The 56388-nt window shown below is 65.8% G+C and carries 58 protein-coding genes and 2 tRNA genes (1 of these 60 cut by a window edge); 34 read left to right on the top strand and 26 right to left on the bottom strand.

What is annotated here, in order from left to right:
- Together CI785_RS15745 and CI785_RS15740 are read right to left on the bottom strand one after the other, a co-directional pair.
- Nucleotides 1–183 carry the 5' portion of a tartrate dehydrogenase gene (locus tag CI785_RS15745; RefSeq protein WP_105033012.1) on the bottom strand. The gene continues 900 nt to the left of window position 1, outside the view, so only the first 183 of its 1083 coding nucleotides appear in the window; its start codon is at nt 181–183; the stop codon falls past the left edge of the window.
- Between the two features lie 40 nt (nt 184–223).
- Nucleotides 224–1387, bottom strand: coding sequence for an SLC13 family permease (locus tag CI785_RS15740; protein ID WP_240615241.1), 1164 nt, complete (start codon nt 1385–1387; stop codon nt 224–226).
- Between the two features lie 123 nt (nt 1388–1510).
- Between CI785_RS15740 and CI785_RS15735 the strand changes: the two genes are divergently transcribed.
- Both CI785_RS15735 and CI785_RS15730 read left to right on the top strand, forming a co-directional pair.
- Nucleotides 1511–2887, top strand: coding sequence for a cystathionine beta-synthase (locus CI785_RS15735; protein WP_105033011.1), 1377 nt, complete (start codon nt 1511–1513; stop codon nt 2885–2887).
- 24 nt (nt 2888–2911) lie between these two features.
- The gene (locus tag CI785_RS15730) at nt 2912–4072 is read left to right on the top strand and encodes a cystathionine gamma-synthase (RefSeq protein WP_105033010.1); all 1161 of its coding nucleotides are present in this window, start codon (nt 2912–2914) and stop codon (nt 4070–4072) included.
- 51 nt (nt 4073–4123) lie between these two features.
- Here CI785_RS15730 and CI785_RS15725 read toward each other — a convergent pair whose 3' ends face one another.
- From CI785_RS15725 to CI785_RS15715, 3 genes are all read right to left on the bottom strand, one after another.
- Nucleotides 4124–5680, bottom strand: coding sequence for a sulfatase-like hydrolase/transferase (locus CI785_RS15725; protein WP_240615240.1), 1557 nt, complete (start codon nt 5678–5680; stop codon nt 4124–4126).
- Between the two features lie 169 nt (nt 5681–5849).
- A complete protein-coding gene (locus CI785_RS15720) occupies nt 5850–6266 on the bottom strand; it encodes a hypothetical protein (protein ID WP_105033008.1) in 417 nt (138 codons plus the stop codon).
- Nucleotides 6267–6275: 9 nt separating this feature from the next.
- Nucleotides 6276–7481: an amidohydrolase gene (locus CI785_RS15715; protein ID WP_105033007.1), complete on the bottom strand. Its 1206-nt coding sequence runs from the start codon at nt 7479–7481 to the stop codon at nt 6276–6278.
- A gap of 147 nt (nt 7482–7628) precedes the next feature.
- Here CI785_RS15715 and CI785_RS15710 point away from each other — a divergent pair, with 147 nt between their 5' ends.
- The 8 genes from CI785_RS15710 (at nt 7629) to CI785_RS15675 (ending at nt 14940) form a co-directional block, all read left to right on the top strand.
- A complete protein-coding gene (locus CI785_RS15710) occupies nt 7629–8984 on the top strand; it encodes a glycosyltransferase 87 family protein (RefSeq protein ID WP_105033006.1) in 1356 nt (451 codons plus the stop codon).
- Nucleotides 8984–10588 (top strand): ATP-binding protein, encoded by a 1605-nt coding sequence (locus CI785_RS15705; RefSeq protein WP_105033005.1) that lies wholly within the window; start codon nt 8984–8986, stop codon nt 10586–10588. Before CI785_RS15710 ends, CI785_RS15705 begins: the two co-directional genes overlap by 1 nt.
- Entirely contained in the window at nt 10585–11259 is a 675-nt protein-coding gene (locus CI785_RS15700) for a response regulator (RefSeq protein ID WP_105033004.1), read from the top strand. The genes CI785_RS15705 and CI785_RS15700 overlap by 4 nt, the downstream gene beginning before the upstream one ends.
- 43 nt (nt 11260–11302) lie before the next feature.
- Nucleotides 11303–11968, top strand: coding sequence for an MOSC domain-containing protein (locus CI785_RS15695; protein WP_105033003.1), 666 nt, complete (start codon nt 11303–11305; stop codon nt 11966–11968).
- Nucleotides 11969–12296: 328 nt separating this feature from the next.
- Complete coding sequence (locus tag CI785_RS15690) at nt 12297–14213, top strand: DEAD/DEAH box helicase (RefSeq protein WP_240615239.1); 1917 nt, start codon at nt 12297–12299, stop codon at nt 14211–14213.
- A 127-nt stretch (nt 14214–14340) separates the two neighbouring features.
- Nucleotides 14341–14412, top strand: a tRNA-Thr gene (locus CI785_RS15685).
- A gap of 54 nt (nt 14413–14466) precedes the next feature.
- Nucleotides 14467–14540, top strand: a tRNA-Met gene (locus CI785_RS15680).
- 154 nt (nt 14541–14694) lie between these two features.
- The gene (locus CI785_RS15675) at nt 14695–14940 is read left to right on the top strand and encodes a helix-turn-helix domain-containing protein (RefSeq protein ID WP_105033001.1); all 246 of its coding nucleotides are present in this window, start codon (nt 14695–14697) and stop codon (nt 14938–14940) included.
- 187 nt (nt 14941–15127) lie between these two features.
- Here the strand turns inward: CI785_RS15675 and CI785_RS15670 are convergent, their stop codons facing one another.
- Nucleotides 15128–15403 (bottom strand): hypothetical protein, encoded by a 276-nt coding sequence (locus CI785_RS15670; protein WP_105033000.1) that lies wholly within the window; start codon nt 15401–15403, stop codon nt 15128–15130.
- Between the two features lie 296 nt (nt 15404–15699).
- On the opposite strand from CI785_RS15670, the gene CI785_RS17235 reads away from it, so the two are divergent.
- A complete protein-coding gene (locus CI785_RS17235; RefSeq protein WP_157940302.1) occupies nt 15700–15855 on the top strand; it encodes a hypothetical protein in 156 nt (51 codons plus the stop codon).
- A gap of 9 nt (nt 15856–15864) precedes the next feature.
- On the opposite strand, the gene CI785_RS15665 is transcribed toward CI785_RS17235, so the two are convergent.
- The 4 genes from CI785_RS15665 to CI785_RS15650 form a co-directional block, all read right to left on the bottom strand.
- Entirely contained in the window at nt 15865–16341 is a 477-nt protein-coding gene (locus CI785_RS15665) for a DUF7793 family protein (RefSeq protein ID WP_105032999.1), read from the bottom strand.
- A gap of 630 nt (nt 16342–16971) precedes the next feature.
- On the bottom strand, nt 16972–17400 hold the full coding sequence (locus tag CI785_RS15660; RefSeq protein WP_205753650.1) for a class F sortase: 429 nt from the start codon (nt 17398–17400) through the stop codon (nt 16972–16974).
- 495 nt (nt 17401–17895) lie between these two features.
- Nucleotides 17896–19758 carry a coiled-coil domain-containing protein gene (locus CI785_RS15655; protein ID WP_105032998.1) on the bottom strand — a complete coding sequence of 621 codons (1863 nt, stop codon included), beginning with the start codon at nt 19756–19758 and terminating at the stop codon, nt 17896–17898.
- Nucleotides 19755–20567 carry a hypothetical protein gene (locus CI785_RS15650; RefSeq protein WP_105032997.1) on the bottom strand — a complete coding sequence of 271 codons (813 nt, stop codon included), beginning with the start codon at nt 20565–20567 and terminating at the stop codon, nt 19755–19757. Before CI785_RS15650 ends, CI785_RS15655 begins: the two co-directional genes overlap by 4 nt.
- Nucleotides 20568–20845: 278 nt before the next feature.
- Here CI785_RS15650 and CI785_RS15645 point away from each other — a divergent pair, with 278 nt between their 5' ends.
- The 5 genes from CI785_RS15645 (at nt 20846) to CI785_RS15615 (ending at nt 25060) form a co-directional block, all read left to right on the top strand.
- Complete coding sequence (locus CI785_RS15645) at nt 20846–21583, top strand: helix-turn-helix transcriptional regulator (protein WP_105032996.1); 738 nt, start codon at nt 20846–20848, stop codon at nt 21581–21583.
- 1317 nt (nt 21584–22900) lie between these two features.
- Nucleotides 22901–23341 (top strand): hypothetical protein, encoded by a 441-nt coding sequence (locus CI785_RS15630; protein WP_105032993.1) that lies wholly within the window; start codon nt 22901–22903, stop codon nt 23339–23341.
- A gap of 421 nt (nt 23342–23762) precedes the next feature.
- Nucleotides 23763–24092, top strand: a complete 330-nt coding sequence (locus CI785_RS15625) for a hypothetical protein (protein ID WP_157940301.1) — start codon at nt 23763–23765, stop codon at nt 24090–24092.
- A gap of 20 nt (nt 24093–24112) precedes the next feature.
- Nucleotides 24113–24319, top strand: coding sequence for a CGNR zinc finger domain-containing protein (locus CI785_RS15620; RefSeq protein ID WP_240615238.1), 207 nt, complete (start codon nt 24113–24115; stop codon nt 24317–24319).
- Between the two features lie 339 nt (nt 24320–24658).
- Nucleotides 24659–25060, top strand: coding sequence for an ankyrin repeat domain-containing protein (locus CI785_RS15615; protein WP_105032990.1), 402 nt, complete (start codon nt 24659–24661; stop codon nt 25058–25060).
- A 320-nt stretch (nt 25061–25380) separates the two neighbouring features.
- Here CI785_RS15615 and CI785_RS15610 read toward each other — a convergent pair whose 3' ends face one another.
- Entirely contained in the window at nt 25381–26445 is a 1065-nt protein-coding gene (locus CI785_RS15610; RefSeq protein WP_105032989.1) for a hypothetical protein, read from the bottom strand.
- 92 nt (nt 26446–26537) lie between these two features.
- On the opposite strand from CI785_RS15610, the gene CI785_RS17230 reads away from it, so the two are divergent.
- Both CI785_RS17230 and CI785_RS15600 read left to right on the top strand, forming a co-directional pair.
- Complete coding sequence (locus tag CI785_RS17230) at nt 26538–27257, top strand: hypothetical protein (RefSeq protein WP_157940300.1); 720 nt, start codon at nt 26538–26540, stop codon at nt 27255–27257.
- A gap of 117 nt (nt 27258–27374) precedes the next feature.
- Nucleotides 27375–27983 (top strand): DUF1349 domain-containing protein, encoded by a 609-nt coding sequence (locus CI785_RS15600; protein ID WP_240615237.1) that lies wholly within the window; start codon nt 27375–27377, stop codon nt 27981–27983.
- A gap of 147 nt (nt 27984–28130) precedes the next feature.
- On the opposite strand, the gene CI785_RS17675 is transcribed toward CI785_RS15600, so the two are convergent.
- From CI785_RS17675 to CI785_RS15590, 3 genes are all read right to left on the bottom strand, one after another.
- The gene (locus tag CI785_RS17675; RefSeq protein WP_276308037.1) at nt 28131–28262 is read right to left on the bottom strand and encodes a hypothetical protein; all 132 of its coding nucleotides are present in this window, start codon (nt 28260–28262) and stop codon (nt 28131–28133) included.
- Nucleotides 28263–28556: 294 nt separating this feature from the next.
- Nucleotides 28557–29021 (bottom strand): META domain-containing protein, encoded by a 465-nt coding sequence (locus CI785_RS15595; protein WP_105032986.1) that lies wholly within the window; start codon nt 29019–29021, stop codon nt 28557–28559.
- A 98-nt stretch (nt 29022–29119) separates the two neighbouring features.
- The gene (locus tag CI785_RS15590; protein ID WP_240615236.1) at nt 29120–30307 is read right to left on the bottom strand and encodes an IS110 family RNA-guided transposase; all 1188 of its coding nucleotides are present in this window, start codon (nt 30305–30307) and stop codon (nt 29120–29122) included.
- 532 nt (nt 30308–30839) lie between these two features.
- Here CI785_RS15590 and CI785_RS15585 point away from each other — a divergent pair.
- The 3 genes from CI785_RS15585 (at nt 30840) to CI785_RS15570 (ending at nt 33373) form a co-directional block, all read left to right on the top strand.
- Nucleotides 30840–31085 (top strand): hypothetical protein, encoded by a 246-nt coding sequence (locus tag CI785_RS15585; protein WP_105032984.1) that lies wholly within the window; start codon nt 30840–30842, stop codon nt 31083–31085.
- On the top strand, nt 31082–32137 hold the full coding sequence (locus CI785_RS15580) for an SRPBCC family protein (RefSeq protein ID WP_105032983.1): 1056 nt from the start codon (nt 31082–31084) through the stop codon (nt 32135–32137). Before CI785_RS15585 ends, CI785_RS15580 begins: the two co-directional genes overlap by 4 nt.
- A 966-nt stretch (nt 32138–33103) precedes the next feature.
- On the top strand, nt 33104–33373 hold the full coding sequence (locus CI785_RS15570; protein WP_105032981.1) for a hypothetical protein: 270 nt from the start codon (nt 33104–33106) through the stop codon (nt 33371–33373).
- 445 nt (nt 33374–33818) lie between these two features.
- Here CI785_RS15570 and CI785_RS17220 read toward each other — a convergent pair whose 3' ends face one another.
- On the bottom strand, nt 33819–33989 hold the full coding sequence (locus CI785_RS17220; protein ID WP_157940298.1) for a hypothetical protein: 171 nt from the start codon (nt 33987–33989) through the stop codon (nt 33819–33821).
- An 8-nt stretch (nt 33990–33997) separates the two neighbouring features.
- The gene (locus CI785_RS15565; RefSeq protein WP_338064927.1) at nt 33998–34798 is read right to left on the bottom strand and encodes an MFS transporter; all 801 of its coding nucleotides are present in this window, start codon (nt 34796–34798) and stop codon (nt 33998–34000) included.
- Nucleotides 34799–35069: 271 nt separating this feature from the next.
- Here CI785_RS15565 and CI785_RS15560 point away from each other — a divergent pair, with 271 nt between their 5' ends.
- From CI785_RS15560 to CI785_RS15545, 4 genes are all read left to right on the top strand, one after another.
- Complete coding sequence (locus tag CI785_RS15560; RefSeq protein WP_157940296.1) at nt 35070–35747, top strand: GNAT family N-acetyltransferase; 678 nt, start codon at nt 35070–35072, stop codon at nt 35745–35747.
- Nucleotides 35748–36229: 482 nt separating this feature from the next.
- Nucleotides 36230–37057, top strand: a complete 828-nt coding sequence (locus CI785_RS15555; protein WP_240615235.1) for an alpha/beta fold hydrolase — start codon at nt 36230–36232, stop codon at nt 37055–37057.
- On the top strand, nt 37054–38922 hold the full coding sequence (locus tag CI785_RS15550; RefSeq protein ID WP_105032978.1) for a sensor domain-containing protein: 1869 nt from the start codon (nt 37054–37056) through the stop codon (nt 38920–38922). Before CI785_RS15555 ends, CI785_RS15550 begins: the two co-directional genes overlap by 4 nt.
- 528 nt (nt 38923–39450) lie before the next feature.
- Nucleotides 39451–40377 (top strand): alpha/beta fold hydrolase, encoded by a 927-nt coding sequence (locus tag CI785_RS15545; protein WP_240615234.1) that lies wholly within the window; start codon nt 39451–39453, stop codon nt 40375–40377.
- A gap of 271 nt (nt 40378–40648) precedes the next feature.
- Here CI785_RS15545 and CI785_RS15540 read toward each other — a convergent pair whose 3' ends face one another.
- The 7 genes from CI785_RS15540 to CI785_RS15515 all read right to left on the bottom strand — a co-directional run bounded on the left by CI785_RS15540 (nt 40649) and on the right by CI785_RS15515 (nt 45987).
- Nucleotides 40649–41569, bottom strand: coding sequence for a tyrosine-type recombinase/integrase (locus tag CI785_RS15540; protein WP_170068249.1), 921 nt, complete (start codon nt 41567–41569; stop codon nt 40649–40651).
- Between the two features lie 205 nt (nt 41570–41774).
- Complete coding sequence (locus tag CI785_RS15535; RefSeq protein WP_105032975.1) at nt 41775–42287, bottom strand: GNAT family N-acetyltransferase; 513 nt, start codon at nt 42285–42287, stop codon at nt 41775–41777.
- Nucleotides 42288–42349: 62 nt separating this feature from the next.
- Entirely contained in the window at nt 42350–42523 is a 174-nt protein-coding gene (locus CI785_RS17310) for a hypothetical protein (protein WP_170068248.1), read from the bottom strand.
- A 29-nt stretch (nt 42524–42552) separates the two neighbouring features.
- On the bottom strand, nt 42553–42984 hold the full coding sequence (locus CI785_RS15530; protein ID WP_105032974.1) for a hypothetical protein: 432 nt from the start codon (nt 42982–42984) through the stop codon (nt 42553–42555).
- A gap of 44 nt (nt 42985–43028) precedes the next feature.
- Complete coding sequence (locus CI785_RS15525) at nt 43029–44198, bottom strand: RtcB family protein (protein ID WP_105032973.1); 1170 nt, start codon at nt 44196–44198, stop codon at nt 43029–43031.
- 69 nt (nt 44199–44267) lie between these two features.
- Nucleotides 44268–44897 (bottom strand): class I SAM-dependent methyltransferase, encoded by a 630-nt coding sequence (locus tag CI785_RS15520; RefSeq protein WP_240615233.1) that lies wholly within the window; start codon nt 44895–44897, stop codon nt 44268–44270.
- Nucleotides 44887–45987, bottom strand: a complete 1101-nt coding sequence (locus tag CI785_RS15515) for an NAD(P)/FAD-dependent oxidoreductase (protein WP_105032972.1) — start codon at nt 45985–45987, stop codon at nt 44887–44889. The genes CI785_RS15520 and CI785_RS15515 overlap by 11 nt, the downstream gene beginning before the upstream one ends.
- Nucleotides 45988–46078: 91 nt before the next feature.
- Here CI785_RS15515 and CI785_RS15510 point away from each other — a divergent pair, with 91 nt between their 5' ends.
- The 8 genes from CI785_RS15510 (at nt 46079) to CI785_RS15475 (ending at nt 51826) form a co-directional block, all read left to right on the top strand.
- Entirely contained in the window at nt 46079–46663 is a 585-nt protein-coding gene (locus tag CI785_RS15510; RefSeq protein ID WP_105032971.1) for a helix-turn-helix domain-containing protein, read from the top strand.
- Between the two features lie 133 nt (nt 46664–46796).
- A complete protein-coding gene (locus CI785_RS15505) occupies nt 46797–47363 on the top strand; it encodes a type 1 glutamine amidotransferase domain-containing protein (RefSeq protein WP_105032970.1) in 567 nt (188 codons plus the stop codon).
- A 93-nt stretch (nt 47364–47456) separates the two neighbouring features.
- Nucleotides 47457–48506, top strand: coding sequence for an ATP-dependent DNA ligase (locus CI785_RS15500; RefSeq protein WP_105032969.1), 1050 nt, complete (start codon nt 47457–47459; stop codon nt 48504–48506).
- A gap of 50 nt (nt 48507–48556) precedes the next feature.
- Nucleotides 48557–49501, top strand: a complete 945-nt coding sequence (locus CI785_RS15495; RefSeq protein WP_105032968.1) for a DUF2797 domain-containing protein — start codon at nt 48557–48559, stop codon at nt 49499–49501.
- A 34-nt stretch (nt 49502–49535) separates the two neighbouring features.
- Nucleotides 49536–49766 carry a hypothetical protein gene (locus CI785_RS15490; protein ID WP_105032967.1) on the top strand — a complete coding sequence of 77 codons (231 nt, stop codon included), beginning with the start codon at nt 49536–49538 and terminating at the stop codon, nt 49764–49766.
- A 79-nt stretch (nt 49767–49845) separates the two neighbouring features.
- On the top strand, nt 49846–50295 hold the full coding sequence (locus CI785_RS15485; protein ID WP_105032966.1) for an FAS1-like dehydratase domain-containing protein: 450 nt from the start codon (nt 49846–49848) through the stop codon (nt 50293–50295).
- A 2-nt stretch (nt 50296–50297) separates the two neighbouring features.
- Entirely contained in the window at nt 50298–50738 is a 441-nt protein-coding gene (locus CI785_RS15480; RefSeq protein ID WP_105032965.1) for a MaoC family dehydratase, read from the top strand.
- A complete protein-coding gene (locus tag CI785_RS15475) occupies nt 50735–51826 on the top strand; it encodes a UDP-N-acetylmuramate dehydrogenase (RefSeq protein WP_240615232.1) in 1092 nt (363 codons plus the stop codon). The genes CI785_RS15480 and CI785_RS15475 overlap by 4 nt, the downstream gene beginning before the upstream one ends.
- Nucleotides 51827–51934: 108 nt before the next feature.
- On the opposite strand, the gene CI785_RS15470 is transcribed toward CI785_RS15475, so the two are convergent.
- On the bottom strand, nt 51935–52363 hold the full coding sequence (locus tag CI785_RS15470) for a hypothetical protein (protein ID WP_105032963.1): 429 nt from the start codon (nt 52361–52363) through the stop codon (nt 51935–51937).
- A gap of 173 nt (nt 52364–52536) precedes the next feature.
- On the opposite strand from CI785_RS15470, the gene CI785_RS17710 reads away from it, so the two are divergent.
- Entirely contained in the window at nt 52537–54477 is a 1941-nt protein-coding gene (locus CI785_RS17710; protein WP_105032962.1) for a DUF222 domain-containing protein, read from the top strand.
- Nucleotides 54478–54502: 25 nt separating this feature from the next.
- Here CI785_RS17710 and CI785_RS15460 read toward each other — a convergent pair whose 3' ends face one another.
- Nucleotides 54503–55003: a DUF6194 family protein gene (locus tag CI785_RS15460; protein WP_240615231.1), complete on the bottom strand. Its 501-nt coding sequence runs from the start codon at nt 55001–55003 to the stop codon at nt 54503–54505.
- Between the two features lie 104 nt (nt 55004–55107).
- Complete coding sequence (gene asd / locus CI785_RS15455; protein WP_105032961.1) at nt 55108–56247, bottom strand: aspartate-semialdehyde dehydrogenase; 1140 nt, start codon at nt 56245–56247, stop codon at nt 55108–55110.
- Nucleotides 56248–56388: the final 141 nt, after the last annotated feature.

The following is a 56388-nucleotide window of genomic DNA, read 5'->3' as shown; positions in this document are numbered from 1 at the left end:
GCCGTCGGGCAGCATCTGCCCGTGCTTTAGGTAGTACTCGGCACTCGCGTAGTCGAACTCGACGGCGTCCACCGCGAACCCGTACCTGTCCGCCGCCGCCCGGAGCGACCGCAGCCCCTCCGGCATGACCTCCTTGCCGATCCCGTCGCCCGCGATGACCGCGATCCTGTAGGTGTTCGTCATGGTCGGGTCTCCTCGTCGACGGGCGGCATGTCGTTCCAGCCTAGGCTCCCGCTCCCAGCACCCACAGCACGACCACGGCCGCCGGCAGCACCACGGCGGTGACCAGCAACCCGGCCACGGCGAACGGCACCCACCGGATGGTGATGCCGAGCGAGCGGAGCCGTTCGGCCCAGAGCAGCGTCGCGAGCGAGCCCCACGGCGTGACGAGCGGCGCGAGGTTCACCCCGATCAGCAGCGCTGCGAGGCGCAGCGGGGACCCGGCCACCGGTTCCAGGGCGAGGTAGGCCGGAAGATTGTTCACTGCGTTGGCGCCGGCCGCACCGACGGCGGCGAGCCGCAGCAGGTCCGTCAACCCCTCCCCCTCTCCGGCGAGCGGCGAGACGAAGGCGTCCAGCCCCTGCGCGTGCGCTGCGGTGACGAGCACGAAGAGGCTGAGGGCGAGCAGGAGCGGTTTGACGGGAATCAGCCGGATGGTCAGCACGTCCCGCCGTCGGATCGCGAAGAGGACGGCCAGGACGACGGCGGCCGCGCTCGCGCTCAGGGCCACGGGGATGCCGCTGACCAGGGCGGGGAGGAGGAGCGCGAGGACGGCGTAGCCGCAGCGCAGCAGCACCCGGTCCTCGGCCGCGCGCGGTGGTGCGGGGGAGAAGCTCTCGGAGAGCTGACGCCGGAACAGCAGGTACAGGACGAGGCACGGCAGGGCGACGCCGACGATCGCCGGTCCGTGGACCAGACCCGCGAACGCGGCCGGACTCAGCTGCAGCTCCTCCTGTACGAGCAGGTTGGTGAGATTGGACACCGGGAGGAGCAGCGACGCCGTGTTGGCAAGCCACACGATCGTGATGGCGAACGGCAACGGCGGCAATCCCGCCCGGCGCGCGAGGAGCACCACGAGCGGCGTGAGCAGGACCGCCGTCGTGTCCAGCGAGAAGAAGACGGTGCAGGACACGGCAAGGAGCACCGTGACGAGCCACAGTGCGAGGACGCGGCCGCGCGCGAGGCGTGCCGAGGCCGAGATCACCCGTTCGAAGACCCCGGCGTAGAACAGGAGGTCCGTGACGACGGTCATCGCGGTCACGAAGAGCAGGATCGGCCAGATCCGGGTCCACAGCTCCGCGAGGTCGGGGCCGGGCAGCAGCCCGCCGACCACGCAGGCCACCGCGAGGGCCGGCAGGACCGCACGCAGGGCGGTGCGACGAGTCAAGGGCTCCTCCGTTCCGCGGGAAAGTATCGCACGATCATCGGGGTGGCAGGCGTAGCGCCTCCCGCGTCCCACGGCGTAACGGCGGCGCGGGAGGACACGGTGCCAGCCGGTAGCGTTGTACCCATGAGATACGCCAATTCCATCGTTGACCTGATCGGCAACACCCCGCTGGTCAAGCTCAACTCCGTCACCGAGGGCATCAGGGCCACCGTGCTCGCGAAAGTCGAATACCTCAATCCGGGCGGGTCGGTGAAGGACCGCATCGCGGCGAAGATCATCGACGCCGCGGAAGCCGAGGGCAGGATCAAGCCCGGTGGCACCATCGTGGAACCGACCTCGGGCAACACCGGCGTGGGGCTCGCCCTCGTGGCCCAGCAGCGCGGCTACAAGTGCGTCTTCGTGGTGCCGGACAAGGTGGGCGAGGACAAGCGCAACGTCCTGAAGGCCTACGGCGCGGAGGTCGTGGTCACCCCCACCGCCGTCTCACCCGACAGCCCCCAGTCCTACTACGGCGTGTCCGACCGACTGGTCCGGGAGATCCCCGGCGCGTACAAACCCGACCAGTTCTCCAATCCCAACGGCCCGCTCAGCCACTACGAGACCACCGGCCCCGAGATCTGGAACGACACCGACGGCACGCTGACGCACTTCGTGACCGGCGTGGGCACCGGCGGCACGATCACCGGTACCGGCCGCTACCTCAAGGAGGTCTCGGCGGACCGCGAGGGCGGCCCGGTGCGCATCGTCGGCGCCGATCCGGAGGGCTCCATCTACTCGGGCGGCACCGGGCGTCCCTACTTCGTGGAGGGCGTCGGCGAGGACATGTGGCCCGACTCCTACGACCCTTCAGTTCCCGACGAGATCCTCGCCGTCACCGACGCCGAGAGCTTCGAGATGACCCGGCGCCTCGCCCGCGAGGAGGGCCTGCTGGTCGGCGGCTCGTGCGGCATGGCCGTCGTCGCCGCGCTGCGCGTCGCGAAGGACCTCACCGAGGACGACGTCGTGGTGGTGCTCCTGCCCGACGGCGGCCGCGGCTACCTCGGCAAGATCTTCAACGACGACTGGATGAGCTCCTACGGTTTCCTGGACAGCGGTGAGGAAGCCAGGGTCGGCGAGGTGCTGCGCACGAAGAACGGGTCGCTGCCGGACCTGGTGCACACGCACCCCGCAGAGACCGTGCGCGACGTCATCGCGATCATGGACCAGTACGGCGTCTCCAACATCCCCGTGCTGTCGCAGGAACCCCCCGTGAAGTTGGGAGAGGTGCTGGGCTCGGTGCACGAGCGGTCCCTGACCGCGAAGATCTTCCACGGCGAGGCGAAGCTGACGGACAAGATCTCCGAGCACATGGATGCGAAGCTGCCCCTCATCGGGTCGCTCGAATCCGTCGCCACGGCACGCGAGCGCCTCCAGGACAGCGACACGCTGATGGTGACGTCCGTCGGCTCGCCGGTGGGAATTCTTACGCACCACGACTTGCTGACATACATGAGTAAGTAACCACCACCGGATTCCAGGAGCATCGTGACCCACTCCGCCCAGGGCTTCAACACCCGCGCCGTCCACGCCGGCCAGACCCCCGATCCCGCCACGGGAGCGGTGATCCCGCCTCTGTACCAGACCACCACCTTCGCGCAGGACGGCATCGGCCGGCTGCGCAACGGCTACGAGTACGGCCGTGGCGGCAACCCGACGCGTGACGCGCTGCAGGTGCAGCTCGCCGCACTTGAGGGCGGCAAGCATGCGTACAGTTTCTCGTCGGGACTTGCCGCCGAGGACGCCCTGATCCGGGCCGCCCTCCGGCCGGGCGACCACATCGTCCTCGGCAACGACGCGTACGGTGGCACCTACCGCCTGATCGACCGCGTCCTGTCCCAGTGGGGCATCACCAACACCGCCGTCGACATGGCCGACCCCGACGCCCTCCGGGCCGCCATCGCCGCGAACAACACGAAGATGGTGTGGGTCGAGACGCCGTCGAACCCGATGATGAAGATCACCGACATCGCCGCGACGGCCCAGCTCGCGCACGACGCCGGTGCCCTCCTCGTGGTCGACAACACCTTCGCGTCGCCCTACCTGCAGCAGCCGCTCACGTTCGGCGCCGACGTCGTCGTGCACTCGACCACCAAGTACATCGGCGGCCACTCGGACGCCAGCGGCGGTGCCGTGGTGGTGGACGACGACGAACTGGCCGAGAAGATCGGCTTCGTGCAGTTCGCCGTGGGCGCCGTCTCCGCGCCGATGGAGGCCTGGCTCACCACGCGCGGGCTGAAGACCCTCGGGGTCCGCATGGACCGTCACTCCTCCAACGCGACGGCGATCGCGCGCTGGCTGCTGGAGCAGGACGAGGTGGAGCGCGTCTACTACCCCGGACTGCCGGAACACCCGGGCCACGAGCTCGCCTCGGCACAGATGAAGGACTTCGGCGGCATGATCTCCGTGACCTTCAAGGGCGGTGCCGAGGCCGCGAAGAAGGTCGCCGAGTCCACGCACGTCTTCCTGCTCGCCGAATCCCTGGGCGGCATCGAGTCGCTCATGAACTACCCGTCCGACATGACGCACGCCTCCGTCAAGGGCACCGAGCTGGCGGTACCGGAGAACCTCATCCGCCTGTCCGTCGGCATCGAGGACATCGAGGACCTGATCGGGGATCTCGAGCAGGCCCTCTCGGCCCTGCGCTAGGCCCCTACGGCGAAAGGCCCCTCCTTCGGGAGGGGCCTTTCGTATGTCGTGCTACTGCGTGGCGGCCCCGGCCGCCCACGCCTCCGCGTAGAACGCGGGGGAGTGCGAGTCCAGCAGTTCGTCGTACAGCACCGGGTCCAGCGCCTGGGCGGAACCGTCCGGGACCGTCGGGACGAAGGCGGACACCCCCAGTCCTGCCTCGGAATCCTCCAGTGTCAGGCCAGCGGCCTCCAGGATTGTGGGGTACATGCTCAGCTGGTCCACGCCGGGGCGCAGTGCGACGTCCTCGTCCCCGCCCGGGACGCGGATCCGGTTGAAGATGGTGCGGTTGTCGTGGTGGTCGAGCTGCGCGTGGAAGGCGTCGCCGGCACTCATGTGCTTGAGATGGTCGCCCATGATCACCACGGCGGTGTCCTCGAGGTACCCCTTCGCCTCCATGTGCTCCACGAACCCGGCCACCTGGGCGAGGGAGCAGGCGAACACGGAGGTGACCTCCTGCTGCGTGTCCACGGTGCAGGAGGGGTAGACGTGCACCGGCTCGTGGGTGTCCAGCGTCAGCAGGGAGAGGTTGAACGGCCGGCCGGTCCGCTCCGACCCGGCGTGCAGCCGGTCGATCTCGTCCTTGGCGTGAGCCAGGAGACGTTCGTCACTCAAGCCCCAGTCGCGGCGGAAGTTCTCCTCCGCCTCTCCGGCGGCGCGCCACTCGGAGAGGCCCTTCACCTGGGAGTAGCCGTGGCTGCGCAGGAACGTGTCCTTCCCTGCGAAGGAGGAGTTGGCGCCACCCAGGAAGACGCTGGTGTAGCCGTGCGTCTCCAGGACGTCGCCCAGGCAGGTGGCCCCACCGAGGTAGGTGTCGGTCCCGCCGTCGAGCTCATCGGTGGTATCGCCGCTGCTCGAGGAGCCGGTGCCCTTCAGCGGGACGCCGCACTGGGTGGCGGTGAGGCCCGCCATCGTCCAGCCGCCGCCCTTGTACTGCCGGAGGTCCTCCACGCTCTGCCAGCCCTCCGCGGCCGGAGTGGACTGCTTCAGGGAGGCGAAGGCGTCCTTCTCGAAGAGCTGGTCGTCCGCGAGGGTGGCCTCGCCGGACTCGAGGTAGATCAGCACGAGGTTGCGCCGGTGCTCGTCGCTGGTGACGGCGGGTTCCACGTAGTAGTCGCCGAGGTCGTGCTCGGAGTTCGCCGCTTCGATGTAGTCCCTCATGCCCACGGCGGTGGCGAAGGCAGTGGTGCCGCCCACGGCGACAGCCCCCACCAGCGCGGTGGAGACGGAGCGCATGAGCCAGGGGGAGCGACGGGGACCTGCGCCGTCGCCGGCCAGGCGGCGCTTGCGGCGCCGCCGGTGCTGCCAGAGTGCGATCGCCGAGGTGAGGAACAGGGGAGCGACGCCGACCGCCAGGATACCGGTCCACACGATTGCTCCGCCCCCGCCGTCGGTCTCCACGGAGACGAGGTTCAGGAGCATCTGGCTCACGGAGATCTGACCCCAGTAGAGGCGGATGCCGATGGCGGCGCTGAGCAGTGCGAGCCCCGCCCAGATCAGGACGTAGACCACGATGCCGCCCAGGACGACGCCGCCCCGTCGGGTCGCGGAAAGAATCCGGCCAGCCACTGCACCACCTCGCGTTCGCGATGCCCGGTGCTCCCCGAACACCCTCTCCATCCGACCCGTCCCCGGGGCGCATGGGAGCCCAGTAGCGCTCTGCTACTCGTTCAACACTAATTTACCTGCTGTCCATCGGCTGTTCATCGACGGGTCGGCTCGGGGATGCAGCCGCGGGTCAGCGCGCGCCCGGCAGGCGGAAGCGCTTCCTGGCCTTCGGCTGGGTCAGCTGGAAGTAGTCGCTGCTCTGCGGCAGCCACATGAGCAGTACCGCGACCAGCATCGCCCCGGCGATCAGGGACAGCCCGGGCGTCCCGCGCACGATGATCGGGACGCCGACGATGATGCCGATGGTGCTCAGGACCTCCCGGGCGCTCCTCCTGCCCCGCCGCAGCGGGAGCAGGAGGAGCAGCTGGAGGACGGCGAGCGCCCCGAAGAGCGCACCGAGTCCGATGAACCCCGCGCGGTCGAGGTCCTGCACGGCGGCCGAGGTGATGAACGTGCCCGCTGCGACGAGCAGGAGCAGCGCGACCGCGAGCCACAGGACGATCGCGGCGCGCAGCGTGAACGGCCGCGGTGGCAGGAGCTTCGGCAAGGGTGGCGCCTAGCCCCGAGGAGCGACGGTGCCGCTGCGGGTCTCGACGTCGTAGGAGTAGACCTCCGTGCCGCTGATCCACACCTGCAGGGCGCGCTGCATGACGTCGAGCGGGTCGCCGCTCCACAGCACCAGGTCCGCGTCCTTGCCGACGGCGAGCGACCCGAGGCGGTCGGCGAGCCCGAGGACCTTCGCGGGGTTGATCGTGATCGAGCGCAGCGCCGTCTCCCGGTCCAGACCCTCCTTGATCGCCAGGGTGGCCTGGTGCACCAGGAAATTGATCGGGATGACGGGGTGGTCGGTGATGATCGAGATCTCCACACCCGCCCGCGCGAGCTTGCCCGGGTTGGCGATCGAGCGGCCGCGCAGCTCCACCTTGGACTTCGTGGTGAAGAGGGGGCCGATCAGCACGGGGGTCCCGCGTTCCGCCAGCACGTCACCGAGCAGGTGCGCCTCTGTGCCGTGGTCGAGGACGAGGTCGTACCCGAACTCGTCGGCGATGCGCAGGGCTGTCGCGATGTCGTCCGCGCGGTGTGCGTGCTGGCGCCAGGGGATCTCGCGGCGCAGCACCATGGCGAGTGCCTCGAGGTGCGGATCACGGGCGTTGTCCTCGGCCTTGCCCATGTAGTTCTGGGCCTTCATGAACGCCTCGCGGATCACGAGCGCCGTGCCGAGGCGGGTGGACGGCATCTTGTTCTTGGCACCGTACACGCGCTTGGGGTTCTCGCCGAGGGCGGACTTCAGGCCGCTGGGGGAGCGGAGCACCATCTCCTCGAGGTAGCGTCCGTGCGTGTGGAGGGCGACGGCGAGGCCGCCGATCGGGTTGCCGGAACCGGGATTCACGTTGACCGTGGTCACGCCGCCGGCGAGGGCGTCGTCGAACCCGGGGTCGTAGGGGTTGATGGCGTCGATCGCGCGGACGCCGGCCGTGTTCGGCTCGGTCATCTCGTTGGTGTCGTCGCCGGCCGCGCCCTCACCCTCCTCGTGCGTGCCGAGGTGGACGTGCGCGTCGACGAAGCCGGGGAGCAGCCACTTGCCACCCGCGTCGATGACGTCGGCGCCGTCGGGTACCGCGACCGACGCACCGAGGGCGGTGATGCGGCCGTCCTCGACGACGACGGTGCCGTCGAACGGCTCGCCGTCGATCGGGACGACGTGCGCGTTCGTGATGGCTGTGGCGCGCGCGGGGGGAGTGGTTCCGCTGGGGGAGGGCATCGGTGCATGGGCCTTTCACGGGAGGGCAGAGTGATTTCCAACATACCGCGCACCCGGGAGGTGGCCCGGCGCCATGCCTACACTGGATGAGCCGTTCCCGGGGCCCCACCGGGCCGGTACGAGCACCACGTCCTCCGGAAGGAAAGTATGAGCCAGCGCAGCAACCCGGCGACCGTCCGGGCGCTGGGCCTCGTCGCCTCGGTGATCGTGGCCGCGGCGCTCGGCCTCTGGGCCTTCGCCTGGGCCGACTTCATCGGTCTCGATTTCCGGGTCTACCGCATGGGCGGGCAGTCGGTGGTCGACGGCGACGGCTCGCTCTACACGCGGTCCTTCGGTGAGGGCAAGGGCTCGCTCCTGTTCACGTATCCGCCGTTCGCGGCTCTGGCGTTCACCGTCCTGACGCTCGTGAGCGCCGAGACCGGGGCCCTGCTCTTCGTAGGTCTGTCCGTGCTCATCGCGGCCGCCACGTCCCTGCTCGTCATGCGGTACCTCGGCGGCTTCCGTGCCCTGCGGGACGTGGTGGCGCACCCCACGGCGCTGCCGCTGGCCGTCGCAGGGACCGGCCTGGTCTGCCTGCTCGGGCCGTGGCGGGAGACGATGGCCTTCTCCCAGGTCAACATCCTGCTCTTCGCCATGATCGCCGCCGACCTCCTCTCGGGGCCTCACCGGAGGATGCCGACGGGCCTGCTCACCGGGATCGCCGCCGGCATCAAGCTGACACCCCTGGTCTTCGGTCTGTACTTCCTCGTGCGCGGCGAGTGGAAGCAGCTGTTCACCATGGGGGCGGGATTCTTCGGCACCATCGCGGTCGGTTTCCTCCTCCTGCCGGCCGAGTCGACGACGTACTGGCTGCAGATGCTGCGCGACACGGGGCGGATCGGCGGCGAGGGCTATGTCGACAACCTCTCGGTCCGCGGCGCCATCCTCCACTTCCTGGGGCCTGATTTCCCCTCCACCCTCCCGTGGCTCGTGGTCTCCCTCCTGCTCGTCGCGGCCACCGCGTCCATCATCCGGACCTCGACGCGGCGCGGGGACCGGTTCCTGCCCATCGCGATGACGGCGCTGCTCATGCTGCTCATCTCGCCCATCTCGTGGTCCCACCACTGGGTGTGGATCGTGGTGGTCCTGGCGGTCCTCGCCGGCCAGGCCGGCGGGCTGCCCGCCGAGCTGCGGGCGTACCGGACGACGGCGGCCGCCCTCTTCGTGGTGACCCTCCTGGTCTTCATCTACTCTCCGAAGACGATCGGCCTGCTGTTCGGTGCCGGAGACCTCAATTCCCAGCTGACCACCGGCTGGCTCATGGCCTCCAGCGCAGGAGTGTTCTGCGCGCTCGCGATCACGGTCTTCTGGGTCCTGCTGTCACGCACGCTGCAGGCCCGGCCCGGTGCGGGGACCGTCGAGGGGGGATCAGCAGCCGGAGCCAGGGCGCCCCTGCCGGTCGGGCGGACGCGGGCGACCGCCATCGGACGCCACCCTGACGTCCCCGGCCCCCGCACCCTCTGATGGACCCGGCGGCCCGGCGCACCCTCGCGGCTCCCGTCAGCCGACCGCGCGTCGTCGCGGGCTGCGCCGTCGCGCTCGTCCTGCCCCTGCTGCTCGAGGCAGCAGTGTTCTCGGCGGGCAACTCGCTGCTCGCCGTCGACGTCCTCTTCCAGCTCGCGGGCGTCATCGCCGTCGCGCTGATCGGAGGGCTCTGGTCCGCGCTGCTGGCAGCGCTGTGGAGCAGCGTCATCCTGATCTACACCTCCACGGAGCCCTTCGGCTCGCTCGAGATCTCCGATCCCGAGAACGTGATCACGGTGCTGATCTTCATCGCCGTCGCGGTGACGGTGTCGCTCGTCGTCGGGCTCTCGGCACGCCGCTCGCGCGAAGCGGTCCTGGCCCAGCAGGAGGCCGGGTTGCTCGGTGAGCTGGCGCGGGGGGCCCTGGCGGAGGAGGACACGCTGCAGGGTTTCCTGCGCCACGTCCAGAGCCAGTTCGACGTCGATGCGGTGGCCCTGTTCGGACCGGCAGAACCGGTGGGCGACGACGCCGGCGGCCCGGCGGCACCAGCAGGCGCGATGGAGCGTACGGCCCTCGCCGTCCGCGCCGAGGACGCGCCGCCACTCAGTGGGGAGAGCGGGCCGCCGCCCAGCAGCACCCGGCCGGGTCGGGAGGCGATCGCGCACCCGCGCAGCGGGAGCACCGTCCGTCCTCACCCCGGGGCCCCGGCCGACCGCTGGACCCTGGAGGGCGCCACGACCACGGAGCCGGTCGACGGCGGTTTCGTCCTCGCGCTGTACGGACACCAGCTGTCGGCACGGGATCGCGGTCTGCTCACCGCCTTCGCCGGGCAGCTGCGGTCGATGCTCCAGCGCCAGGAACTCCTCGCGAGCACCCGGACCAACCGCAGGCTCGTCGAGGGCAACGTCATGCGCACGGCGATCCTGCGCTCGGTCTCCCACGACCTCCGCACCCCGCTGGCCGGCATCAAGCTCGCCGTGAGCAGCCTCCGTTCGCCGGACGTCACCTTCTCCCAGGAGGACGAGGACGAGCTGCTCGCGACCATCGAGGACTACTCCGACCGGCTCGACGCGCTGGTCAACAACCTGCTCGACATGTCGCGCATCACGGGTGACGCCGTGAACCCGCACGTGCGCCCGCTGCGGTGGTCCGACGTCGTCGGGCCAGCGCTCGCGAACGTGTCCGGGGACCGCGTCCGCGTCACGATCCCGCCGAACCTGCCGGCCATCGAAGCCGATCCCGGTCTGCTGGAGCGCGTGCTGGCGAACATCGTGGAGAACGCGGTGAAATACGCGCCCGACGCGCCGATCGAGGTGACCGCGTCCGTCGGAGGCACCGGCAAGGCCCTCGTCAACGGTTTCCCGGCCAGCGAGCTGCGGGTGATCGACCACGGGCACGGTGTGTCCAGGGACGACGTCGCTGCCATGTTCCGCCCGTTCCAGCGCCTCGACGACGCCCCATCGGGAGCCGGTGTAGGGCTCGGCCTGGCCGTGGCCAAGGGGTTCACCGAGGTAATGGGCGGAGTGCTCGACGCCGAGCAGACGCCGGGCGGCGGCCTGACCCTCGTGATCCGCCTGCCCATCTCGACGGGAGCCGGCCAGTGACCCGCGTCCTGGTGGTCGACGACGAACCGCAGCTCCTCCGCGCGCTCGAGATCAACCTGCGCGCCTACGGCTACCAGTGCGTGGCGGCGGTCGACGGCGAGACCGCCCTGGCGGCGGCGTCCGAGCACCATCCGGACATCATCGTGCTGGACCTGGGGCTGCCCGACCTCGACGGCGTGGAGGTCATCCGCCGGATCCGTGGCTGGTCCCAGGTGCACATCATCGTGCTGTCGGCCCGGCACGGGTCACAGGACAAGGTGGAGGCCCTCGACGCCGGCGCCGACGACTACGTGACGAAGCCCTTCGGCCTCGACGAACTGCTGGCGCGGCTCCGGGCGGCAGCACGGCGGGCCGCCGTCGAGGCCGATGCGCCCGTCATCGAGACCCCCGACTTCACCCTCGACGCCGGGGCGCGGCGCGTGGTCAGGGACGGGAAGGACGTCCGGCTGACGCCCACCGAGTGGAAGATCGTCGACCGGCTGATCGCGCACCCGGGCAGGCTCGTCTCGCAGCAGCAACTGCTGCTGGACGTGTGGGGGCCCGCCTACGCCAAGGACGTGCAGTACCTCCGCGTCTACATGGCGCAGCTGCGCAAGAAGCTCGAGCGCGACCCGGGCGCTCCCCGCTACTTCGTCACTGAGAGCGGTATGGGCTACCGCTTCGAACCGTGACAGGGCGGACCGGGAGCGCGCGACGCCGCATAGGATGGTCGCCATGACCACTGGCACCCTCCTGGCAGTCTGTCGCGTGCACGAGTTGCTGCCCACGAAGGACGCCACCGGCGTGACGGCCATCGACAAGCGCCCGATCCAGGGCCCGGTGAACGTGCATCCGCTGGGGCTCACCGGCGACATCCAGGCCAGCCGCAAGCACCACGGCGGTGCCACGAAGGCCCTTTACGCCTATGCGCAGGACGACGCCGATTTCTGGGCCCGCGAACTGGGACGCGACGTCCGGCCGGGCCTCTTCGGGGAGAACCTCCGGGTGGCAGGGATCGACGCCTCCCGGGCCGTGATCGGTGAGCGCTGGGCCGTCGGTGAGCAGGTGGTGCTCGAGGTGACCATGCCGCGTACCCCCTGCGTGAATTTCGCGCGGTACCTGGGGGAGCGGTCATGGGTCCGGCGCTTCGCCGAGGCCAACCGCGTGGGCACGTACCTCAGTGTCGTGACGAAGGGCAGCATCACGGCGGGCGATGCCATCCGCCGGGTCGTCGTCCCCGCCCACGGCATCACGGCTGCCCAGGTGTACGGGGGCCTCGACGAGGAACAGGCCCGTATCCTGCTCGATGCCGCGGCCGCGGGACACTTCGCCCTCACCCCGCAGGTGCGCAAGGCGGCCCTGCAGGGGCTGAGGACGTCGCAGGTGGCCCCTTCGGCCTGACGTGCCGAACATCACCTGTCCGTGGTCGTCCCCCGTCCGCGGATGGAGCGGGTGTGCCGTAGACTTGTTCCATCCCCCACACCGGTATTCCCTTTACGTCCGCCCCTTGGGCCGGATTGGTTGTGTTGGGGCTCGGAGCGCAGACTCGCGAGCAGATTCATCAGGGAGCGCCGGCTAGAAGAAAAGTCACACATCACTGCTGAGAGAGCAGCGAGCAGGTGTGACAGGAAGTCCTGCCGCGGGATTGAAACAGTGCCGGATTTCTATGTTCATTCGGCCCTGCGGTCTCCCGCCAGGCCGTCCGGCACCTACCTGGAGGACTCTTCCCGTGCCTGAAAACCTGTCCGAGAACACCACCGACATCACTCCTGACGCCGAGTCGACCGCAGCGGTTCCCGCCGTCGAGTCCGACGACGCCGTCACCGTCCGCTTCACCGACCTGAACCTCGACGGCCGCGTCCTCGCGGCCCTGTCCGACGTCGGTTACGAGACGCCCTCGCCCATCCAGGCCGCCACGATCCCCGCGCTGCTCGAGGGCCGGGACGTCGTCGGCCTCGCGCAGACCGGTACCGGCAAGACCGCCGCGTTCGCCATCCCCGCGCTGTCGAAGATGGCCGAGCTCGCCGACGTCAACGGCGGCCCCAGCAAGAACACGCAGGTCCTGGTGCTCGCACCAACCCGTGAGCTCGCACTGCAGGTGGCCGAGGCCTTCACGTCCTACGCCAAGCACATGGAGGGCTTCACCGTCCTGCCCGTCTACGGTGGATCGCCCTACGGTCCCCAGCTCACCGGGCTGCGCCGCGGTGCGCAGGTCGTCGTGGGCACCCCCGGCCGCGTGATCGACCACATCGAGAAGGGATCACTGGATCTCTCCAACCTCGAGTACGTGGTGCTCGACGAGGCCGACGAGATGCTGCGCATGGGCTTCGCCGAGGATGTCGAGAAGATCCTCTCCTCGACGCCGGCGGAGAAGCAGGTTGCACTGTTCTCCGCGACCATGCCCCCCGCCATCCGCCGCATCGCCAAGAAGTACCTGAACGATCCGGCCGAGATCTCGGTCAAGGGCAAGACCACGACGGGCACCAACACGCGCCAGCGCTACCTGCAGGTCATGGGCCCGCACAAGCTGGACGCGATGACCCGCATCCTCGAGGTGGAGGACTACGACGGCATCATCGCCTTCGTCCGCACCAAGATGGCTACCGAAGACCTGGCGGACAAGTTGCGTTCACGGGGCTTCTCGGCTGCAGCCATCAACGGAGACATCCCCCAGCAGCAGCGTGAGCGCACCGTCGAGGCCCTGCGTGAAGGCAAGATCGACATCCTCGTCGCCACGGACGTCGCCGCCCGTGGCCTCGATGTGGAGCGCATCTCGCTCGTCGTGAACTACGACATCCCGCACGACACCGAGTCCTACGTGCACCGCATCGGCCGCACGGGCCGTGCGGGCCGTTCGGGCGACGCGATCCTCTTCATCACGCCGCGCGAGAAGTACCTGCTGCGTTCGATCGAGAAGGCCACGCGCCAGCCCGTCGAGCAGATGCAGCTGCCCTCCACGGCAACGATCAATGAGCTGCGCCTCGGCAAGTTCGCGGAGAAGATCACGCAGACGCTCGCCACGGAGGACGTGTCCCTGTTCCGCGAACTGATCGCGAACTACGAGCAGGAGCACGACGTGCCCGCTGCGGAGATCGCTGCTGCACTGGCCGTCATGGCGCAGGGTGGCCAGCCGATCCTCGTGCAGGACATCCCTGTGGCGCCCGCCGGGCAGCGTGAGCGCTCCGAGGGCCGCAAGGACGCGTTCGGGTCGCGTGGCCCCACGCGCACTCTCACCGAGGGCAACGCCACCTACCGCATCGCGGTGGGTCGTCGCCAGCGCGTGATGCCGGGCTCGATCGTCGGTGCCATCGCGAACGAGGGCGGTATCTCGTCCGCGCAGATCGGCGGCATCGACATCCGTGCGGACCACAGCCTGGTGGAGCTGCCGGCTGACCTCTCCAAGGACCAGCTGCGTGCGCTGTCCAAGACGCGCATCGGTGGCGAGCTCATCCACCTCGAGCTCGACAAGGGCCGCAAGCCCGCAGGCAACCGCGGTGCGGGCGAGTTCAAGAAGCCCTTCAAGAAGGATTTCCCGAAGCGCGACGGCGACACCCGGTTCTCGGGCGAGGCGAACCGCAAGCCCCGCCAGGGCAAGGGTGCCGGAGCCGGCTCGGGACGTTCCAGCGCCCAGTCCGAGCAGTGGTAGGACCTAGCTGACCAACCCCGTCGGACCCGTGCCCCGCACGGGTCCGACGCGGGATCAGGGGTCCGTCCTCCGGGGCGGCTGTCGATTTCGCACCAGCGGCAGGGTACTGGTAAAGTTTCTTGCTGTTGCCCCCCTAGCTCAGTGGTAGAGCGCGTTCTTGGTAAGAACGAGGTCACCGGATCGATTCCGGTGGGGGGCTCATGAATGAGGGGCCCGTGACGATCCTAGGATCGGTGCGGGCAACCTCATTTAGGGCGGTGTAGCTCAGCTGGTTAGAGCGCACGACTCATAATCGTGAGGTCGTGGGATCGAGTCCCACCACCGCTACAGCAAAGACCCCCGGAATCCGCGAGATTCCGGGGGTCTTCTTGTATCTCACTCGATCGAACGGCACTTCGGAAACCCTGAGGCGCGAGATCCGCCTTCGCTCGTTTCCTCGCCAATACGCGATGCGGTGTCCGGGAGCTGGGATGCTGGGTACATGACAGACCACCCCGTCGAGGAGCAGCCCAGGCCGCTGCGGTTCCTCACCCTGCAGCAGGTCGCTGATGAGCTGAACACAAAGCACAACACCATCCGCGGACTTATCCAGTCAGGGGACCTGCCGGCTATCCAGATCGGCGGCCGCGGCCAGTGGCGCATCGAACGCTTCAAGCTCGAGGGCTACATCGCCAGCGCCTACGCCAAGGCTCGCACCGATGTCGAGAAGGGCGAGCTTGAGCCGTAATCGATCTGCAGCTCCAGGAACTGGCGGCCGAAGCGGAGGAGATACGGGATCCAGGCGGGCCTCCTAGTGCCTGCTGAGGCCTGCGACCGGGAAGTGGTGCGGGAAGGGAAGGGGCGCTGGGTCCGCCCCTTCCCCTGTCAGAGCATGTCCCTCTCGCTAGCAGTCCGCATTCCGTGAACGTCTCTGACTAGTGGTGGCCGGCTTCAGTGGTGCCGAACATCAGGGTTCGGCGTTGCACGTCGTAGTACACGGTCTCGGCGGTGGAGAGCAGGTCCTGGAGGTTGTCTGCATCATCGGCGTCGATGGTGAGAACTTCCTCCCATGCTCCCTGGTCGAGGACCAGTTGCAGGGTCCAGGAGCCGGGCTGGCCCGGGTCGCCGGCTACCCAGCTGAATTGGTAGTGGCTGAGTTGGCGGACCTTGATGCTGTCGTCGGTGACGGGTTGATTCAGGTTCTGTGCCATGGTGGTTTCCTTCCTTGCACGCTCCACCTGAGGGCGGGCGCTGTGACCGGTTCGGACAGATACCAGGAGAGTCCGTTTGCAGTGCTGAGCGGATGGACTGGGCTCACCCGGATGCCCCCAAGGTAGTGCCGCCGCCGACGCTGGTAAACACCCGCGCATCGGGACCGGGGAATCCTTGACGCCGGGACAGTGGACACGTGCCGGCAAGCAAAGCCGGGGAACTGAGGTCTCTGGTCTGTTGCTCTGGTCAACGGCGCCGGGTAGTGGAAGGCTGAGGGGTCCTGAACGAGACGAGGTTGGTCGACGCGGTGAAGCGTGAGGACGTCCGGTCGTCCAGTACGGAGGATCCGAACAGCAAACCCGTCGACGTCGCAGAAGAACTCACCGTCAGCGGAACCCTCGTCGGCAGCATCCCCGAACTCACCACACCCGACGATCATGAAGCGACATGAACCTGGCGCTCAGGTACCCGAATACGAGGGGAACGATTGAGGGCGGGTTCTGAAAGGGTCGAGGTCGATGGTGAGGCTGAGGGTGTGCTCGACCGGGTCCTGGCAGAGCGTGTCGTGCATGAGGCGCAACCATAGAAGTGCTTCGTCCTTGTCGGTGAAGTACTCGCAAGGGTAGACGGCGTGCTCGTATGGGGCGGACAGCATCCGATCCATGGGCGTGCTGCCGAGCATCGCAGCGACCAGGATGTTCCGGGCGGAGGAGAACACCCGCCGGGCCTCAGGTGAGACATCGATGGTCATGCTCACGTCGACCAGGACGACGTACTGGCGGTGCTGGGTGAGTTCGAAGCTCTCGTGCAGAATCCTGAGGGCGTCCTCCTCCGTGATGCACATGGGCCGCGCCAGGGATACGAAGACCGCACACCTGTCCAGGCGCACGATCCGGTAGTCCCTGAAGTTCGTATTGGCTGCACTGATGCTGGTCATGGTTCTCCGGGGCAGGATCTGGTTCGGACCTCACCTTTTTCGATGCCAACCCAACACCAGCTCCGAGACCAGCCGGACGTCAAAGGATTCCCCATCCTAACCACAGGTGCGAAGGCCGCCGACTCGACCACAGGTGCACGGCTGTGAGCTCCACCCTTCGGGTTCCACCCGCCCCAAGTGGATGACTTTCCAACGAGCGGGTTGTAGATGCGAGGAACCGCTTTCACTTGTCGGACCAACCCCGTGGGGGAGACGGACCCGATTGCCCGCTGAATCGGGTTGTGGCCCGCTGGAGTGCGTCTCGATGAACGATGGCGGTCTCAACCGGTCGATGCACCACTACCTGGCAGGATGAGTGGTGAGGCCCCGGTCGATCCAGCCGTTCTCAGCATCGGCGGGAAGTTCTTTGTCCCTATCGTGTCTCATATCGGTCATTCTCACCGAAACAGAAGAAAGCCTCTGACGAGCGTATGGGGTATGGGACGGCAAGTATCAGGTACGCCAGGGTCGGCAGCCCGGCAGCGTACCCACCGATGGCCGGCCTTGAACCCGACCTCTCAGGTTTTACTGCGCACAATCTCCCTGGGGATCTGAGACCTGCACCCCTGTCGGTATAGAGCCGAGGCCATTTCAGGTGCTTTTGGGTAGGGCGGTGATGACGACGTTCTTGCCCCAGGGATCTTCGGTGTAGCAGCTGATGAGGACGACACGGTGGGGGGTGACGTTCCAGATGTCGCTGTCTTTGAGGGTGTCTTTGTCGTGGGTGATGACCGAGTCCACGACGTAGGTGATCGCGCCTCCTTGGATGGTCAGGGTGAACTCGGAGCCGAGCAGGGATTTGTCGCTGAGTCGGTTGAAGGGGGCGTCCTTGCCGTCCCAGCTGTGCCCGACGATGTAGGTAGTGTCAGCTGATTTGGGTCCCGGGGATCCGTAGGGGGTGAGCCAGTAGGCGTCGAGAGTGAGTGGGGGGACTAGTTGTTGCGATGCGAGTTCGGTCGCGCTGGGAGTCAGGGCCAGGATGGCCATGTCGATGTCTGCGGCCGGGAACTTCAGTGCCAAGGGTTGTGATGCCGACGCATCGTTCGAGAGTGTGGGAGTGGTTGGAGAAGCCTCGGGCGTTGGGGTCGACCCCCCAGCCGGCGATGAGATGTCACCCGTTGCAGGTTGTGCTGACCCGTCAGGTGGCGGGTCGGTGGGGTCGGTTGTGCCGGGTTGTACGGGTGTTGCCGGGGCCGAGATGCTGCTGGACGGGTCTGTTCCGGGTGATCCCTCCGATGCGGTTGGCGGTATCACGGCAACAGCGAGGGCGAGTCCTGTTCCAGCAATCAGGGGCAACGCCAGCCAGCGCGGTCGGCGGGACTTGGCCGACCCGGGTGGAAGGGGATTCCTCGCTTCCCGTTCATCTCGAATGTGGGGCTGCTGGGGTTGCTGCTCCATGGTGTCCTTGGCTCGTGGGTTTGGGTGTGAAGTGGTCCGGCCCCGTTTCGCAGGGTGGGGCTGCTCAACGGGGCCGGAGAATCTACTTCATCAGAGTGCTCTCGGGGGAGAGGGGGGTTACTGGTCGTTCATCTTGAGTGAGCGGCGTGCCCAGACGCCGGCTGCAGCGAGGAGACCGAAGCTGGCGGCGAGCATTCCGCCCAGGGGGACTCCGCTGTCGGAGGTGCTCTCCACTGCGGTGCCGGTCTGGACGTTCATGCCGCGGTTGGCACTGGAGAGCGTCGAGCCCTGGCCGCCGGTTCCGCCGGTGCCGGTGATGATTCCGCCACCGATTCCGGTGCCGGTTCCGCCACCGACGATGATCTCGACGTTGCCGTCCCCATCGATGTCGATGTCGATGTCGATCGTGATCGTGCCGGAGCAGGCGACGATCGCGGCGTCGAAGAGGTCTTCGAGGGCACCGAGGTCGATGCTGATCGCGTCGGCATCGATGCGGATCTCGTTCGCTGCCGCGACTGCGGCAGTCAAGCGTGCGTTGGCAGCGATGATCGCCTCGAGGTTCGCGGCCGCGGCCAGTGCGTCGCGGGCTTCGTCAACACGATCCTCGGCGGCGGCCAACGCAATCAGGGCGGCATCGAGATCGGACTGAGCCGCGTCGACGTCGGCTTGTCCTTCAGCCGCTGCTGCGACGGCCGTGGCGAGGGAAGCCCGTAGGGCGACCAGATCGATTCCCGCTTGGATACGTACCTGTGCTGCGCGGGCGTCGTCGATGTCCTCCTGCAGGGCGTCCAGGTCGATGTCCACTTCAGCCTGAGCCTGTACGGCGAGAGCATCCCTGAGTTCGATGCGCAGATCGGCGAGGATTACTGCTGCGGCGTCCCGGTCGTCCTCGAGAGCGTCAAGGGTCGCCTGCAGGGCTGTGATCCTTGCGGTGCCTTCGCCCTGGAGTGCGATGGCTGCGTCGAGGGTTGCCCGCAGGGCTGTGATTCTCGCGGTGCCTTCGCCCTGGAGTGCGATGGCTGCGTCGAGGGTTGCCCGCAGGGCCGCAATTCTCTCTGCACCGTCGGCTTGCTCACCGAGGGCCACATTGAGGGTGATTTGGAGGGCCTCGATCGTCCTGATGCCTTCAGCCTGATCGGCCTGCGCATCGGCGAGGATATCCCGGAGAGCGGCGGTGGCCTGCACATTGGCGGCCGCATCGGTCCGGGCATCATCGAGTTCGATCCCCAGTGCGATGATGGCCTGCTCATTCGCGACCACAGCACCATTGGCGAGGCCGAGCTCCGCCCGAAGGTTCGCCACGAGAGTCTCGCCTGCGGTATCGGCGTTCACGGCCGCGACGAGCGTGGCCTGCAGACCGCCAAGCGTCAGCTGGGCACCGGCCAGAGCCGTTGTGGCTGCTGCGAGATTCACGCGGGCGGCGACGACAGCCGGGGAGTCCACGGACACGGCCACCAGGGTTGCTTGTGCGGTCGCTAGGACAGTCAGTGCTGCGGCGTTGTTCGCGTTGGCCTGGTCGAGGGCTGCTGCTGCGGCATTGATCAGTGCCTGATCTCCGGTCCCGACCGCAAGGGCCAGATTGGCCTGCGCAGTGAGGACTGCCGTGTTCGTGGCGGCGGCGTTCTGGCTGGCTACGTTGACGGCGCCCTGAGCTTGAGCGATCACTCCGGCCTGGATGGCAAGTGCTTCGTTCAGAACCCCAGCGGCGATGTTGGCTTCGGCCTGCAGTCCACTGACGGTGTTGGCACCAATGGTCACATTCGCGGCGGCGACGTCGACGGCGGCCTGCAACCCGGGAAGGGCCGCTACTGCAGCATCGAGCCGGAGCGTGAGATCGGCGGCGTTACCTGCCAGGACGGGCCGGGCAGCGATGGCATTGGCGAGATTGCCTTCCGCGGTCACGACGGCGGCATTCAGTCCGACCTGCGCCGCGATGACAGTGGCAAGGTTTGTCTCTGCGGCGGTGACAGCCGCGTTCAAACCGAGCTGGGCTTCCTCCGCGCGGTTGACGTTGAGCTGCGCAGCGAGGACAGCGGCGTCGAGGGCTCCTGGTCTTCCTCGGCAGCAAGAAGATTCACTCGCGCTGTCGCGACAGCGGTATCGAGGGCTTCCTGGTCTTCCTCGGCGGCGTCGAGGGCGTCCTGCGCGACGTCCACAGCGGCGTCCAGAGCCACCTGGTCTTCCTCCGCGTCGTCGAGGGCATCCCGGGCGGCATTGACGTCAGCGTTCAGGTCGGCCAGAACACCGACGGCGATCGTGACCTTGTTCTCAGCGGCTACGACGTCAGCCTCAAGCTGCGCCAGAAGGGTTACAGCGTTCGCCCGCGCCGTCACTGCGGCGTCAACATCGGCCTGCGCATCGGCAAGGGCCCGCACTGCGATGTCGAGATCGATTCGTGCGTCCCCTACGGCCTGGTCAAGGGGTTCCTGATCCTCTTCCGCGTCGTCGAGGACCTCTTGAGCTCCTTCGGCGTCAGCCTGCGCGTCGGCCAGAACGATCAGCGCCGCGTCCAAGGCGGCTTGAGCGTCCTCTATGTCACCGGGAACGGCCGCAACGAGCGCGTCACGCTCGGCCAGGGCAACGAGCACGGCCTGAAGAGCTGCTCCCAACTCATCCGAGAGCGCCTGGTCCGTCTCGGCGTTAGCCAAAGCCGCCCAAAACAGGTCCTGGGCAGCGAGGCACTCTGCGGTATTCGGTGCGGCCGAAGCCGGGGCCGCGGTAAAGAAAAGACCGCCAGCTACGAGAGCGGCGGTCGAACCTGCGGCAAGAAGTCGGTTGTGCTGAGCCATGACGATGTTTCCCCTTTGAAGAATGCTTTCCTGAGTAAAGCGAGCCAGCAGGACGCCGTTGAACCTGAGAATCGGCTGAGAGACCTGAGAATTTCCTGTAAACGTGTCCTAGGTCTTATGCCACACCACCCCTGGAGCGGGCGCCACGGCCACGCGGCTAGACATCTTTAGCCGAACGGCTACTAAGTAGCCTGAGTAATCGGTGGAAAGTACCCGAGTGGTCAGGCACACTGAACACGTGGCCAGCGTCGGCCGCCCGGGGGGGCAGGTGGGGGAACATGCGCATTGCAGCACGGTCTCAGAACTATGTGAAGGTCCATCTGGCGTCAAAGGACGTCCTGACGATCGCCGGGTTACGGCAGCTTCTCAAACCCTGTTCGTTCATCACCGTCATCGGCACAAGTGCCGATGAGTCCTCCACGATGGCAGCGATTACAGCCGAAACCCCTGACGTGCTCCTCTTCAGCGCCAACACCGAAGCGGATGTGAGACGGGTCGCCCGAGCTGCTCGTGCCATCAACGAGTCGCTGAAGATCGTGGTCCTGACCGATGAAGCCCTCGCTGTGCAGCTCATGGCAACCCGCCAGACGCGCCTCGAGGGAATCCTCATCGCAGGCGGGGACTGTCTTCAAGACATCGGCGCAACCTTGCGCATCGTGCACCACGGCGGCCACGTGACTTCCCTCCATCACGAGACCCGGTCCGACCCAGGCCCGCAACCAGTCAGCCCCAAAGTAGCTGCACGCCTTCGCTCCCTCTCCGGCCGGGAGACCACCATCCTGCGGGAAGTAGTCAAAGGCTACACAAATGCAGAGATCGCCAAGCTCCTTCACGTCAGCGTCGCCACCATCAAAGCGGACCTGGCTCGGATCATGACCACCATGGGAGTCTTCAGCCGGGTCGAACTCGCGGTCATCGCGGTGCAAAGCGGCTTCGTGGACGTATTTCACCAAAGCCAGGGCCATTTGCGTCCGGTAGCCTCGCTTACCGGGCGGGAATACGGAAGCCCGGTGTGACCGACTAGTCATGGAGGGTCAACTCGTGGAGCCGATGAATCACGCGGCATTCCAGGATCTGTTCGCGCTCCTCAGCATCTGCGCTGACGAAGCCCTCAAAGCCCTCGTGCTGCGGGTCGAGTATGCGCGGTAGGAGCGATGTGTTCACCCGTCGCATCGCTTCCCTATAGGTCCAGTAGATTCCGGACAAGGCGCTGCAGGACGGGATCATCCGATACGGGCGGGTATACCCCACACCCATGGAGGTGAACCGCAACGGGATCCTGAGTGCGCGCCCGGTTTTCCTGCATGATCCTAGGTGACGCACCTTTTCTGGATCAGAAGACCTTTCCGAGCAAGTCGAACCACTCCGGTACGTTTCGATGCGCTCCTTAGAAAACCTGCTCATGGACCCTGTGCTGAACCGCCTACGAAGGCGCCCGAGTCTGGCCGACACCGCACACGCCATCCTGGGACGGACCCTCAACCTCTGAATACCACCCACGAGCGTCCGCTTGACAGCCAAGTCCAGGCTTTCCGAGGTGTTCTGCGTAGCGGCCACGGGGACTCCGGTGGAGGAAACTCTTCATGGAGGTCGGCGTCGAGGTGACTGCCGAATACCCGCGTATTCAGGTTCAGGCCCGATGCTGGTTCGGACTCGAGTGACGTCAGCTGTGCTCGTGGTCATGGGCTTGGTGCGTTTGATTTTCCATCCTTACCGCGAGGATTTACAAGAGCAGCAATCACTCCTTGCTCCTGATGCCATCAGTGGCGTGTTGGGCGCTATGTCAGATGGTGGACGTCAGTGGGGTCGAGCATGCGGTGACTGATGGCCGCGTGGCCCTGTGTGCGTGATGGGGCCGCTGGTTGGTACGCACGTGTCGTCCGCGCTTTATTCCCTTCGCCTGCCGGCCAGTACGGGATGGGGGTGAGGTCAATGTGACGCGTCGCTCCCGGGGAACCTCTTCAAGCAGTGTCATCCACGTGCCCGACGGGGTGAGGGTGGTAATCAGGAGCACTTTGAGGAGGTTCAGGATGCTCCTGGTGCGGGATGCCGGATTGTCCATGGAGGTACCTTTCGTTGTCATTGCCTCCATGCTTCTAGCTGTGACGTCTGCCCACATCGGGGCTTGGTGCGACCTACTCATAATGGCCCTCCGCCCTGGGAGGGAGTGGTGAGTCACCCTCGACTGCGAGTGGGGGAGGTTTTCCCGAGAGGGGCGGTGCACCCTTGTGCGACCAGGGTAGGAGGGCTGGTCGTCTCTGGGTGCGATGCGCCGGCTGCTTGTCGGGACAAGAGTGGAAAGCGCACATTTCAGTCTTCCAAGGAGTTCGTCCGTGAATAGCACGTCCCTGCAGTCCTTTCCCCGCCGCTTCATGATCGGCGGATTCGCTTTCCTGTCGATGGTGACGTTGTCCTCCTGCGCGGGGCTCAGTGACCCGAGCCACGAGAAGGAATCGTCCTATGCCAAGGCCAGTGATATGGACGAGGGGACCATTGAGTTGCAGAACTGGATTCCGAGAGAGGCGACTGACGTGAAGATCAAGTTCAGCACGACGGCCGAAGCCCGCCCGATTACCCGCTTCACCCTGCCGGGCGGGCAGCTTCCCGCACAGTGTGAGGACGCAGCCACCGCGCCGTCGGCACCACAGCTCGAGGCGGAGTGGATGCCCGAGGACGCCGCCAGTCAGGCAACAACTCTGTGTGGCGACTTCGCTGTTATCGCGGACGGATCAACGATTACCGCATGGGACACCAGAGCACCAGAAGCGAGCTGAGAGGGTTTCCCAAGTAACGCGTGGAGCGGAGTCACCACTGCACAAGCGCGGTCAACACCGGCGAGTAGGCCGATGCTCGCTACGACGGGTAGACGTCGCGGGATCAGGGCAGGATCGGGTTACCTGCGTGTGCATGGTCGGGGATGCATGTCCATAGGGGAGCTGGCTTCGACCGGGAGTACGATGCCGCCGATCACTGCGCGTCGTTCATCAATGCCTCGCACGGTCTCAGGTTCCAGTGCTCCCAGGGTTGTCGCTGGCGCTCCGCCCGCAACACCTCGGACGCGGCGGCAGCCTGGGCACACGAGGATCCTCCTGCGGGATGGTGCTGTTGCACTTCCAGTCACGCATCAGATGTGCCTGCGCCCGTTGGTAGCGTCATCACCAGGTAATGCTGTGGCGGTTATCGAGGGGGACGATCATGCACTTCAAGCAGGCAGCAGCGGCAACAGTCCTGGTTTCAACGCTGATCGTGATCAGCGGATGCAGTAGTGCCGAATACGGCATCGCGGCCTTGGATCGGGAGGCCGCCGCTGAGGACCGGTTACCAGACGTCGTCATCGATGAGAGCGTGAATGCCGACTCGGTCAGGAAGGTCGCTGAGCAGCATCAGGTCGCCTACTTCGTAGGGGTGATGAACGACGACCAGGGCTACTGCGCGTACGCGGTCGATAACGATGCGCCCCCGGCGCTCTGCTACTGCGGTTCGACATGCAGTCCGGCTTCAGCCGTCGCGCCGAACATCCCGTGACCCAGGTCGTGGAACACGTCATGGCCGTGATTGCCGACGACGCCGCCTCGCTGCTCACCGGCGAACAGGCCCCGCAGCTCGCTCCCTGCGAAGCGGACCCCTGCCAGCGGTTCTTCGTCCGCACCCACGCCCGACGGCAATGGTGCTCCACTCGCTGCGGCGACCGGGTCCGCGCCGCACGCGCCTACACACGCAAACGCTCACTCCATAACGCGCAAACCGTGTGAAACACCCCGGCACGCGGCCGCCACATCCCAGTTCCCCGCTCGTAACCGTGTCGGATACGGACGGTTCTGCGGAATCAAGCGATCGGCCATAAAGCGTTGCGACCTTCGCGCCACTTACCGCTGCGACTCACACGAGAAGTGGCTGATTCTTGTAGCGGAACCGGTTTCTATGTTCCACTTCTATCCGATGGTGGCGGGTTCTGTTACGTTCGGCTTTGTGTCAGTCGGCGGAGCCTGGCTTGTTGATAGCTTCGTCACGCAGGCACCGCCTGCGGGGCCATTCGCGGCGTACTAGCGGAGGTTCAAGGGTATGAATTCGGGCGAGAGGGCGCGGGCAAGATGAACGAAACTAGGGCGAAGCCCGACTTCACCGACGCCGAACTGCAGTTCCTGGACTCGGTTTTCGAGCTCGCAAGGGAGGGACACACTGATGAGCTCATGAGCCTTGTGAGTTCGGGTATCCCAGTGAACCTGACGAACTCTCGAGGCGACACACTGCTCATCCTCGCGGCGTACAATCGACGGGCAGACACGGTATCAGCGCTCCTCAGTGCAAGCGCGGACACCAGCCGGGTAAATGACATGGGTCAGACCGCACTCGCAGCCGCGACGTTCCGCTGCGATGCGGGAATAGTCAGCGCTCTGCTCCGGGCCGGCGCAGATCCACACCTCGGACCCCAAAGTGCGATCGCTGTGGCCCGGCAATTCGATCTAAGAGACATGCAGACCCTATTCACTTGATCGCCGGTGCCGGTGACCTGTCCGAGGTACTGGGCGGACACCGTAGTAGCCGAGAAATAATCCGACGCTGGTGTCGGGCACGAGGCGTCGAATGGTTGCAACGACGGTCGGGGTGATTCCACCGAGGGCTACGCCGGTTAAGAACCTCAGGAGGGCGAAGGTCACCAGCTTCGGTGCGAACGATTGGGAACGGTGCCCAGCCTCTGAACATACTGCCCCCTGTCACCTCAGTGACAGGGGGCAGCTTGCGTCATGTGCCACGAAAGGGAGCGTCCGGTGAACCATCTTCCTGCGGGACAGGCTTAAAGGCGTCCGGCGGACTAGCTGATGGTTCTTGTCCAGGTCTCTTGATTGGTAGAGCGTTGCCAGTGCTGGCGTGGGTCTTCCCACTCGCGTGCGGCTTCGGTCAGCCAGATGGTCGTGTCGGGGTTCCACCCGGCGATGACAGTAGACGTGTCGGCGTCGACGTGCAGCGGACAGTTGGCGCTCGTGAGGTACGCCAGGGTTGTCAGGTGCACCGCGTCCCACCGCTCCGCGACCTTTTCCCAGTCCGGAATCACCCACCTGCCATCGTGTCCGGTGCAACGGAACCAGTCATGACGTCGGGACGCGGTGACTTCCAAGGGGTGTTCACGGCACAGGGACACCCAGTCCTCACCACTGCGTATTTCGTAGGTGCGGCCGGTACCGCGCACGGGGATCACGGTTGCGTGCTCCTCGCGGAAGGAGTCCTCGATGAGCTTCAGGCCCAGCGGTATCCGCCCGACCGTGTGCAGGGTTCCTTGCGGGAAGGACCACCACGTACCCGACCAGGGGGCGTGAGGATCTCGGGGCCGCTCCGCATCGGCCCGAGACTCCTCGGCTCGAGCCTCACTGGCCCACGCAGCCAGGGCTGGTGATGGTTCCCGGGGTAGAGGTGCTGGATCATCGGGTGATCGCCAGTCGATGGCCCATTGCTCGAGTTGCCGGTCGTGCGACCACCACTGACTGGAGGGTGACGTGATGATGTGGTGGGCGAGTGGGGCGAGGGCAGCTGTCACCTCGGGAATCGCCGCGAGGACGTCCTCCCCGTCCGGTTCCTGCCAGGGCCGGGACGTGTCGACCGCCTCAGCCAACGCGCGATCGATGGCCTCGGGCCCAGCCCGCATGACATCGAACGAGGCCAGCGCGGCGATGAGATCAGCAAGGGTAGGCCGCGGCGGCATCTCAGCGTCGTCGCCAGAGGCGGCAGTCAGCAGTACTCGGGACGTTCCCCTGCCCGGATCTAGATCATGGGCGAGCCAGAACACGGCGGACCTGATCGACGGGTACAGCTCCGTCACCAGTTGCAGGCACAAGCGTCTCCCACGAGGCCCTGCCAACAGCACATCCGCCCCCACATTCATCTGTTCACCCTACGTGCGAGCTCGCGTTCACCAGAGGATCGCCTTCCGGTGAGCTCATTGACACGTGGAGAGCTTGCTGACTGACTAGCGGGATGACGACCGACGCAGTTCTCGACAAAGTACTGTCCTTGAGTCATTCGGCGGTGGTGGGACATTTACTCTCCGACGCCGACTCCCTCGCAGCCGAAATCGGCGCGACAGGCTGGATCCGCTCAATCGACGGAGGACACTGGCACTGCCCTGATGAACCGCCCTGGTCATTGCTTTCCTCGGATCACGCACCAAATCTCGCGGTCTTCCTGACCGACGAGGACGCGGCAACGGTCTTCACAGCAGGCCAGGACCTTGCGCGACGACTCGATCGGCTCGCAGGTGTGTCCCGTCACGGGATTGGCCCCGGCTGGCCGACCTGGTCACTGGACGACCCTCGCTGGGCAGAGTGGAACGGGCTTGGGCCTGACTGGGTCATGTGGAGCGGCGGTCCGGCCCGGATCTCGCTGAACGTCAGTCCCGCCTATCAGCCAGGACGCTACCGTGCACCGCCGCACCTGCACTTCCAAATCGAGCGCCTCGACACTCCGTCGGAGGGTCTTCCGGTGGAGCATGATCGCGCCCGTCGGATCGTGCGCTCGGGATCACCTGTCGCGCGGTGGTACCTCGCCGCCGAGAACGACTTGCCCCAGGACGTCATCAACGCACTTCAGCGTGATGAGGACACGGCTGTTGTTGCGGCCGTGGAGTCAGGCGAGAAGTTCCGCACCATGCATGCTGCTGCCCAGGAACACATGAGGCGGCATGAGGAGTCACCCTAACGCCGGCCGTTGGCATTCCCGCTGAGGGCTCCCTCAGCGGCACCCTCACCGTCTTATCGGATGTGCCACTGCTTGAATAGAGCTGATGAATTGAGCGACCGATGTGGGGGATGTGACGTGACACCAGCAACTGGAGAAGCCCACGATGTATGGAACCGGGGTACGTGGCGCAACCCGCCCGTGAGCGTGGTCGCTGATGGCCGGACTCTGCTGGTAACCGCAGCCGAGAACAGTGACGCCTGGAGGCACACCTCCTACGGCTTCGTCCATGACAGCGCGCACGCCCTGCTGGCACCGTTCCCCGTAGAAGGCGCGGTAGAGGTCTCATTCCTTTTGGATTACACCGAGCAGTTCGACCAGGCAGGGATCTATCTGCACGTCTCGGAATCTGTGTGGATCAAAGCCGGCGTGGAGGTGTCCGACGGCATCCCACAGGTTGGTGCCGTCGTCACACATGGGGTCTCCGACTGGTCAGTGGCACCTGTCCCCGAGTGGATTAACCGGGAAGTCACAGTGCGGCTTAGCAGGGCCGGTAATGCCGTCACCATCAGAGCCCGCGCTGGAGATGAGCCTTTCCGGCTCATCCGTGTCGCCCCTCTGGATGAAACCGCGGCTGCCGCGGCAGGCCCATTCTGTGCCTCTCCCACTCGGGCTCACCTCGCGACCACGTTCACCGGGTGGATTGAAACCGATGCAGATGCGACGCTGCACCCTGAACACGCCTAGAGTCGCCACCCCCAGTTGTAGGGCGTACGAGACGTGCTGAGTTGACCAGATGATCGCACATCGTCTGTAAGCAAATCGGCTAACGGCCACGCGCCGTCCATCTCCAACCACGCGCTACAGATCTCGATAGATCTATATTTCTACAAATCAGCGCATGTAGAGCGTCTTGCGCCTGCACAGCCGTCCAGAGACCACGAGGGCGCCGGAGCTCACCCATAGGTGGACGGCGTTGAGCTCCACCCTTCGGGCTCCATCTGGCCACAGGTGGATGACCAACATGCAGTTACGGTCGACCTCATCTTCACGGCCTCCAATGCCGCCGATAGCCCCATCGACCACGCTGGATCGACCAGCTCGTGCTGTTCACGATCACGCTGGTAGGAGGCTGTGCACGCCTACCGCTCGCTCGAGGCGATCTGCCTAGTGTCGGTGAGGTGGTGGGTGCGGGTGGGCCGCTGGTTCCTACTGTCCAGGTGTGTGCGGGACAAGCAGCGGAGCGTAGGGAGCTTGTGCCGTGCACAGGACGCTCCTATAACTGTCAAACCTGGACCAGTCGACATTGCGGAGGTTGGCTTACGTCGTTTCTGCTCGTCGGAAGGTGAGGCTTCCGTTGTTGTTGGTCATCGTGAGCACGTCCTCGTCCCAGGTGTAGGTGATGGGCTCACCGATGAAGGTATGGACCCACCGGTCCATGCTGGCCACTGGCTCTTCACAAGCAATGGCGGCGATAGCCGCGCGATTCATGTCGACGCGTATCTCGGTGGACGTGACGTCGGCCTGTGCCTGAATGGCGCCGCACGGCGGACCGATCATCACGGTGTCCTCGCCGTTTCTTAGCTCCATCCTCCACCTGACTGGGTGGTCGGCGATCCATGTCAGCTCACCAGTGGAGTCGTGACCGGAACGTGCCTCGAACTGAATATCGTTCAGCGTACGTTCCGCGGGCGACTGGCACCCAGTAAGCATGGTCGTGACAACGGCCATGAAGACCAGTACACCTAGGCGTGAACGCGGCATGACTAAGTTCAGCATGATCACCTACGGAGACCCAGTGTTCGAAGTGCTTTCCTGGTGTTCGCCGATTCTCAAACGTAGCGCTCCACCATGAACTCAAACACCAGAAAATAGGTGACCAATCATGCTCGTTGATGCAACCCGGTTCGGTATCGGTCCAGGAGCTCATCATCACGCATCTTGCCGCGCTCGAGGCGTGAGATTGTAGAGGGCCACGTTTGGAGATCCGTGGCTGCCTGCTGCAAGGTCATCCCGAGTGAGTGGCGGAGCGGGCGTAAATCGAGGACTGGTGGTGCCGGGACCGGATGGGTGATCTGACGGTAGACCTCCCGGGCAACGTAGCGCTTGAGACACCGTATGATCTCCCGCTTACTCTTGCCTTCCTCGGTCCGTTTGGTGACGTAGTCCTTTGTCTTCCGGTGGATGTTCATGCGCACGAGCACGATGTGGTGCAGTGCGCAGTTGGCTTGCCTGTCGCCGCCACGGCTCAGCCTGTGACGGCTTGTTTTGCCTGACGAGGCGGGAACGGGGGCTGCACCTGTCAGTGCTGCAAATTGGGCTTCGTTTCCCACTCGTTCTTGGTTGTCGCCGAACGTGACGAGTAGCTGGGAAGCGACATCCGTGCCGACGCCGGTCAATTGCTGCAGCATCGGCGCGTAGGACTCCGAGATGTCCTGCAGCTGCGCATTCACGTCCTCGATCTCAGCGCTCAGGTGCTGGTATCGGACGGCCAGTGCCTTCAACACTCGTGCTGTCACGTAGGAGGGGTCCGCCAGGTGCCCGGAGGGCCGAGACCGGACCATTATCTCGATCATGGTCCCCGTTGTCAGGCCTTGGTACTTGGACCGCAGAGCCTCTGGTGCAGAGACCAACAGGCCCTTGATCTGATTGATCGTCGCATTCCGCGACTTAATCGCGGAACCCCGAGATGCCCGGAGGACACGTAGACACTCAACGGGGCCGTCCTTGGCTTTCGGGACCGCGGTACTCATGCCCGCAATGACGGAGTGGGCGGCGCGGTAGGCGTCCAGAGAGTCGGTCTTGCCCTTGAGCCGGCGCTGCTGACGATTCGGACGGTTCACCTCGATGACCTGCATTCCTTTGCCCTGCAGGATTTTCGTGAGTGCTGCTCCGTAGGTGCCAGTGCCCTCCATCCCGACCTGCAGGACTAGCCCGAACCCTGTAATGAAGGTGAAGGCTTCCCGGTGTCCTGCCGCTGTCGTTGGAAATCCCTGGTCAGCCAGGGGCTTCCCGTATTCAGTGACGACGGCGACGTGGTGAGTGTCCGAGTGTGTGTCGATTCCCACCACAACACGAGGTTCTTGCGTTCCAGCATCTGACATGACTGCCTTTCGATGGAGACGGGTCTCCACGTAGCCAGGACGAGCAGGCAATACGGTAAAGGGATCTGATCAGGCTCCTATCAAGCCATACCCGTTAGCACGTCAAGCGATCGCGGGCCGGTGGACAGGTCATGTGAAGGACAGCAGCCCAAGGACTGCGTCAAGTGGACAGAGAGCCACACCGGATCCGCGATCAGTTTTCACTATTACCGTGGTCAGGAGGCCGGCTCGCTGTGCTGCAGACGAAATACAGCGAGACGAGTTTCCAAGACACCGGCCGGCCTGTAAACGCGGGGGAGTGCACGTTCGGCGCTCGGCCCGTGCACGTGTCTCGTAAAGCCTTAAATTTTCGCGACACCGAAAGGACCTGTACCTAGGGGCAACCCGTCACGGCGGGGCCGTGTCCGTAAAGGTCATTGAGCGTTCGGGTCCAGATCAGTGCGCCACTCATGAGCAACCTAGGTTGACAGAACTGTCGGCAGCAACCTAGGTTGACAACGTGGAGTCATCACAGGTAGCGGTTGCCGCGGCGGATACAACGGATCCGCAGGCTGGACTACGGGCCGTGGCGTCGCTGCGGGTTCTGGCGGACTCGTTGGAATTGCGTCAGGTCGAGGCCGCTTTGCGGGCCGGGATGAGTTGGCAGCAGATTGCTGATGCTCTCGGGGTCACCCGCCAGGCCGTGCACAAGAAGTACTCCAAGCGCATTGATCCTTCGATCCTCGGCCCCAGGAGGCGAGCATGAGCAGATTCACCCGATTTGCAGCCACGAGCCAGTCCCTCTCGCTCACAGCGATGGAGGAAGCTTCCCGGAGGGGCTTGCGGGAAGCGGATCTCGAGGACCTGTTCCTCGCGTTGGTGCTCAGTGACCAGCCCGCGGGTCGGGCGCTTCGCGAACTGGGCATCACTATCGGAAGCGCCCGCGCTGCCGTGGAGGATTACCAAAAGAAACAAATAGCATCCCTTGGAATCACGGCCTCCCTTCCGCCTTCGGGGGACATCGTGTTCCATGAAACCGGCGGGTACGAATGGTCAAAGCGTGCCCTGAAACTCATCGAGCGGGCCGGCAAGAAAGGCAGGACGGCAGACGCTGACGCTGTGTTGCGTGAACTGCTGGACGAACCCAGTGGGCTGATCAGGGAACTCCTAGGTGGGTTGGGCACAACACCATCGGCGGTCCTGGCCGAACTCGATCGAACGCCGGCGCCGGCGCCAATCGCTTTGGTCGCCCCGACGCGTCGGCGGGGTGAGCTTCGGGGGGTCAATGCGTCGTTCATCCCGGCACCGGTCGATGAGGTCTGGGCGTTGCTGTCCGATCCTGCCCGGGTGCCGGAATGGGAACCGGCCATCGGCGCTATCGACGGCTTCACCACTGGCGCGGATCTCGCCCCTACGCATGCCAAGGGCACACAGCCCGCTGATGGAGCAGGACCGGCAGGTGGTGTGTGGATGGCACACGCACGGACCACCCACCCGGACGGCAGGCCACTGAAGGTGCACGAGAAATTCCGTCGGCGGACACTCGAGCTCCTGCAGGCTGAACACGGCAATCACGTTGCGTGGCGCTTCACCTACCCCGACGTGGACACCAGGCTTCCCATCACCATGATCTTCGATCTCGCTCCCACCAAAGGCGGGACCCAGCTCAGCACCACCATGGCCTGGTCCACACACCAGGGTTGGCGGTCCATCCTCAGCCCAGTCCTGCACCCGCTCCAGCGGTTCCTGATATGGATCAGACTCTTCCAGATCAGCAACGCCATCAGCCGTACGTTCCGCCACGGTCATACTGAATAGCGAACCTAGGTAGGTCACTGGGAAGGCAACCTCGTCATGCATGTGTGCCCATCGACTGTCAGGACCTTGGTCGTTTGAAAAACCCACTACGTGCGCCTGGTCCGGTTGCCGGACGGAACTAAGGCTGACGTCGTCCAGGACGCATTGACGTCGAGCTTTTGCCATCCATCATCAATCGGACGAACTCGCGAGCTCACCTGAAACCTGCCCTTCGCCCAGTTTGGAAGACGCAGTTCCCACGACTTTGCGTTGCCTACGGCATCGGTGTGCATGAGGGTTGCCTTTCGTCGATCTACCTCGATCCTTTCCGCAGGAGCACTCTGCCATCAGCGTGTGATGCGATACGCCTCCGGGGTTATCTCAATTCAGGAAATGAGTAGACGGATCGTCCCGCTCACGTTCTGGGCGAGGGCTTGGAGGGTGATGCGCGGCCCGTGCTGCGACCAGGGTAGGAGGGCGGCTCGGCTCTGGGGCGATGTATTGGTTCGTGATGTGGATGAGAGTGAGAAGTGCCATCATCCTCATAAGGAGCTTCTCCAGTGAACAGCACGTCCGTCCCGTCCTTTGTCCGCATGTCCGTCACCGGTGGTGTCACCTGGTGTCAATGGTGACGCTGTCCTCCTGCGCAGCGTTCACAGACGCGAATCGCGAGAAGCAATCGACGTATGCGAAAGCCATCGACATGGCCGAGGGGACGATCGAGTTGCAGAACTGGATCCCCAAGGATGCCGTCAGCAGGGCAACGACCATATGCGAGGACTTCGCAGTCATCACAGACGGATCCACGGTCACCGCGTGGGACACCAGGGCGCCGGAAGCGACCTAACAGAACGCTCAGTGACCTGGTGCAGGCCCGCGGCCGGTGGGCCGTGGTCTCACTACCACCGTGTACTGATGAAGGCGCTGCCGGGTTTGGGTTGCAAAGCATATGTTCACTGTCTGCTTGCCGGTGGAACACTAAGGTGCATGCCGCTTCTTGGATTGTCGCATCGGGTGTCGTTTACCTTTGACACCGAGAGCGAAGCCCGTGACTGTTATGCACGCCTGGAAGATGCTTTGCCGGATCTGACCATAGAGCACCGGGTGGGTAAGAACGTGCTGGAGACGTGGACAGTGAGTTCCGGCATGGAGCGGCGGTCCACCGGCCCGCAGATACAAAGCCTCGCCGACGCCGCGATCCTCTTCGGCCCGGTTGACCCAGAGGCACGCCAAGCCCTCGAAGACGAACTATTATGACGCTGCCTGCCCTATGACCGGGTGACGCCGACCCCACGACGCCACGCCATATCATCGCCGTCCGCGGTGTGGGGTACAAATTCGTCTCCTGAACCCTGCGCGGCTCCCTACGGGACCACCAGCCGGAGCAAGGCAAGGACCACTGCTTGGTTCCCCTTGTTCGTCCACATCTGAGCTCACCTCGTACATCACTGTGGTAATCAAATGGGCTCGGCCCAGAAGACCAGTCGGCTTTCCGACACCGATAACCTGAGGACTGTTTGCAACCAGGATATTGACGCGAATCGCCGCACCTAGTCGGAAGATAACGCAGCAAAGCGTTCCCATAGGAGTGGCCGCTTGAGGAAAGTGTGGCCGCCGCGGGAAGCCAGGAGCTTTCGGCGGCGGCCGTCATTTTATCGTTGGAAGCGTGCATTGGCGTGCACCCGAGCAGGTGTTGCTGGTACTAGCTGGTGGTGGCTGGTTCCTTTTGGTCGACGTTGGACAAGTCCACATCTTTGGTTTCCTTGGCGAAGGAGATGGAGAGCATGGCGATCGCTGTGCTCACGATGATGATCAGGACAACGAAGTGTGTCCCACCGGTCCATAGGACCAGCGCGCCAGCCAGGGCGGCCATGAATCCGGCTAGCAGGATGGAGGGCATCTGGTAGCCGATGGAGATGCCCGAGTACCGGATGGCGGTGGGGAACAGTTCACAGTAGAGGGCCGGTAGTGGCGCGTAGACGAGTGCGTGTCCGAGGGCGAGGAACAGGGCGATACCGAGGATGATCGCCCACTGCTCGCCCGTTTGGATGAGCTCGAAGATCGGCCACGCCGTGATGATGATCGCCGTCCCGCCGAGAAGAACGTCATCTTGCGGCCGATCCTGTCCGAGAAGCGACCGAAGACGGGGATCATGATGATGTTCAATACCGAGCCGATCATCACGGCCGTGAGCCCGTACTGACGGGGGACCTCGAGCGAGGTGGTGACGTAGGAGAGGACGAAGACGGTGAACAGGTAGTAATTGCCTGCCTCCGCGAACCGACCGAAGATCGTGATCAATAGCGGCTTGCGGTGATGGGCGAGGAGCACCCTCAAGGGGGCCTTCTGCTGGACGTTGTTCTTTTCCATCTTCGCCTTCTCGGCGAGGAACTCGGGGCTCTCAGCGGCATTGAGGCGGATGTAGAGCCCGACCGCGGCCAGGATGACGCTGAGGAGGAACGGCACATGCCACCCCCAGGTCTCGAACTGGTCGCCGGAAATTGCCGCTGCGGCTGCAACAGCGACGGTGCCGAGCAGGAGCCCACAGGACACGCCGATCTGGGGCCAGGACCCGTAGAAACCTCGCCTGCCCTTGGGTGCGTTCTCGACCGCGATGATCACCGCCCTTCCCCATTCGCCGCCGACGGCGAACCCTTGCGCCAGTCGAAGAACGCACAACAGGATGGGCGCACGACTCTCCTGATAGCTGTCGAATTGTTGGCGCGTCGGGCCGGATCGCGCCGCGTTGCCCTAGATTTCAGGCATTCTCCTTCGGGGGATCAGCTACTGGCCCCGGTTGTGGCCCCGGATGTGGTGAAACAGTGGCGGATGATGTGGTGATGTTGTGATGCCGTCGAACGGGCCTACTGTCCTTTCAGGTCTACTCCCGTTAGGCTCATCAGACACCGCGGTCCAGCCACAGGCCAGGTTTCTGACAAACACAGGAACAGTCATGACCGAACTCGTGAACCCTGCCCGGCCCGACCTCACGCGGCCCACCTCGTCCCTCAACCTCGATGTATCTGATAGCGCCGTGCCGCGCATCGACCCCCTTGCCAATCCCCTCCAGGGCTCCTCTTCCGGCCCCTTTACCGACCGTCGTGTTGCCCAGGCGGGCGCTACGCCCCACGGTCAGGGCGCCGACCTTGCCGTGGAATCCCTGTCCGCTGATGACATCAGGGGCCTGTCGACAAGACACCTGCGGATCCTGGCGAACCGTGCATACCTGCTCCTGGACAAGGATTACCCGCCCACCGGGGCGATCGAGTGCTATGAGATGATCGCCGGGGAACTCGACATCCGGGAGCGGCAGGCGGTCGATCGCGCTCCTGTGTTCCAGCTCAGGGAGGCGTTCCGCGACAACCCTTTGTACGGACGGTTCGAACTGCTCATCGACGGCCACCTCGCCGTGCACGTCAAGTACACGATGCAAGGGAGGCGAATAGTGCTGACCGACGGGGTCGAGCACCCTGTCTTCCGCGATCAAGGCATGGATATGACCCTGATGCGCCACATCGTGCTCAATGCGCACAAACGACGCCTGAGCCTCATCCCGCAGTGCCCGATGGCCTTCTCATTCCTCGCGGACCACCCCGAGTACCAGGCCCTCACCGCCCAAATGACTCACTAGAACACCCTCCTCGAGCGGACAGCTCGGCCAACGGGTGGTTCAACCTCCACCCTCGCCTTCACTCTCCACACTCGACTTCATGTGGGTCGCTTCCCCGCAGTTCTCTCTTCGTCGCTTCTGGCCGGGTGATGTGGTGTGGACCCGGACGGACGCTGGTTCCGGTCGGTGCGCTGCTGGAAACGTCGAACTGATGGGGACATGTTTCAAGCCCGTAGTACCTTGTCGAGGCGCTGCTGGCGATCGGGTCGGAGGTCGCCTTTGCGGTACAGAGTAATCTGGCGTGAATACGAGATGCGACGATGCATTGATCGGTCGAGGTTGTCCGCGGTTGGATGGGATTCTCAGCGGCTTTTCGGGTTTCATCAGCTCGTTCCCTGGGTGGTTCAGTTTCGCTGACGGCTATCGGGTGGTTGCCGATAGTAACCAGTAGCGGTGCCTTCTGTTGTGCTGCCTATCTCACCGAGTCAGGAGGAGCGCCAGTTTTGAGCGTTGATACCTTGAGCGTCATCGACCGGCATAACGTCACCGTGGGCGGCCGGCCGGATGGTCCTGTGGTGCTGTTCGCCCACGGGTTCGGCTGCGACCAGAACATGTGGCACCGGGTCGTCCCCTTCTTCGAGGACCGGTTTCGAGTGGTGTCGTTCGACCATATGGGATCGGGCCAGTCCGACCTCGCTTTCTATGAGCCGGGAAGGTATTCCACCCTCGACGGTTATGTCGCGGATCTGCTCGCTGTGTGCGAGGCGCTCGAGCTCCGGGACGTGGTTCTTGTGGCTCACAGTGTTGCGGCGATGATGGCGATCAAGGCTGCGGTAGCGAACCCCGAGACATTTCGTCGGCTGATCCTGGTGGCGCCGTCGGCGTCGTATATCAATGATCCGTCGGAAAGTTATGTTGGTGGCTTCACGCAGGAGGACATCCATGAGCTCCTGGAATCGCTCGACAGCAACTACTTCGCCTGGGCGGCCGCTCTCGCCCCGATCGTGATGGGTAACCCTGGCGCGCCCGAGTTGACCGGGGAGCTCGAGGCAAGTTTCTGCCGCACGAACCCCGACACGGCCCGCAATTTTGCCCGCGTCACCTTCCTCTCGGACATCCGCGCAGATCTGAAGGACGTAAGCGTTCCGGCGCTAATCCTTCAGTGCTCCGAAGATCTGCTCGCGCCGCCGGAAGTAGGCCGCTACCTCCATGATCAGCTGGCGGGAAGCACGCTCGTCGGGCTCAAAGCCACCGGCCATGTGCCCCAGGCCAGCGCCCCGGAAGAGACGGCACGGGCCATCCTGCAGTACCTGCAGTCGGATCCCTCGTGACCGGCGAGACAGACTACGAGCGGCTGTACCAGCAGGCGCCCTGCGGCTACTTGCTCACTGATGACACATGGACGATCACCGCGGTCAATGACACGTTCCTGACCTGGACGGGATACAGGAGCAGCGATGTCCTCGGCATGCCGCTTCCTCAGCTGCTGCCGGTCGGGGACCGGCTCCTCCACGCGACGAACAGTGTCCCTCGTATGCAACTCGCCGGGTCCGTGTCCGAGGTGTCACTGGAGATCATCGACGCAACAGGAAAGCGTAAAGCCGCATTGCTCACCGCCGTCAGTGCTCCCGGCCCGGACGGCGGCACCGAGATCCGAGTCATCATCTTCAGTGCCCATGAACGCCGAAAGCACGAACTGGAACTCGTTGCTGCTCGCAGGCGCGCAGAGGAGTCCGAGGCGAGGAGCCTTCGTGCCGAGGCCGGTCTGCAGCACCTGGCGCTTCACGACTCACTGACCGGGTTGCCGAACCGCGCCGGCTTGGCCTCCATCCTCACCCGTGAACTCGCGGAAAGTCCCTCTGGTAAGGAAGTGGCCGTCCTGTTCGTTGATCTCGATCACTTCAAAGCGGTCAACGACAGTCTCGGCCACAACGCAGGCGACGAGCTGCTCACCATTGTTGCGCAGCGGCTCTCCTCAGCTGTGCGGTCGACAGGCACCGTCGCCCGGCTCTCCGGCGACGAGTTCGTCGTCGTCGAGCATGTTTCTACCCTGTCGGACGCGACTGCGCTGGCCGAGCGGCTGCTCGAAACCGTGAACAGGTCTCTGGTGATCGAAGGCCTGGAAATCATCTGTTCGGCCAGCATCGGCATCGCCCTCACCGACAGCGACGGCACGGATGGGACTCAGCTGCTGCGCCACGCAGACATTGCCATGTACCGGGCGAAAGCCCGGGGGCGCAATATCTGGGATGTGCACGACCCCTCCCAAGGCGACCCGGCCGCTAACAGAATGCGTCTGCTCGGCGAACTCCGTCATGGCATCAGAACCGGGCAGCTGCGCGTGCACTACCAGCCACGGGTGGACATCGCTACCAACGTCATCAACGGCGTCGAGGCCCTGGTGCGTTGGGAACACCCAACGCGAGGGCTCCTGCAACCCATCGACTTCATCGACCTTGCCGAAGAATCCGGGCTTATCCGAGCACTGGGCGCCTGGGTTCTCGAGGAAGCGGTACAGCAAGGCAGACTGTGGAATCCCGGAACACCGGGGTGCGCTCCCGTCGGGGTCGCGGTGAACCTCTCCACCCGTCAACTCCTCGATCCGCACCTCGTCGACACCGTTGCGACCACCCTGACCCGGCATGACTTCGACCCGCACCTTCTGACACTGGAAATCACTGAGACAGCGCTTATGGAAAGCCCAGCGGTGGCCCTCAAGGTACTCACAACCCTGAAAGCGATGGGCGTCGGGCTGGCAATCGATGACTTTGGAACCGGGTACGCGAGCCTGACCTACCTCAAAGACTTCCCTATCGATGAACTCAAGATCGACCGGTCCTTCGTCAGCGGACTGGGCAGCAATGACGGTGACAGCGCCATCGTCTCGAGCTGTATCCAACTAGCCCACGCCGTGGGCATCAGAGCCGTCGCCGAAGGAGTCGAGACCGATCACCAACGATCCACGCTGCTTACGCTCGGTTGCGACCTCGCCCAGGGCTACCACTACAGCAAGCCCCTCACCGCTGAGAGCGTCACACGATGGATCGCGGACCAGGATGACACCTCGAATCCAAGCTCACCTGTGGTCCTGCAACCGCTCCCCGAAGACGCCGTGGACGCCCTCATTAGCGACCTTGATACCGCTATGGAGAATCATGAGGTGATGGAAGGCTCATCGCCAGTTCCCACCTTGTGACCGCAGGGAAAGTGAAACCAAGCCCATACTGGCGGAGCTCATGGCGGCGGTGAGGTGATCCCGTCTCGCGCTCGAGAATGCAGAGTACTTGTACTTGATCGAATCCTAAGTACTGCCGAAGGCGCGCGATAACCCCATGGACCGGGTGTGTATCCCACCCGCAGGCCGCACGTGGGGTATCGCAACATCTGCTGGTGGCTTCGCGATTCGACAGCACCCGTTGAAGGATCCTGAGCCCGCGAAATACTGCAGAAACTCGGGGCATGCACTGTCTCGGAAAGCCGTCTCACCCCGAAGTGTCTTGTTCGTCGTATTACTAGTACCTCCTGAGCGATGAACCGGAGGATGCATGTCCTCACCAGACAAGCTGTCGCACGCCCACCCGGCAGGACGCGCGCCAGCCCCGAACTCCGCGATCGGACTTCCCGGCGTTCCATAGGACAATGGGATGTGACGAGAAGTGAGAAGTCGGATCCACGCCCGGACATCGTCGTGCGGAGGATTCAGGGCGATGGTGTCTGGGCACGGGTGAGTTCGGTTGGGGAGGTGGGCGACAGGCCGTTCATCCTCGTCTCGGGTATCGGGGTGTCCTCGCACTACTTCGAGCAACTCGCCCCGCACCTCATGCAGTTCGGGCCCGTACATGCTCTTGACCTGCCAGGATTCGGCGGCGTGCCGCACGCACGCCGCGCCATGTCGATCAGTCAGTTCGCGGAGCTCGTCGGCAAGGCCATCGACGATCTCGGGCTTGAGGATCCCGTGATCGTCGGGCATTCGATGGGCACGCAGATCTGCACCGATCTCGTTGCGGCGCGCCCCGAGCTCACCACTCTCGTCCTGATCAGTCCTGTCATCGACGCATCGGCCCGCACCGTCCCCGTGCAGGCCCTTCGTTTCCTGCTGGCGAGTTTCCATGAGCCCTTCCGGGTGAAGCTCCTCGCCGTGGTCGCCTACCTGACGTGCGGGTTCGGCTGGTTCTTCAAGATCCTGCCGCGGATGATGTCCTATCCGATCGAGCGGACGGCCGCTCGCGTGCGCGCGTCGACGCTCGTCATCCGCGGCGAGCACGACGCGGTATGTCCACGCCCGTGGGTCACACAGTTGAGCAGTGTATTCCCCCACGCGGTCGACGTCGTCGAGATCGAGGGCGCAGCCCACTCGGTGATGCACGCCCATGCTCGCGAGGTCGCCGGGCTCTGCGTCCGGCATGTGAACGGTGCGCGTGCAAGGCACGACGACGTCGGAGCGGAGGGTTGTGACGATGCGAGCATCGCCGTCGTTCCGGAAGCGCCGAAGCAAGAGATCTCGCTCGGTGCGGTAGGCGCTGCGAAGGCCTTCGTCGACGAAGTGGAGGGCGCCGTCATCGAGTTCAAGGGCAACAGGATCGACGACGATCGCCTGGTGGAGCTCGGACGCGAGCAGCAGGCCGAGGCGCGGGCTAGGGGCCGCGAATAGTCCAACGGATACCCGCGCTCCGCCCTGGCACCAAGGACTGACCAAATCAATATCGGAGTTCTGGTGCTGCTGAAACGAACGTATTCGGTATAAATTCCACCGAGTGCTGGTAGCAGCCCGCAGAGTGAATGATCCGGTAATCAGGTAAGAGGAATGCGAAATACTTCAGGGGTGTGAAACCGCATTTCAGGAGCGGGCTCGCCGACGTCGCGTGTCGATATGGAAACGCAGGGTCCGGCCTGATCGATTCGAGTTCAGAAGCGGCACGCCATCAATGAACGAGCGCTTTTGCCACGGTGTATCCGACTGAGTTCATGGGGTCGTGTCGCGCTCGGTCGTACCGGCGCGTTGTGCGTGGATCTGCGTGGCCCATGCTGTCCTGAAGATCATGCAGAGTAGTCCCTGCGTTCAGGGCGATGCTTGCGAAGGCACGTCTCAAGTTATGGGGGCTGATCCGGCCTTCGATGCGCGCGAGGCGGGCCAGCCGCTGCACAGTCCGGAATGCCTCCGAAGGTGCCCAGCGCCTGCCTGTGGCCGTGGTGAAAAGTGGCGGACCCGAGTCTGCCGCCGCCACCAGCTCTCGCCCGGTGGTCCCGAGGTAGGCAGTCAGAGCGTCAACGGCGGGAGGCGGAACGGCGACCTTGGCCTGGGTGCCGCTCCTGCGCTGAAGGATCAGCGCCCGGTGCCCGGCGTCGTGCCCGTAGTCCGAAGTGTTGGCGCTGAGCGCTTCACCGAGACGTATCCCGGTGAACAGGAGCAAGCTCACCAGCGCGTGGGACCGAGGGCCGTCCGCTCGTGCTGCGTCCAGCAGGGCGCGCGCCTGGTCCTCCGTCAGGCCCTGTGTAGCGGTGGAATCGGCAGTCACCGTGGGCCGCCGGACGAAGTCCACAGGATTGGTGGTTGTGATACCCGCAGACACGGCGTAGCGGTAGAAGCTTGAAACCGCGGCCAGTTTCTGTGCTGCGGTGGCGGGTGCGCCGGTGAGTGTGTGCCGGTAATCGTCCACGTGCACCCCCTCCACGCCGAGCAAGTCCAACCCGTGATCGTCGAGCCACAGACAGAACTGTTCGATGCCTCGGGTGTACGCGCGGAGCGTATGCGGCGACCTGGCAAGCGATGACTTCCATGCCCCAAGCGTTCGGGCATGCCACAGTCCATTGGCATATTCCGTTACCTGCGTTCTGAGGGTCATGGTCACACGATAACCGACATTATCGTGTGGATGGTGAGGAGGTGACGCCGTTGAGGACATCGGACGATCACCACTGGAGGACGTCTTCTCGAACTGCACTGGGGCGACCACAGGTCAGGACGCTCGATGGAGGGCCTCGCCCATCAGGATGTACAAGCGGCGATCGGTCAGCCCGGAGCGATGCGCGGAGTGGTTCCCGTAACCGTCAGGGAGCGGAGGACAGCCTGCCCGTCGGCCGTCCGATGACCCAGTAGCTCATGGAGTCGTCGGAACACGGGGCCTGCACCATCCCGATCCTGGCCGTTACCCGCTTCGACTGATCCTTGTGCGGATCGATGGTCGCGGAGATCGAGGAGAGAGTGGAGACGTCGAAGACATGAGCCAGCATCGCCCTCCCGACCTCGGTGGCGTATCCCTTGCCCCAGGACCTCCTGTGGAGGACATAGATCAGTTCGTCGAAGTCCTGATCCGGAGGCCTGACCACGCCGCAGTATCCGACGAACGCGCCGGTCTCCCGTTCCATGACGGCCGAGGTGCCGTATCCGCGCGTCGCGTATTTCTCCTGGCAGATGCGGATCCAGCGGGCGACGTCCGCTCTGTCCAGTGTCGTCCCGTCACCGACGAACCGCATCACCGCGGGATCCGCGCAGAGTGCCGCGAAGTCATCCAGATCATCGTCGACGAAGTGGCGAATCCGTAACCGACCCGTTTCGAACATCACGGTCGGACAGGGGTCCGGCGCGTCGGGCCCATCCTGCCGGGCGTCGTCGCCTGTCCGCGTCAGCGCTTGCCCGCTGCCACGTCCTTGACGGACTGCGGGGTGTCGCGGCCGAGCTGCTGGTCGAGGGCTACCCTGAGCCGTGCCTTCGCCGCTGTCACCCGGGGGGTGTCGGCGGGTCGCCGAGTGGCCGCCTGTCCGGCCGGCGCTTTCCGCGCTCGTGCTGTGTCGGTCATGGCCCCTCCTCCGATCGCTGGTCCTCGTCTCATTCTCCGGCACCGCCGTCGGGCAGTCCAGCGCTGGGATCCTCCGGATTGGCCACGGGGTTGCTCACCCAGATGGCATCGAGAATGAGCCGGTCCTCCTCGGTCGCCAGCTCGCTGTAGGAGAGCTGCAGCAAGGCCTCCACGCCCGCCTCCTGGCGTACGGGGTCCAGGGACGTGGCCGCGTCGATGGCCCACTGGGTGCGTCGCCACCACTCGGCGCGGTCGTCCGCGCGTCTCTTCTGCTCGAGGGAAGCCCGATCCGCCGTCGCCCGCTGGTTCAGCGTTGCGAAGGCCGATACCGTGGCCAGGACCGCCGCGAGCAGGATGGCGAAGGGCCCCAGCGCGCCCACGATCTCCCACCACTGGGGATCCGACGCCGCTACCTCCACGAGGATCGGCTCGACGGGACGGGTCGCGGTCGGGACGGACATGGCGTCAGCCTAACCGCGGCCACTCCCATCATCCGCCGTGCCGCTCAATCGCCCTTGACGTTGATGATCTGGCGGAGCGTGTGGCGGATCTCCACGAGGTCACGCGCGTCCTGCATGACGACGTCGATGTCCTTGTAGGCCGCCGGGATCTCATCGAGGAAGGCGGGAGTGTCCCTGAACTCGATACCGCGCATCGCCGCCCGGAGCTGGTCCTGGGTGAACGTCCTGCGGGCCTTGGTGCGGGAGTACTCGCGGCCGGCTCCATGCGGTGCGGAGTTCATCGACTCCCTGTTGCCCCTGCCGGTGACCACGTAGGAGCGGGTACCCATCGAGCCGGGGATGAGGCCGGGGCGGCCGGGGTCCGCGGCGATGGCGCCCTTGCGCGAGAGCCAGACGTCCTTGCCGTAGTGCGTCTCGCGCTGGGTGTAGTTGTGGTGGCAGTTGATGCGCTCACGCTCGTGGACCGGTCCGGCCACCCAGTCCGTGAACTGCCGGACCACGCGGTCCATCATCTCCTCGCGGTTGAGCAGCGCGAACTTCTGGGCCCACAGGAGTTCGCTGATGTAGCGGTCGAACTCGGGCGTGCCCTCCTCGAGGTAGGCGAGGTCCTTGTGCGGGAGGCGGATGGATCGCTTCGCGCAGTAGTCCTGCGCCATCATGATGTGGTGCTGGGCGATCCGGTTCCCGATGCCCCTCGACCCCGAGTGGAGGAACAGCCAGACGGTGTCCTCCTCGTCGAGGGACACCTCGATGAAGTGGTTGCCCGAGCCCAGAGTGCCGAGCTGCAGCCTCCACTGCTTCACGTAGCCGGCCGGGTCGAACCCGGCGGACAGGGCGTCCTGCTCGAGAGCGTCGATGCGGGGCCCCGCCGATGCGCTCACCCGCTTGTTGTTGTTGCCGGCCGAGAGAGGGACTGCCCGTTCGATGGCCTCCCGTAGGGTCCGGCGGTCGAGGCGTGCCACATCCTGCGCCGTGTGGCCGGTGCGGACGGCGACCATCCCGCAGCCGATGTCCACGCCGACCGCGGCGGGGATGATCGCGCCGAGGGTCGGCAGGACCGACCCCACGGCGCAACCGAGGCCGAGGTGGGCGTCGGGCATCGAGGCGAGGTGCGGCTGCACGAACGGCATGGAGCTCGTCATCCTGTTCTGCGCCAGCGTCACGTCGTCGATCACGCTGGCGAAGTTCACGTAGTTCTCGGTGATCCACTGCATGCGTCCGAGGCTACCGAGACGACCGGTGGGAGCGCATGCGGTGCCCCGTCCCGCCCGGGTCCTTGCTCGTCAGCGCAGGCGCACGGCCTGGAGCACGGCGTCACTGATCGTCACGTCGCGCCCGTCCGGCGTACGTTCCACCCGTGGGCGCGATTCGCGCACCCGGATGTCCCAGGAGTCGTCGAGCAGGTCCGCGATCTGCTGGGGCGTGTAGAAGAGGTCGGCCTGGTGCGGCCGTCCCACCCCGGAGTGGAGGTCCGACGGGTCGTGGGCGACGATCAGCAGGGTGCCACCGATACCCACGAGGCCGGCCAGGGAGCCGAAGATCCGGGAGCGGTGTGGCTCGGGTAGGTGCAGGAACTGGATGGAGACGAGGTCCTGGCCGCCGCGGAGGTCCTGACCGGCCAGGAGGTCCACCTGCCGCCACTCCACGCGGTCCGCAACCGGTTCCCCGAGTTCGGTGGCATGCGCGCGGCCGCGGGAGAGGGCCACCTCGGAGACGTCGACCGCCAGGACGGTCCATCCCTGCGACGCGAGCCAGACGGCGTCCGCACCTTCACCGCAGCCGACGTCGAGCGCCCTGCCCGGCGGCAGGTCCTCGACCGCGGGGACGAGCTGCCGGTTCGGCCGACCGCTCCAGATCTTCGCGCGCTGCCGGTAACGGTCGTCCCAGTATTCCTGCGTGTACTCAACCAGCACGGCGCACCTCGTCCTCCTGATCCGCGGTGGCAGGCGCGTCCGTGCGTCCACCCAGGCCATCATCGATCCCGTACCGGCGTACGCCAAGCACTCGTTGCGAGACGTCGGCCTCTCCCGACGCCGAGAACGGGCCATGGTGGCCCTCGACGGCCCATGCGGTCTCCTCCGCGACGAGGTCCGCATTGATCGCTGCGGCCGCCATGGTGCCTTCCGCCGCGGCGACGATCACCTGTGCGGCGAGGTTCGAGACGTTGCCTGCGACGTAGACGCCCGGTATCGCGGTGGTGCCCATGGGGCCGGCCTCGAGGAACCGGCCCATCCCCGACGGATGATCCTGCAGTGCGAGTCCCAGCGGTTCGAGCAGGGAGGCACGGGCCTCCATGCGGGTCCCGACGGCGAGAGCGTGCAGCTCGAAGACGGTGCCGCCCTGCAACGTCACGCCCGTGAGGACGCCGTCGGTCGCGTCGACGGCGGCCACGACGCCGTCGACCACGCGGATGGATCGCGCGGCCAGCCGGTCCCACTCCTCCTCGGTGGGCGTCACCGCGTCGTTGAGGAAGAGCGTGATGTCGTCGGACCACTGACAGAACAGGAGGGTCTGGTGCACGGAGAGGGGGCCCGTGCCCAGCACGCCGATGCGGCGTCCGCGGATCTCGTAGCCGTGGCAGTACGGGCAGTGCACGACGCCGGCGCCCCACTGTTCACGCAGGCCGGGGACGGCGGGCAGGCCGTCGGACAGGCCGGAGGCGACGAGCAGCCGTCGGCCGCCCACGATCCGCCCATCGGCCAGTTCCACCTCGAAGCCGGCGCTGCCGCGCTGCACGGCGAGGGCCTCGCCGTCGACGATCGCGGCCCCGTAGGACTCCGCCTCGGCCCGGCCGGCGTCGAGCAGTGCCTGCGGGCTCATGCCCTCGCGCGTCAGGAAGCCGTGCACCCCCTGGGCGGCAGCGTTGCGTGGTCGGCCGCCGTCGACGACGAGCACGGTGCGCAGTGCGCGGCCCAAGGTGACGGCGGCGCTCAGGCCGGCGGCTCCACCGCCGACGACGACGACGTCGTAGCGGTCCTGCACGGGTCGGCTGGAAAATGTCATGTTCTGGTCCCTTCTCTTCTGCTGATGGATCCAGCATCGAGAGGATTCCGAGCGATGGCAAACTTTCTTGCTGGTATGGCAAACTAGGTGCATGACTTCGAATCTGGACGCCGTCCTGGATGCCGTCGGCCCCCGACTCCGGGCCCTCCGTGCCCAGCGCAACCTGACACTCGGGGAGGTGTCCGCGGCATCGGGCGTATCGGTCAGCACGCTCTCCCGGCTGGAATCGGGACAGCGGCGCCCCAATCTCGAGCTCCTGCTGCCCATCGCCCAGTTGTACGGCGTCCCGCTCGATGATCTCGTCGGCGCACCGCCCACCGGTGATCCCCGTGTCCATCTGCGCCCCATCACGCACCACGGGATGACGGCCATCCCCCTGACCCGGCGCCCCGGCGGGCTGCAGGCATACAAGATGGTGCTCGCGGGGGACGCGCGCGGCACGGAGCCCGAACTGCAGGTGCACGAGGGCTACGAATGGCTCTACATCCTGGATGGCTCCCTGCGGCTCGTGCTCGCCGACAACGACTTCGTGCTCGGCCCCGGCGAGGCAGCCGAGTTCGACACCCGCACCCCTCACTGGTTCGCCAGTGCGGACGGGAAGCCGGTCGAGCTCATCAGCCTCTTCGGTCAGCAGGGCGAGAGGATGCATGTACGGGCACGGCCGAAGCGGTTGTGAGGGCGGCCGTGACGGGCCACCGTAGTGGACCACTCCGGCGGGCCCGAACGGCATTAGTCAGCTTGCTTATCGTTTGGCTGGTTCCTAGGCTGGAAGCGGTACGACACGCACGCTCTACGCAAGGGAGAACAGCATGTCCGAACACGACATCTCAGGCAAGAAGGTCGCATTCCTGCTCACGGACGGAGTCGAGCAGATAGAGCTCACGAGTCCCTGGAACGCGGTGAAGGAGGCCGGTGGGGTCCCCACGCTCGTCTCGCCCAAGACCGGGACGCTGCAGGGCTTCGACGGTATCGATAAGGGCGAGACGTTCGAGGTGGACCTCGCGGTCGCCGACGCGAACGCCGACGACTACGACGCCCTCGTCCTGCCGGGCGGGGTGGTGAACGCCGACTTCATCCGGGTCGACAAGGATGCCCAGGCCTTCACCCGGGCCTTCTTCGAGCAGCACAAGCCCGTGGCCTCCATCTGCCACGGACCCTGGCTGCTCATCGAGGCCGGGGTGGTCAGCGGCCGTGACCTGACCTCGTACCACACGCTCGCCACCGATCTGAAGAACGCCGGAGCCAACTGGAGCGACGAGGAGGTCGTCGTCGACCAGGGTCTCGTCACGAGTCGCCACCCGGGCGACCTCGAGGCCTTCAACGACAAGCTGCTCGAGGAGATCGCCGAAGGCCCGCACGAGGGCCAGACGGCCTAGGCGCAGCGGCGGGGCTGCGGTCCGGGCTGTCTCATCGCATCCCGGGTCGCGACCGCGTAGCCAACCACCCTGCCGGTACGGCACGATCAGGACATGACCGACCTCCCGTTCCCCGTCCAGCCGATGCTCGCGAAGGCGGTCGACGCCGTACCCGAACCCGATAGCACCCCTGGCGGTCTGCTGTACGAACCGAAGTGGGACGGATTCCGGGCGATCGTGAAGATCGAGGACGGCACCTGCGAGATCGGCAGCCGCGGCTCCAAGATGCTGACCCGGTACTTCCCCGAACTCGTCGAGGCCCTGCTGGAGAACCTGCCGGCACGCTGCGTCGTGGACGGGGAGATCGTGGTGCGCCGGGGCGAACCCGGCGCGGAACGCCTGGACTGGGAGGCGCTGTCCCAGCGCATCCATCCGGCCGAGAGCCGGGTACGCCTCCTGGCCGGCCAGACGCCGTCGTCGTTCGTGGCCTTCGACCTGCTCGCCACCGGTGACGACGACCTGACGGGCCTCCCCTTCAGCGAGCGGCGCAGGGCGCTCGCCGTGCTCGGGAAGTCCTTCTCGGCGCCGGTGCACCTGTCGCAGGTCACGCCCGATGTCGCGCTGGCGCGCCGCTGGCTCGTCGAGTTCGAGGGCGCCGGCCTCGACGGCGTGGTCGCGAAACCGCTGGCGGCGCCGTACGAGCCGAACAAGCGGCGCATGCTCAAGGTCAAGCACCACCGCAGCGCCGACACCGTGGTGCTCGGGTACCGCGTGCACAAGTCCGGCAGGGGTGTCGGGTCGCTGCTGCTCGGCCTGTACGACGACGACGGCGAGCTGCGCAACGTCGGCGGCATCTCGGCGTTCCCGGACGCGCGGCGCCTGGAGCTCGTCGAGGAACTCGATGCCGATGTGATGAGGAACGACGACGGCGAACCCGAGCTCGGCGAGACCGACCGCAGCCGTTTCGCCTCCGCGAGGGACGTGTCCTACATCCGTCTGTATCCCCGCCGGGTGGTCGAGGTGCGGTACGACCAGATGGAGGGCAGCCGGTTCCGGCACACCGTCCAGTTCGACCGGTGGCGGCCTGACCGGGAGGCCCGCTCGTGCACCTTCGAGCAGCTGGAGATCCCGGCGGCCTACGACCTCAGCGAAGTGCTCGCCTGAGGTCGGGTGCCCGGACCGATAGTGGGGGTGGCCGCGCCTAGGCTTGCACCGTGACCTCCACCTACCTCTGCAGCGGTGTGACCTGGCACGGCACCGAGCCTGTCCTGGTCCTCCGCGAGGTGCCTTCGGAGCCTGCCGGCGATGCACCCGATGGGGAGCTCGGCCTGCGCGACGTCTCCCTCGCATCGGGCTCCCGGCTCGGGTTCGAGGTGGTCGCCACCGGGCGCTACTGCCTGGGCTTCCATCGCGTCCACGGGCGGGACGACCGCACCTGGGTGCCATGCGTGGACCAGGCACCGGCTGCACGGAGCCACCAGTGCGGACGGTGCTTCGCCCAGGACGACGTCCGCTTCATGCACGACATCCACCGGTCCGGTATCGCCCCCGCAGGGCTGAAGCGCTACCTCGACCAGCCCCACTGGTTGTATGTCGCGACCTTCGCGGACGGTTCAACGAAGGTCGGTACCGCCTCGGACCCCAGGAAGCGCGGGCGGCTCGTGGAGCAGGGCGCGGTGGTGGCACAGTTCGTCGCGCATGCCGACGACGGGCGGGTGGTACGCATCCTCGAGGACGAGGTCACCCGGAGCGTGGGTCTCCCGCAGGCCGTGCGCTCAGCGACGAAGGCCGCCTCCCTGTGTGCGCCCCTGCCGCTGGCGCAGCTCGAGCGGATCAACGACGGCTTCGCCCTGGCGAGCAGGGGACTGCTGCAGGGCGGCGTGGACGTCGAGGGCTTCGAAGTGGTGCACGAGGAGTTCGAGCCGCCGTCGTCCTGGTCCGCGGTGCTGCGCTACGGCGGCCTGCAGCCCTACCCGGAACCGCTGGAGCGGGGGCAGCACGGGTTCGTTCTCCGTGAGGTCCTCGGCTCCTCGGCGATCGTCGCGATCGACGGCACGGATCTCCTCTTCGTCGCCGATCTCGCCCAGCTCAAGGGCAGGCGTCTGCAGTTCGGCGACTTCAGCACGCGTGTCCCCGCCGTCCAGGAGGCGCTGTTCTGAGCAGCTTCCCTCGCCGCGGCAGTAGAATCGGACAATGCTGAATACGCCCTGGGAGACCGGCTCGGACCTGTACCGCAAGCTGGTGGTCTCCGCACTGGTGACCACGGCGATCGGCATCCTCGTCGCGGTCGTCGGGGCCGCCACCGACCAGGGCGCACTCGTGTTCACCGGCATCCCGGTCATCGTGGTCGGGATGGTGTGCCACCTGGCGGGCATGGTGGTCCGCTCGCGTGACGTCCGGCGCCGCATCAAGGACCAGCGCTGACCCCCTGCCGGCCCTCGGCGTGCCCCGCCGCCCCATCCGACTGTCCCAGTACCCCTACGCCGCTTCCCACGGAGGATCCATGACCATCGACCCAGACCTGCAGGGCCGCAGCTACGCCGCGGGAGAGCCCTATGCCGTGGGTCGCGAGGCCATCCGGGACTTCGCCCGGGCCGTCAAGGCGACCCATCCCGCGCACTACGACGTCGAAGCCGCGGCAGCGCTCGGCCACGCCGACCTGGTGGCGCCGCCCACCTTCGCCATCATCATCGCCCAGCGCGCCGACGCGCAGCTCATCAATGATCCGAGCGCCGGCATCGACTTCACGCGGGTGGTCCATGCGGACCAGCGATTCATCCATCATCGCCCGATCATCGCGGGCGACCAGCTCGTCGCCGAACTGCACGTGGACCAGGTGCGGGCCATGGGCGGGGGAGCGATGATCACGACGCGCGCCGAGATCTCCACCATCGACGGCGAGCGCGCCGCCACGACCACCTCGTCCATCCTCGTTCGCGGAGAGGAGCAGTAGCCATGGCAGTATCGACCACCACCCTCGAGGTGGGGCAGCAGATCGGCTCGTCCACCATCGGGATCACCCGGCAGGACCTGGTGCGCTACGCAGGGGCGTCGGGAGACTTCAATCCGATCCACTGGAACCAGGCCTTCGCCGAGGGCGTAGGGCTTCCCGGCGTCATCGCCCACGGCATGTTCACCATGGGTGCCGCGGTCCAGCTCGTGACCGACTGGATCGGCGACCCGGCCGCCGTCGTCGACTACCAGACGCGCTTCACCAAGCCCGTCATCGTCGAGGACACCACAGCGCAGCCCGGCGAGCCGGGTGCAGTCGTCGAGGTGACGGGAGTCGTCGGGGCAGTGGACGCGGAGGCGTCCACCGCACGCATCGACCTCACAGTGACGTTCGCGGGGCAGAAAGTCCTCGTGAAAGCCCAGGCCGTGGTGAGGCTGCGATGACCGCACCTGTGACCGGTACCCGGTTGGCCGACCTGACGACCGCGCGCGTCGGAGGCCCTGCGCACAAGCTCGTCGGGGCATCGACCGAGCAGGGCATCATCGAGGCCGTCCGTGCCGCCGATGGCGCGGGGGAGCCACTGCTCATCATCAGCGGCGGCTCCAACCTGCTGATCGGTGACGACGGCTTCGACGGCACCGTGGTGCGCATCGCATCCACGGGCTTCACGGTCAACGACGACGACGCCACCTGTGGCGGCGTCATGGTCAACGTCCAAGCCGGGCACGACTGGGACGACCTCGTCCGCTACACCGTGATGCACGCGTTCTCGGGGCTCGAGGCGCTCTCGGGCATCCCGGGTTCCACAGGAGCCACTCCCGTGCAGAATGTCGGTGCCTACGGTGCCGATGTCTCCCAGACCATCGCCACGGTGCGGACGTTCGACCGCGAGACCGACAGGATCAAGAGCTTCACCAACTTCGAGCTGAAGTTCGGCTACCGGGACTCCCTCCTGAAGCGCACCACGGTGGACGGCTCGCCGCGCTACGTAGTGCTGTCGGTCGAGTTCCAGCTCGGACTGGGTCGTCTGAGCAAGCCCATCCGCTATGCGGAACTCGCGCGGGCCCTGGGCGTCGAGGTGGGCGCACGGGCCTACGCCAACGACGTGCGGCGCGAGGTGCTGAAGCTGCGCCGGGGGAAGGGCATGGTGCTCGACGCGGCCGATCCGGACACCCGCAGCACCGGCTCCTTCTTCACCAACCCGATCGTCCCGCAGGCCGTTGCGGACACCCTACCGGTCGACGCCCCCCGGTACCCCTCCGGTACCGAGGGGCACGTGAAGCTCAGTGCCGCGTGGCTGATCGAGCATGCCGGGTTCTCGAAGGGCTACGGGCTCGGGGACGACGACGCGCACACTGCGGCGGGTGGCAGGGCGTCCCTGTCGACGAAGCACACGCTTGCCGTCACCAACAGGGGAGAAGCCTCGACGTCGGATCTCCTCTCGGTCGCGCGGCTGGTGCGGGACGGTGTGGAGAACGCGTTCGGCATCCGCCTGGAGCCGGAACCGCTGCTCATCGGCTGCGTCCTGTAGGTCCCCGGAGTCTGTCGTCCCCCTGCGAGCGGGTGAGCGACAGCGGTCCTCCTGGGTCGGTTGCGGGTGCGACGGTCCTTGGTCGCCGGCCGTCCCACACCCACGCTCCTAGAGCGCGGGTGACCTGCGGGCCTGCTCGGCGGCAGCGCGCGTCAGCACGACGTCGTGCCAGCTGTCCTCGCGCTCGACGAGTCGGCGTGAACACAGCCACTGGGCAAGGCGCGAGGCCACGCTGATCTGTGCGAGCCGATCATGGAAGTCCGGGAGGAGCTGTGGGACGGCGAGGAAGTCCGGGAGGGCATGGAGCAGATCCCGCGCACCCATGACCTGGGCATAGGGGCTCTCGGTCCCGAACTGCCGCTCCAGGGCGAGCAACTCCTGCTCGGCGTCGGTCAGCCTGACTGCGGCGACCTGCTCGAGGTAGTCGCGGAGGTGGGTCTGGACGCGCTCGTACCGCAGCAGGCTCTCGGGATGCTGCACATGACCGCTCACGGCGAAGAAGCGCCGGAGGATGGTGTCTGCGTTCACGGAATCCATGCGCCCATCCTGCACGGGCCCTCCGACGTTATCGGGTCGAGTCGGGGGATGCCGCGCTTCGGTTGCCCTGTCTGCATGGGGCACGGTTCGGGTGCGTCGATGAAGGACCGGAATTTGTCCACATACGGGTCGGCCTGGCCCCATGGTAGAACGTGTGTTCGATAAGTTCGGGTATGGCTACAGCACCGGTCGAGGACCTCCAGGAAACAGACGTCTCCTTGAGATCTGGTGTGTCGGCGAAGTCCGGATCGTCCCTTCGAGCCGCTACATCTCCGACAGCTCGCGGACGCCAGGTGATCGACGCATCTTTGCAGAGCGAGGGATCTGTGGACGCCCAGGCGTCTTCGGAGACTGAGGGGTTTCTAGGGGCAGACGTTCCCCTGGGTTCGGTACGGGCCGCTCTGGTACGGGCGGCCGACCGGCTGATGAGCTCAGGTCGGATACTCTCCACGAGACAGGCGGTGCAGGTTCTCGTGGAGGTCGAGGACATCTCGCGGATCGTCGATCACTTGCAGGTCATCACCGCAGGCATGGCCAGGGACTTCGATCTTGCTTCGGCGGAGCAGCGCCTGGGGTCCAGCTCCCTTCCATCATCGACGGCGCAGGCACCCGAAGGACCAGCGATATCCGCCGCTGACATCGGCGCGGGCTCGGGCGCCACTTCCGGTGAACGACCGGCACAGAGATGTGCCCAGTATCTGCGGGCAAAGCTAGGTATCAGTCGGGCCGAAGCGAAGCGCCGCCTGGTGTTGGCCCAGAATGTCCTGCCCGGTACCTCCGTTTCCGGGGCCTCTCTGGATCCGCCACTGCAGACCCTGAGCATCGCCGTCGGTTCGGGCGAGGTCAGTGGGCGGGCGGCGACGATCATCTGTGCCGCGGTGGACAGGGTCCGCTGCGTCGCCGTCGACGAGCAACTCGTCCAGATGGAACGTCAGCTCACCCTGCAGGCGATCGAGTCCGACGAAGAGGTCCTGCGGTCCGTCACCCGCTACTGGGAGGCAGTGCTCGACCAGGACGGACAGGAACCCACCGAGAAGATCCTGCGCGCCCGGCAGGGTGTGTTCCTTCGGGGCCGACGCCACGGGCTGCACATGCTGGAGATCGGCGCTACGGACGAGCAGTTCGAGCACCTCGCCACGGTCATAAACACCGCCACCAATCCTCGGAGCCCCCGCGATGGCCGGTCCGGCAGCGGGACCCGGCCCGATCATGATGTCTACTTCGCGGGAAACACCACGTCTGCACAGGATCTCGCTGGGAGTGCGGCAAATGCGGGGAGTGGGGCTGGATCAGGTGGATCACCGTCGGTGTACGGCGGACCGGAGGCTGGAACCAGGGCGCAGCGCATGCTCGACGGGCTGGTCGGTGCCTGCCGGATCGCCCTCTCCGGTACGCAACTGCCTGCGACCGGAGGTCACCGGCCCCAGGTCATGGTCACGATCGACTACCGGGACCTCCTAGCCGACCTCACCACCGGTAGCGAAGGCAGCGCAGCCGGCATCGGCAGCTCAGTCAGCGCCGGCAGCACGGCCAGCATCGACAGCTCAGTCAGCGCCGGCAGCACTGCCAGCGCCGACAACGCAGGTGGGACCGGTGGCAGTGCTGGCGCTTGGCCAGGAGCCGAGGCTTGGTCCGGGTCCGGCATCAGGTCCAGACCCGGACGTGCTGTCTTCGCCGAGCAGATGAGCGCCCGAAGTGTCCGACGCCTCGCGTGTGACGCCGACATCATCCCGCTCGTGCTCGGCGGTGACGGACAGGTCCTGGATCTCGGCCGCGCAAACCGCCTATTCCCGCCCCACCTGCGCCGCGCCCTCGTCGCCCGGGACATCGGGTGCGCGTTCCCCGACTGCACCGTTCCCGCCAGCTGGTGCGAAGCACACCACATCACACCGTGGGCACACGGCGGCAATACCAGCATCGACAATGGAGTACTGCTCTGCGCCCATCACCACCACACCATCCATCAGGGCCAATGGACGGTCGCGTCCCGCAACGGCATGCCTTGGTTCACCCCACCACGACACCTCGCCCGACACGGCACCACGACCCGACGGAACAGGTACTGGAACGTCCGGCCCGACGTGCTCACCGCGCCAGGGACGGTGTCGACATGACGCCGACGGACGCCAGATGGCTCACCTACGCGCGACGTTCGACCCGGCGTCGCTCGTCCTCATGGGCGTCGTGCAGGAGTTCCAGCACTGCTGCCCCCACCCGCTGACCAGGATTCACGATCGCAATCCAGCCGAGGTGACCGTAGACCGGGTGAGGCAGGATCGTGTCCACCTCACTGAAGTCGACACCACTGGACCCGACATCGCTGGCGTCGATACCACTGGCGCTGTCTCCACTGGCGTCGACTCCGCTGGCGCTGTCCCTCACCAACTGCCGAGCCTTTGCCGACCCGACGTGGATGTTCAACCGCCACCTGCCCTCCGCATCGAGGTTCGACCGCGTGTCGTCGGGATAGTCCTTGGTGACGATCGTCGCGTAGGGCTGGGTGTGCTGCGGGACGGTTCCGTCCGGAGAGTAGTAGAAGAAGTGGTCGCCCCAGGCGATCTGCGGGGCTCCATCACCCTCTCGGGGCGCCACCTCCACCACCCCGTCGAATGCCCTGATCTCGTCGAGGATCTCGTCCATGCGCATGATCCCAGTATCGCCGCCATCCTCCACGACGGAAGAGCAGTGCAGCGCTGCTGTCAGATCATGTCACAGCAACGAAGCGTGCGCCCGGGAGACCCTACCTAGAGGTTCCCGGTGGCGATCATGAGCATGCGCCGGAGTGGCTCGGCCGCACCCCAGAGCAGCTGGTCGCCGACGGTGAAGGCGCTGATGTACTCGGGACCCATCTCGAGTTTGCGGATACGTCCCACCGGGATGTCGAGGGAACCGGTAGCTGCAACAGGGGTGAGGCCTGCAAGCGTCTCCGCCTTCGTGTTCGGGATGACGCGCACCCATTCGTTGTCCGCTGCGATGATCGATTCGATCTCATCGACAGGGAGGTCCTGCGTCAGCTTCAGGGTCAGTGCCTGTGAGTGCGACCTCATGGCCCCCACACGGACGCAGAGACCGTCGAAGGGGATACGGGTGTCAGTCCCGAGAATCTTGTTGGTCTCCGCTCCGGCCTTCCACTCCTCCTTCGACTGGCCGTTGCCGAGGTCGCTGTCGATCCAGGGGATGACGGAGCCGGCCAGGGGGACACCGAACTGGGAGGCCTCGAGGCTCGGGTGACGTTGCTTGGCGAGGATGGCCCGGTCGATGTCGAGGATCGCCGACGCCGGGTCGTCGAGGTTCATGGCGACGGTCCCGTGGAGCGCACCGAACTGGTTCAGGAGTTCGCGCATATGACGTGCTCCACCACCCGACGCCGCCTGGTAGGTCATCGAGGTGCCCCACTCCACCAGCCCGTTGCGGAAGAGCCCGCCCAGACCCATGAGCATGCACGAGACCGTGCAGTTGCCGCCGATGAAGTCCCGCACGCCGTTCGCGAGGCCGGCATCGATGGCGGACCGGTTGACGGGATCCAGCACGATCACGCTGTCCTGCTCCATCCGCAGGGTGGATGCAGCGTCGAGCCACAGGCCCGACCATCCCGCGTCACGTAGCTTGGGGTAGACCTCGGAGGTGTAGTCGCCGCCCTGCGCTGTGACGATGATCGGCAGCTTGGCGAGGGTCTCGACGTCGTACGCGTCCTGCAACGTTCCAGCACCCTCTGCGAACGACGGCGCCGCCCCACCTGCGGCCGACGTCGAGAAGAACACGGGATTGACGCGGGCGAAGTCGCCCTCGTCCTGGAGCCGCTGCATGAGGACCGAGCCCACCATGCCGCGCCAGCCCACGAATCCGACGGACGGCAGGGCGGAGCTCTCGGGTGCTGAAGTCATGCCCTCCAGTTTAGGCGTCGGACGGCCGGAGCGACCGCTTTGTGACTGGCGCCTCGCCCGCCTGCTGTAGTCCTGACAGGCAGCGGGGTGCGAGACCGCCTCCGCGGCGCTGGGGAGAGGTGGTGGGCAGACGCGTCGGGC

It is taken from the genome of Arthrobacter ruber, assembly GCF_002954225.1.
Classification (GTDB): Bacteria; Actinomycetota; Actinomycetes; order Actinomycetales; family Micrococcaceae; genus Arthrobacter_D; species Arthrobacter_D ruber.
Note: the sequence above shows the minus strand (reverse complement) of the source record. Positions and strands in the feature narration are given on the sequence as shown.

What these genes read in the sequence shown, in the direction of transcription:
- CI785_RS15735 (WP_105033011.1), top strand. Translation starts at nt 1,511, where the DNA reads ATGAGATACGCCAATTCCATCGTTGACCTGATCGGCAACACCCCGCTG.
- CI785_RS15715 (WP_105033007.1), bottom strand. Translation starts at nt 7,481, where the DNA reads ATGCCCTCCCCCAGCGGAACCACTCCCCCCGCGCGCGCCACAGCCATC.
- CI785_RS15710 (WP_105033006.1), top strand. Translation starts at nt 7,629, where the DNA reads ATGAGCCAGCGCAGCAACCCGGCGACCGTCCGGGCGCTGGGCCTCGTC.
- CI785_RS15705 (WP_105033005.1), top strand. Translation starts at nt 8,984, where the DNA reads ATGGACCCGGCGGCCCGGCGCACCCTCGCGGCTCCCGTCAGCCGACCG.
- CI785_RS15695 (WP_105033003.1), top strand. Translation starts at nt 11,303, where the DNA reads ATGACCACTGGCACCCTCCTGGCAGTCTGTCGCGTGCACGAGTTGCTG.
- CI785_RS15675 (WP_105033001.1), top strand. Translation starts at nt 14,695, where the DNA reads ATGACAGACCACCCCGTCGAGGAGCAGCCCAGGCCGCTGCGGTTCCTC.
- CI785_RS15670 (WP_105033000.1), bottom strand. Translation starts at nt 15,403, where the DNA reads ATGGCACAGAACCTGAATCAACCCGTCACCGACGACAGCATCAAGGTC.
- CI785_RS15665 (WP_105032999.1), bottom strand. Translation starts at nt 16,341, where the DNA reads ATGACCAGCATCAGTGCAGCCAATACGAACTTCAGGGACTACCGGATC.
- CI785_RS15650 (WP_105032997.1), bottom strand. Translation starts at nt 20,567, where the DNA reads ATGGCTCAGCACAACCGACTTCTTGCCGCAGGTTCGACCGCCGCTCTC.
- CI785_RS15645 (WP_105032996.1), top strand. Translation starts at nt 20,846, where the DNA reads ATGCGCATTGCAGCACGGTCTCAGAACTATGTGAAGGTCCATCTGGCG.
- CI785_RS15625 (WP_157940301.1), top strand. Translation starts at nt 23,763, where the DNA reads ATGCACTTCAAGCAGGCAGCAGCGGCAACAGTCCTGGTTTCAACGCTG.
- CI785_RS15620 (WP_240615238.1), top strand. Translation starts at nt 24,113, where the DNA reads ATGGCCGTGATTGCCGACGACGCCGCCTCGCTGCTCACCGGCGAACAG.
- CI785_RS15615 (WP_105032990.1), top strand. Translation starts at nt 24,659, where the DNA reads ATGAACGAAACTAGGGCGAAGCCCGACTTCACCGACGCCGAACTGCAG.
- CI785_RS15610 (WP_105032989.1), bottom strand. Translation starts at nt 26,445, where the DNA reads ATGAATGTGGGGGCGGATGTGCTGTTGGCAGGGCCTCGTGGGAGACGC.
- CI785_RS17230 (WP_157940300.1), top strand. Translation starts at nt 26,538, where the DNA reads ATGACGACCGACGCAGTTCTCGACAAAGTACTGTCCTTGAGTCATTCG.
- CI785_RS17675 (WP_276308037.1), bottom strand. Translation starts at nt 28,262, where the DNA reads ATGTTGGTCATCCACCTGTGGCCAGATGGAGCCCGAAGGGTGGAGCTC.
- CI785_RS15580 (WP_105032983.1), top strand. Translation starts at nt 31,082, where the DNA reads ATGAGCAGATTCACCCGATTTGCAGCCACGAGCCAGTCCCTCTCGCTC.
- CI785_RS15570 (WP_105032981.1), top strand. Translation starts at nt 33,104, where the DNA reads ATGCCGCTTCTTGGATTGTCGCATCGGGTGTCGTTTACCTTTGACACC.
- CI785_RS17220 (WP_157940298.1), bottom strand. Translation starts at nt 33,989, where the DNA reads ATGGCCGCCCTGGCTGGCGCGCTGGTCCTATGGACCGGTGGGACACAC.
- CI785_RS15560 (WP_157940296.1), top strand. Translation starts at nt 35,070, where the DNA reads ATGACCGAACTCGTGAACCCTGCCCGGCCCGACCTCACGCGGCCCACC.
- CI785_RS15540 (WP_170068249.1), bottom strand. Translation starts at nt 41,569, where the DNA reads ATGACCCTCAGAACGCAGGTAACGGAATATGCCAATGGACTGTGGCAT.
- CI785_RS15535 (WP_105032975.1), bottom strand. Translation starts at nt 42,287, where the DNA reads ATGTTCGAAACGGGTCGGTTACGGATTCGCCACTTCGTCGACGATGAT.
- CI785_RS17310 (WP_170068248.1), bottom strand. Translation starts at nt 42,523, where the DNA reads ATGACCGACACAGCACGAGCGCGGAAAGCGCCGGCCGGACAGGCGGCC.
- CI785_RS15530 (WP_105032974.1), bottom strand. Translation starts at nt 42,984, where the DNA reads ATGTCCGTCCCGACCGCGACCCGTCCCGTCGAGCCGATCCTCGTGGAG.
- CI785_RS15525 (WP_105032973.1), bottom strand. Translation starts at nt 44,198, where the DNA reads ATGCAGTGGATCACCGAGAACTACGTGAACTTCGCCAGCGTGATCGAC.
- CI785_RS15515 (WP_105032972.1), bottom strand. Translation starts at nt 45,987, where the DNA reads ATGACATTTTCCAGCCGACCCGTGCAGGACCGCTACGACGTCGTCGTC.
- CI785_RS15510 (WP_105032971.1), top strand. Translation starts at nt 46,079, where the DNA reads ATGACTTCGAATCTGGACGCCGTCCTGGATGCCGTCGGCCCCCGACTC.
- CI785_RS15505 (WP_105032970.1), top strand. Translation starts at nt 46,797, where the DNA reads ATGTCCGAACACGACATCTCAGGCAAGAAGGTCGCATTCCTGCTCACG.
- CI785_RS15500 (WP_105032969.1), top strand. Translation starts at nt 47,457, where the DNA reads ATGACCGACCTCCCGTTCCCCGTCCAGCCGATGCTCGCGAAGGCGGTC.
- CI785_RS15490 (WP_105032967.1), top strand. Translation starts at nt 49,536, where the DNA reads ATGCTGAATACGCCCTGGGAGACCGGCTCGGACCTGTACCGCAAGCTG.
- CI785_RS15485 (WP_105032966.1), top strand. Translation starts at nt 49,846, where the DNA reads ATGACCATCGACCCAGACCTGCAGGGCCGCAGCTACGCCGCGGGAGAG.
- CI785_RS15480 (WP_105032965.1), top strand. Translation starts at nt 50,298, where the DNA reads ATGGCAGTATCGACCACCACCCTCGAGGTGGGGCAGCAGATCGGCTCG.
- CI785_RS15475 (WP_240615232.1), top strand. Translation starts at nt 50,735, where the DNA reads ATGACCGCACCTGTGACCGGTACCCGGTTGGCCGACCTGACGACCGCG.
- CI785_RS15470 (WP_105032963.1), bottom strand. Translation starts at nt 52,363, where the DNA reads ATGGATTCCGTGAACGCAGACACCATCCTCCGGCGCTTCTTCGCCGTG.
- CI785_RS17710 (WP_105032962.1), top strand. Translation starts at nt 52,537, where the DNA reads ATGGCTACAGCACCGGTCGAGGACCTCCAGGAAACAGACGTCTCCTTG.
- CI785_RS15460 (WP_240615231.1), bottom strand. Translation starts at nt 55,003, where the DNA reads ATGGACGAGATCCTCGACGAGATCAGGGCATTCGACGGGGTGGTGGAG.
- asd (WP_105032961.1), bottom strand. Translation starts at nt 56,247, where the DNA reads ATGACTTCAGCACCCGAGAGCTCCGCCCTGCCGTCCGTCGGATTCGTG.